The organism is Archangium gephyra, from assembly GCF_049060025.1.
Lineage (GTDB): Bacteria > Myxococcota > Myxococcia > Myxococcales > Myxococcaceae > Archangium > Archangium gephyra_A.
In genome coordinates this window covers 4,630,749-4,688,419 of sequence record NZ_JBMEQQ010000002.1, presented here as the reverse complement: position 1 = coordinate 4,688,419, position 57,671 = coordinate 4,630,749, and the positions used below count along the sequence as shown (strand labels likewise).

The 57,671-nt window shown below is 70.2% G+C and carries 44 protein-coding genes and 1 pseudogene (2 of these 45 cut by a window edge); 25 read left to right on the top strand and 20 right to left on the bottom strand.

Annotation, left to right across the window (positions count from 1 at the left end):
• Positions 1-680, top strand: the 3' portion of a protein-coding gene (locus tag ACN28I_RS20355) for a glutamine amidotransferase-related protein (RefSeq protein ID WP_420943632.1). It extends 328 nt beyond the left edge of the window; only the last 680 of its 1,008 coding nucleotides appear in the window; its start codon lies off the left edge, out of view; its stop codon occupies positions 678-680.
• Positions 681-692: 12 nt separating this feature from the next.
• Positions 693-1,145: a hypothetical protein gene (locus tag ACN28I_RS20350; protein ID WP_420943631.1), complete on the top strand. Its 453-nt coding sequence runs from the start codon at positions 693-695 to the stop codon at positions 1,143-1,145.
• Between the two features lie 32 nt (positions 1,146-1,177).
• Here the strand turns inward: ACN28I_RS20350 and ACN28I_RS20345 are convergent, their stop codons facing one another.
• Positions 1,178-2,194 carry an Rpn family recombination-promoting nuclease/putative transposase gene (locus ACN28I_RS20345; RefSeq protein ID WP_420943630.1) on the bottom strand — a complete coding sequence of 339 codons (1,017 nt, stop codon included), beginning with the start codon at positions 2,192-2,194 and terminating at the stop codon, positions 1,178-1,180.
• Positions 2,195-2,405: 211 nt separating this feature from the next.
• Between ACN28I_RS20345 and ACN28I_RS20340 the strand changes: the two genes are divergently transcribed.
• On the top strand, positions 2,406-3,161 hold the full coding sequence (locus tag ACN28I_RS20340) for a class I SAM-dependent methyltransferase (RefSeq protein WP_420943629.1): 756 nt from the start codon (positions 2,406-2,408) through the stop codon (positions 3,159-3,161).
• Positions 3,162-3,298: 137 nt separating this feature from the next.
• On the opposite strand, the gene ACN28I_RS20335 is transcribed toward ACN28I_RS20340, so the two are convergent.
• From ACN28I_RS20335 to ACN28I_RS20305, 7 genes are all read right to left on the bottom strand, one after another.
• Positions 3,299-5,206 carry a tetratricopeptide repeat protein gene (locus ACN28I_RS20335; protein ID WP_420943628.1) on the bottom strand — a complete coding sequence of 636 codons (1,908 nt, stop codon included), beginning with the start codon at positions 5,204-5,206 and terminating at the stop codon, positions 3,299-3,301.
• The gene (locus ACN28I_RS20330) at positions 5,206-6,330 is read right to left on the bottom strand and encodes a hypothetical protein (RefSeq protein ID WP_420943627.1); all 1,125 of its coding nucleotides are present in this window, start codon (positions 6,328-6,330) and stop codon (positions 5,206-5,208) included. Before ACN28I_RS20330 ends, ACN28I_RS20335 begins: the two co-directional genes overlap by 1 nt.
• Positions 6,331-6,404: 74 nt before the next feature.
• Complete coding sequence (locus tag ACN28I_RS20325; RefSeq protein WP_420943626.1) at positions 6,405-9,641, bottom strand: tetratricopeptide repeat protein; 3,237 nt, start codon at positions 9,639-9,641, stop codon at positions 6,405-6,407.
• Positions 9,638-11,122, bottom strand: a complete 1,485-nt coding sequence (locus ACN28I_RS20320) for a hypothetical protein (protein WP_420948679.1) — start codon at positions 11,120-11,122, stop codon at positions 9,638-9,640. The genes ACN28I_RS20325 and ACN28I_RS20320 overlap by 4 nt, the downstream gene beginning before the upstream one ends.
• A 12-nt stretch (positions 11,123-11,134) precedes the next feature.
• Complete coding sequence (locus tag ACN28I_RS20315) at positions 11,135-11,770, bottom strand: outer membrane beta-barrel domain-containing protein (RefSeq protein ID WP_420943625.1); 636 nt, start codon at positions 11,768-11,770, stop codon at positions 11,135-11,137.
• Between the two features lie 44 nt (positions 11,771-11,814).
• On the bottom strand, positions 11,815-14,001 hold the full coding sequence (locus ACN28I_RS20310) for an AgmX/PglI C-terminal domain-containing protein (protein WP_420943624.1): 2,187 nt from the start codon (positions 13,999-14,001) through the stop codon (positions 11,815-11,817).
• A gap of 179 nt (positions 14,002-14,180) precedes the next feature.
• Positions 14,181-14,468 carry a hypothetical protein gene (locus tag ACN28I_RS20305; RefSeq protein WP_420943623.1) on the bottom strand — a complete coding sequence of 96 codons (288 nt, stop codon included), beginning with the start codon at positions 14,466-14,468 and terminating at the stop codon, positions 14,181-14,183.
• Between the two features lie 105 nt (positions 14,469-14,573).
• Between ACN28I_RS20305 and ACN28I_RS20300 the strand changes: the two genes are divergently transcribed.
• The 3 genes from ACN28I_RS20300 (at position 14,574) to ACN28I_RS20290 (ending at position 18,519) form a co-directional block, all read left to right on the top strand.
• Positions 14,574-16,835, top strand: coding sequence for an MtsA protein (locus ACN28I_RS20300; protein ID WP_420943622.1), 2,262 nt, complete (start codon positions 14,574-14,576; stop codon positions 16,833-16,835).
• A 107-nt stretch (positions 16,836-16,942) separates the two neighbouring features.
• Positions 16,943-17,680 (top strand): hypothetical protein, encoded by a 738-nt coding sequence (locus tag ACN28I_RS20295; protein WP_420943621.1) that lies wholly within the window; start codon positions 16,943-16,945, stop codon positions 17,678-17,680.
• Positions 17,681-17,682: 2 nt separating this feature from the next.
• A complete protein-coding gene (locus tag ACN28I_RS20290) occupies positions 17,683-18,519 on the top strand; it encodes a hypothetical protein (RefSeq protein ID WP_420943620.1) in 837 nt (278 codons plus the stop codon).
• Positions 18,520-18,525: 6 nt separating this feature from the next.
• Here ACN28I_RS20290 and ACN28I_RS20285 read toward each other — a convergent pair whose 3' ends face one another.
• From ACN28I_RS20285 to ACN28I_RS20275, 3 genes are all read right to left on the bottom strand, one after another.
• Positions 18,526-19,443, bottom strand: a complete 918-nt coding sequence (locus ACN28I_RS20285) for an AAA family ATPase (RefSeq protein WP_420943619.1) — start codon at positions 19,441-19,443, stop codon at positions 18,526-18,528.
• Between the two features lie 572 nt (positions 19,444-20,015).
• Positions 20,016-20,195, bottom strand: a complete 180-nt coding sequence (locus ACN28I_RS20280) for a hypothetical protein (protein WP_420943618.1) — start codon at positions 20,193-20,195, stop codon at positions 20,016-20,018.
• Between the two features lie 231 nt (positions 20,196-20,426).
• A complete protein-coding gene (locus ACN28I_RS20275; protein WP_420943617.1) occupies positions 20,427-20,561 on the bottom strand; it encodes a hypothetical protein in 135 nt (44 codons plus the stop codon).
• 2 nt (positions 20,562-20,563) lie between these two features.
• Between ACN28I_RS20275 and ACN28I_RS20270 the strand changes: the two genes are divergently transcribed.
• The 5 genes from ACN28I_RS20270 (at position 20,564) to ACN28I_RS20250 (ending at position 29,076) form a co-directional block, all read left to right on the top strand.
• Positions 20,564-21,535 carry a hypothetical protein gene (locus ACN28I_RS20270; RefSeq protein WP_420943616.1) on the top strand — a complete coding sequence of 324 codons (972 nt, stop codon included), beginning with the start codon at positions 20,564-20,566 and terminating at the stop codon, positions 21,533-21,535.
• 165 nt (positions 21,536-21,700) lie between these two features.
• Positions 21,701-23,008: a cell-cell cohesion MYXO-CTERM protein MtsC gene (mtsC, locus tag ACN28I_RS20265; RefSeq protein ID WP_420943615.1), complete on the top strand. Its 1,308-nt coding sequence runs from the start codon at positions 21,701-21,703 to the stop codon at positions 23,006-23,008.
• A 30-nt stretch (positions 23,009-23,038) separates the two neighbouring features.
• The gene (gene mtsD / locus ACN28I_RS20260; RefSeq protein ID WP_420943614.1) at positions 23,039-24,997 is read left to right on the top strand and encodes a cell-cell cohesion protein MtsD; all 1,959 of its coding nucleotides are present in this window, start codon (positions 23,039-23,041) and stop codon (positions 24,995-24,997) included.
• A complete protein-coding gene (locus tag ACN28I_RS20255) occupies positions 24,994-26,739 on the top strand; it encodes a VWA domain-containing protein (RefSeq protein ID WP_420943613.1) in 1,746 nt (581 codons plus the stop codon). The genes mtsD and ACN28I_RS20255 overlap by 4 nt, the downstream gene beginning before the upstream one ends.
• A gap of 36 nt (positions 26,740-26,775) precedes the next feature.
• The gene (locus tag ACN28I_RS20250; RefSeq protein ID WP_420943612.1) at positions 26,776-29,076 is read left to right on the top strand and encodes a cell-cell cohesion protein MtsF; all 2,301 of its coding nucleotides are present in this window, start codon (positions 26,776-26,778) and stop codon (positions 29,074-29,076) included.
• 40 nt (positions 29,077-29,116) lie between these two features.
• Here ACN28I_RS20250 and ACN28I_RS20245 read toward each other — a convergent pair whose 3' ends face one another.
• Complete coding sequence (locus ACN28I_RS20245; RefSeq protein ID WP_420943611.1) at positions 29,117-29,545, bottom strand: hypothetical protein; 429 nt, start codon at positions 29,543-29,545, stop codon at positions 29,117-29,119.
• A 770-nt stretch (positions 29,546-30,315) separates the two neighbouring features.
• On the opposite strand from ACN28I_RS20245, the gene ACN28I_RS20240 reads away from it, so the two are divergent.
• The 6 genes from ACN28I_RS20240 (at position 30,316) to ACN28I_RS20215 (ending at position 38,078) form a co-directional block, all read left to right on the top strand.
• Entirely contained in the window at positions 30,316-31,539 is a 1,224-nt protein-coding gene (locus tag ACN28I_RS20240) for an RCC1 domain-containing protein (RefSeq protein ID WP_420943610.1), read from the top strand.
• 196 nt (positions 31,540-31,735) lie between these two features.
• Positions 31,736-32,344 carry an MXAN_6652 family MXYO-CTERM-anchored protein gene (locus ACN28I_RS20235; protein ID WP_420943609.1) on the top strand — a complete coding sequence of 203 codons (609 nt, stop codon included), beginning with the start codon at positions 31,736-31,738 and terminating at the stop codon, positions 32,342-32,344.
• Between the two features lie 104 nt (positions 32,345-32,448).
• Positions 32,449-33,450, top strand: coding sequence for a hypothetical protein (locus tag ACN28I_RS20230; protein ID WP_420943608.1), 1,002 nt, complete (start codon positions 32,449-32,451; stop codon positions 33,448-33,450).
• A gap of 29 nt (positions 33,451-33,479) precedes the next feature.
• Positions 33,480-35,276, top strand: a complete 1,797-nt coding sequence (locus ACN28I_RS20225) for a hypothetical protein (RefSeq protein WP_420943607.1) — start codon at positions 33,480-33,482, stop codon at positions 35,274-35,276.
• 19 nt (positions 35,277-35,295) lie between these two features.
• Positions 35,296-36,708, top strand: coding sequence for a DUF1501 domain-containing protein (locus tag ACN28I_RS20220; RefSeq protein ID WP_420943606.1), 1,413 nt, complete (start codon positions 35,296-35,298; stop codon positions 36,706-36,708).
• The gene (locus ACN28I_RS20215) at positions 36,705-38,078 is read left to right on the top strand and encodes a hypothetical protein (RefSeq protein ID WP_420943605.1); all 1,374 of its coding nucleotides are present in this window, start codon (positions 36,705-36,707) and stop codon (positions 38,076-38,078) included. Before ACN28I_RS20220 ends, ACN28I_RS20215 begins: the two co-directional genes overlap by 4 nt.
• Positions 38,079-38,102: 24 nt before the next feature.
• Here the strand turns inward: ACN28I_RS20215 and ACN28I_RS20210 are convergent, their stop codons facing one another.
• The 3 genes from ACN28I_RS20210 to ACN28I_RS20200 form a co-directional block, all read right to left on the bottom strand.
• On the bottom strand, positions 38,103-39,128 hold the full coding sequence (locus tag ACN28I_RS20210) for an Rpn family recombination-promoting nuclease/putative transposase (RefSeq protein WP_420943604.1): 1,026 nt from the start codon (positions 39,126-39,128) through the stop codon (positions 38,103-38,105).
• Positions 39,129-39,269: 141 nt separating this feature from the next.
• A complete protein-coding gene (locus ACN28I_RS20205) occupies positions 39,270-41,255 on the bottom strand; it encodes a M1 family metallopeptidase (protein ID WP_420943603.1) in 1,986 nt (661 codons plus the stop codon).
• Between the two features lie 63 nt (positions 41,256-41,318).
• Positions 41,319-42,128 (bottom strand): hypothetical protein, encoded by an 810-nt coding sequence (locus ACN28I_RS20200; protein ID WP_420943602.1) that lies wholly within the window; start codon positions 42,126-42,128, stop codon positions 41,319-41,321.
• Between the two features lie 345 nt (positions 42,129-42,473).
• On the opposite strand from ACN28I_RS20200, the gene ACN28I_RS20195 reads away from it, so the two are divergent.
• Positions 42,474-43,148, top strand: a complete 675-nt coding sequence (locus ACN28I_RS20195; protein ID WP_420943601.1) for a hypothetical protein — start codon at positions 42,474-42,476, stop codon at positions 43,146-43,148.
• A 97-nt stretch (positions 43,149-43,245) separates the two neighbouring features.
• On the opposite strand, the gene ACN28I_RS20190 is transcribed toward ACN28I_RS20195, so the two are convergent.
• Positions 43,246-44,580: an amidohydrolase gene (locus ACN28I_RS20190; RefSeq protein ID WP_420943600.1), complete on the bottom strand. Its 1,335-nt coding sequence runs from the start codon at positions 44,578-44,580 to the stop codon at positions 43,246-43,248.
• A gap of 305 nt (positions 44,581-44,885) precedes the next feature.
• Between ACN28I_RS20190 and ACN28I_RS20185 the strand changes: the two are divergent.
• Positions 44,886-45,551: pseudogene (locus ACN28I_RS20185) on the top strand (serine/threonine-protein kinase); the annotation flags it as partial.
• Positions 45,552-47,170: 1,619 nt separating this feature from the next.
• On the opposite strand, the gene ACN28I_RS20180 reads toward ACN28I_RS20185, so the two are convergent.
• Together ACN28I_RS20180 and ACN28I_RS20175 are read right to left on the bottom strand one after the other, a co-directional pair.
• Positions 47,171-48,781, bottom strand: a complete 1,611-nt coding sequence (locus tag ACN28I_RS20180) for a GMC family oxidoreductase (RefSeq protein ID WP_420948678.1) — start codon at positions 48,779-48,781, stop codon at positions 47,171-47,173.
• Between the two features lie 53 nt (positions 48,782-48,834).
• Positions 48,835-49,449 carry a gluconate 2-dehydrogenase subunit 3 family protein gene (locus ACN28I_RS20175; protein ID WP_420943599.1) on the bottom strand — a complete coding sequence of 205 codons (615 nt, stop codon included), beginning with the start codon at positions 49,447-49,449 and terminating at the stop codon, positions 48,835-48,837.
• Positions 49,450-49,519: 70 nt separating this feature from the next.
• Here ACN28I_RS20175 and ACN28I_RS20170 point away from each other — a divergent pair, with 70 nt between their 5' ends.
• The 6 genes from ACN28I_RS20170 (at position 49,520) to ACN28I_RS20145 (ending at position 56,657) form a co-directional block, all read left to right on the top strand.
• On the top strand, positions 49,520-50,806 hold the full coding sequence (locus tag ACN28I_RS20170) for a hypothetical protein (RefSeq protein WP_420943598.1): 1,287 nt from the start codon (positions 49,520-49,522) through the stop codon (positions 50,804-50,806).
• Between the two features lie 5 nt (positions 50,807-50,811).
• Complete coding sequence (locus tag ACN28I_RS20165) at positions 50,812-51,327, top strand: hypothetical protein (RefSeq protein ID WP_420943597.1); 516 nt, start codon at positions 50,812-50,814, stop codon at positions 51,325-51,327.
• A gap of 159 nt (positions 51,328-51,486) precedes the next feature.
• On the top strand, positions 51,487-52,098 hold the full coding sequence (locus ACN28I_RS20160) for a TIGR02265 family protein (protein ID WP_420943596.1): 612 nt from the start codon (positions 51,487-51,489) through the stop codon (positions 52,096-52,098).
• 52 nt (positions 52,099-52,150) lie between these two features.
• The gene (locus ACN28I_RS20155; RefSeq protein WP_420943595.1) at positions 52,151-52,804 is read left to right on the top strand and encodes a hypothetical protein; all 654 of its coding nucleotides are present in this window, start codon (positions 52,151-52,153) and stop codon (positions 52,802-52,804) included.
• Positions 52,801-53,658, top strand: coding sequence for an alpha/beta hydrolase (locus tag ACN28I_RS20150; RefSeq protein ID WP_420943594.1), 858 nt, complete (start codon positions 52,801-52,803; stop codon positions 53,656-53,658). Before ACN28I_RS20155 ends, ACN28I_RS20150 begins: the two co-directional genes overlap by 4 nt.
• Positions 53,659-53,822: 164 nt before the next feature.
• On the top strand, positions 53,823-56,657 hold the full coding sequence (locus ACN28I_RS20145; protein WP_420943593.1) for a kelch repeat-containing protein: 2,835 nt from the start codon (positions 53,823-53,825) through the stop codon (positions 56,655-56,657).
• Positions 56,658-56,750: 93 nt separating this feature from the next.
• On the opposite strand, the gene ACN28I_RS20140 is transcribed toward ACN28I_RS20145, so the two are convergent.
• Positions 56,751-57,374 (bottom strand): non-canonical purine NTP pyrophosphatase, encoded by a 624-nt coding sequence (locus ACN28I_RS20140; protein WP_420943592.1) that lies wholly within the window; start codon positions 57,372-57,374, stop codon positions 56,751-56,753.
• A 29-nt stretch (positions 57,375-57,403) separates the two neighbouring features.
• Positions 57,404-57,671, bottom strand: the end of a protein-coding gene (locus ACN28I_RS20135; RefSeq protein WP_420943591.1) for a TIGR00730 family Rossman fold protein. The gene runs 1,445 nt beyond the window's last position; the window shows 268 of its 1,713 coding nt (coding positions 1,446-1,713); the start codon falls outside the window, past its right edge — the gene reads right to left on this strand; the stop codon is at positions 57,404-57,406.

Here is a 57,671-nt window from a genome sequence, read left to right as displayed (position 1 = left end):
AGAAGGGCCCCGTCCTGGGAGTGCACCCGGTGTCGTTGACGATGGAGGGACTGGCGGACCCGTTGTTCGCCGGCTTCGAGGAGTTCTTCGACGTCCTGCACTGGCAGGGGAATACCTTCGATGCGGTCCCCGGCGCGCAGGAGCTGGCCTCGACGGCCCGCTACCCGCACCAGGTCTTCCGCGTGGGCAAGTCCTATGGCGTGCAGTTCCATCCCGAGGTGGATGGGGGCTTGTTCGAGCGCTGGGTCCGCGGCTCGCAGGAGGACGTGGGCCGTGTGGGACTCACCGCCGAGGAGTTGCAGAAGCGGGAGGGGCCCCGGGTGGCGCGAGCCCAGCAACACGCGATGTTGTTGATGGAGCGGCTGGCCACCTTCTTCGCGCGGCAGGTGGGGGCGGGCGGCGGAGAGCGCTACCTCTTCACCGTGGATGCCATCCAACGGTTGCAGGGCAGGGGGGTGTTGCTCTCGCCCGGCATTCCCCGGCGCACGCCCATCGTGCGGGTGGGGCAGACGCTCTCCCTCAAGCGGCCCGATGGCTCACGCGTGGAGGGCACCGTGCGGGGCATGGCCAGCTTCGGGGATACGGGGGCGGCGATTCCCTTGCTGGTCCTGCTGGACTCGCCCGACGCGGAGGTGCCGCCCGGCTCCGAGGCGCTCACCACCGAGCCGCTCACGGTGTAGAAGGGGCGGGCAATGACTCAGCCTCCATCGGGGCGCCGCCCCGGTTCGCCGGGGATCTTCCCTTCCGTTCCCAAACAGGTCTTCCAGAACGAGTACTTCACCGTCCTGGTCGACGAGCGGATGGGCATCGTCCGCACCATTCGCAACGACAAGCCATTCTCGTCGATGCAGGAGGTCGAGACCTGTTTCGAGGGGCTCATCAAGGCCCTGGATGACCTGGGCCGGGCACGCTACGCGCTCCTCGCCGACATCCGGGCCGCTCCCGGCCGGAACGATCCCCAATTCGAAGCCGCCCTTCAGCGCGTCCGTCTGAAGTGGATTGGTGGCTTCCGCAAGGTGGGCGTGCTCGTCCAGAGCGCCGTTGGCCTGCTGCAGGTCAAGCGTTACGCCAAGCAGGATGGTTTGAAGCGGCTGGTGACGAACGACGAGGACGAACTGGTGAAGTACCTCACCGAGCAGGACTGAGCACAGCGGGGGACCCGAGGCCGTGGGCGCCTCTACTGGGCCAGGTCATCCAGTACGTCGGAGAGGGTGGTGGCGGTCGAGGCTCGATCGAGCCAGCGATCGAGCATCGCCACGTCCGTGCACGTCAGGATGCGCTGCCGGGTCTGTTCGTCGATGTGCAGTCTTCGCGCGGTGAGAATCCGAAGCACCGCCTGCGCCCGGCCTAGCACCAACCCTTGTTCCCGGCCCTGCTCCAGTCCCTTCAGACGCCCTTGCTCGATGAGTTCCTCGCCATAGGTCCGCATCAGCTCCTCCGCTCGGTGAGTCTCCATGACGGAATGTAGCACCCTGCCCATCTGCGCGCGGACGGTCTTGTCCCCGATCTGGAGAAGGTAACGGATGACCAGCCCCAGCTCCTCGTCCCCATGGGGAGTGGCATGCACTTGCGCGAACAGGGCCGTCCACTCCGGTAGACGGTGGGACAGTTCTTCCGTGCGTCCGTAGCGGAGAACGAGCAAGGCGAGCCGGACCAGGGCCGGGCCCGGGCGAGCCATCAACGCCTCGGCACGCTCGGCCGTCAGGTCATCCAGCAGGTACTCGAAGCGCGGCACGAGCTCGCGCCATCCCTCGTGCTCCTCTGCCTCGCCCGGCAGGTCGAAGAGCTCTTCCACCCGGCGGGGTGCCGACCAGGCGCCATCCGGCCCGTGGTACATGACGAGGGGCACCACCACTGGAAGTCCCTCACTGTCCGGGTTCTCCTTGCGCCAGTGTTCGAGCTGGCGCACCACGTAGCGCAGCATCCTCAGCGCCATCCACCTGTCCACCCGGGATTGGTGTTCCAGCAGCACGTAGAGCAGCAGCGGACGCCCACCGCTCAGGCGAGCCGAGAAGAGCAGGTCGCTCTCGGTCTCTCGCAGCTCCGGGTCCACCACGGAGCCGGACTCCCGCCGCAGGGTGGACCAGTCCACTTGCGAGACGACCCGAGGAGGCAGGACGGCGCGCAGCTCGGCCGCGGCCCGCTCGGGCTGACCAAAGGTGTAGCGGGCGAAGAGATCATGAGGACCGGGCATGACGCGGCCCCGGAGAAAGCACGCGGCGGGCCAGCGGCGCCGCACAGGGTACCGCCTGCACGGGTGCGTCTATTGGGGCGACTCCCCTCTCGTGGATGAGACGAGCTCCCGCCCGCTGCTGAAATCGCCATGGGGTGTGCGAAGGTTCGCTCGACGCCCCTTCGTCCTGTGCAGTCGGACATCTGCCGGAGCATCCTCGAGGAGAGCCAGCATGAGCATCACGATGTCACCGCATGACTACGCCACGGCCTTCCGCCTCCTCTCGCTGACCTCCAGGCACCACGAGAACATCGGGCGGGTGGTCGAGGAGCGCATCCTCTCCCGGCTGCCCGAGCGCCCTTCGCTGCTCGACGTCGGCGCGGGCCCGGGCAAGGTCGCCGAGCGGCTCTCGCCTCATTTCGCTTCGCTCACCCTGCTCGAACCCAATCGGGAGCAGATCGGCACGCTCGCGCTCGAGGGCGCGAAGATCTTCCACGGCACCCTGGAGTCCTGGTCGTCGCCCGAGCGGTATGACCTCGTCCTCTGCTCACACGTCCTGTACCACGTGCCCATCCCCGATTGGGGTGGGTTCATCGACAGGCTGCTCTCGTTCGTGCGCCCCGGCGGGTATTGCGTGATCGTCTTCAGCGCCGCCCGTGGCCAGAACTACCGGCTGCATCGCGACTTCACGGAGACGGGCCTCTTCAGCGATCGGATCATCGACACGCTGCGAGAGAAACGGATTCCGCACGAGGTCGTCGCGGCCATGAATGGTTTCACCGCGGCCAGCTTCGAGGAGATGTACACGCTCTGCCGCTTCTTCGTGCTCGAGGACTGTTTCACCGCGGAGCAGCTCGCGGCCCTCTCCCAGGAGGAGGTGCGTAAGCTCGATGACGAGATTCGCCTGCACGCCGAGCGCTGCCGGGGAGCCGATGGGGTGTACCGCCTGGAGCAGGACGAGGACCTGATCATCATCCCCAAGCCGTAGCCGCTCCGGCACATGGGCAACACAGAGGGGCTCACGGGAGTCGAACCCGGGGCCTTCGATACCCTCACCCCGTCCCTCTCCCGGCGGGAGAGGGGTTGTTGGGGGCACCAGGGTTGTTGGGGTTGAGGCTGTTTTTGCTACTTCGCGCTGCTCAGGCGTCTGGCGGCCGCCGCGGCGTCCGGGTGGTCCTTCTGCAGCTCCGCCGCCTTCTCGTACTCCGCCTTCGCCTCCGTCAGCTTGCCCGCCGCTTCCAGCAACTGGCCCAGCGCGTAGTGCGGCTCGCCGAATGCCGGGTCCACCTGCACCGCGCCTCGGAAGGACTGCTCCGCTTCCTGGGCGTTCCCCTGCTGGTACTGCGCGTGCCCCAGGTAGAGCAGCCCGAGCGCGTGCCTCGGCTCCACCGCCACCACCTCCTCCAGCACCTTCTCCGCCTTCTTCCTGTCCCCGCCTCGCAGGTACAGGAAGCCCAGCTCCGCCCTCGCCTCGAGCTGTGAGGGATCCCTCTTCGTCACTTCCTCCAGCTCCGCCACCGCCAGGTCCGGCCGTCCCCGCCTCGAGTGCAGGATGCCCAGCCGCGCCAGCGCCGCCGTCTCCGCCTCCTCGCCCTCCTTCGGCTTCAGCAGCTTCTCCGCCCCGTCGTGGTTCCCCATCGCCAGGTACAGGTCCGCCAGCCCCAGCTTCGCCGCCGCGTTCTCCGGCTCCTCCGCCAGCACCGCCTCGTACAGCGGCGCCGCCTTCGTCCCCATCCGCTTGCGTGCGTACGCCTTCGCCAGCGCCAGCCGAGCCTCCGTCGTCTGCTCCAGCGCCAACCGCTCCTCGTACTGGGCCAGCGCCCCGTCCAGGTCTCCCTTCGCCAGCAGCGCGTCGCCGTACGCCGCCCGCGCGCTCACGTCCCTCGGGAAGCCGTCCACCGCCTTCTTCAACGTCTCCACCGCCTCGTCCACCCGCCCCAGCCCCAGGTACGCCCTCGCCAGCCCCTGCCACGCCTCCGTGTTCGGCTTGCCGTCCTCCGCGCTCGCCGCCAGCGCCTTCTTGTAGGCCTCCACCGCCCGGTCCCGCTTGCCCTGCGCCAGGTAGCTCGCCCCCAGTTGCGTGTACGGGCCACTCGCCCGTTGAGGCTCCAGCGCCAGCGCCTTCTCGAAGTGCCGCGTCGACCGGATGTGATCGTCCTTCCGGTAGTACGCCATCCCCAGGTTGAAGTGCGCCTCCGCGTACTTCGGATCCGCCGCTACCGCCTTGCGGAATGCCTCCAGCGCCTTCTGGTGCTCGCCCCTCGCGTCCAGCGCCACGCCCAGGTTGTTGCGCGCCATCGCGTGCTTCGGCACCGCCGCCAGCGCCTTCTCGTACTCGGAGATGGCTCCGTCCAACTGGCCCGCCCGCATCAGCAGCACGCCCAGGTTGTAGTGCGCCTCCGCGTCCTTCGGCGCCTGCCGCGTGGCCTCCCGCAGCGTCTCCTGCGCCTCGCCCGTCAGCCCCTTGTCCGCCAGCGCCTTGCCCAGGTTCACCCGCGCCGCCGTCAGCTTTTCGTCCAGCTTCAGCGCCGCGCGGTATGCGGCGATCGACTCGTCCGTCTTCCCCGCCCGCTGCAGCGCCTCGCCCAGGTTGAAGCGCAGCTCCGCGTCCTTCGGCGACAGTTCCACCGCCAGCGAGAACTGCGCGATGGCCGTGTCCCGCTCATCCAGCATCCGCGCCAGCAGCCCCCGCTCCGCCCTCAGCCCCTCCTCCTTCGGGAAGGCCTCGATGGCCTGCTCCAGCAGCGCCTTCGCCTTGTCCGTTTCACCCGTCAGCCGCAGCGCCCTCGCCAGTGCCAGCTTCGGCGCCATCAGCTCCGGCGCCTGCTCCACCAGCTTCGTCAGCGGCTTCACCGCCTTGCGCGGCTCGCCCCGCGCCAGGAAGGCCGTTCCCAGCCGGTACAGTTTCTCCGTGTCCGCCGGTGCTCCGGCCCGCCGGGTGGACTCCACGGCCGGTGGTTCCGGGGGCGGTGTACCCGGTTCAGGGCTCTGAGCGGTGAGCAGCTGGAAGACGAGAAGGCCGGCTCGCGTCATCAGAGGTTCTCCACGTAGGGACTCGCACGTGCGTCGAAAGTCTTCTTCGACAGGGCGGCCTTCTTCACCTCCCATGCTTCCCGGGCTGTCTTCTCCTGGGCAGTGTCCGCCGCCAACGCTCCCCGCTCCGCCTTCACCTCTCCCTCACATCCGGACACCTGCGTCTCGTACTTCTTCGGGTCCAGCTTCTCGCTGCCCTCCACCTTCGCCTTGCGCGCCGCCTGCAGCCGCGCCAGCTCGAAGCGCGCGAAGGCACAGCGCATCGCTAGCTCCTCCACGTCCCGCAGCGCCACGTTCAGCCGCTGCTTCGCTCGCAGGTACTCCACCCGCGCCCGCGCCTCCTCGATGGCCAGCTTCGCCACCTCGCGCGAGGACGCGTCCGGGGCGCGCTTCTCCTCGTCCTCGGCCGCCTGCTCGCGCGACTTCGCCCGGCGGATGGCCTCCCTCGCCCGGAGGATCTCGTTGCTGGCCTCGTCCACCTTGTCGATGGCCAGCGCCAGGTCGTTCTCCGACTCCAACAGCTCGATGCGGCTCTCGTACGGCAGCTTCGCCACCAGCTTGTCCGGGACTCGCATCCCGTAGCGGGGGCCACACGCGGCCGTGAGCAGCAGCAGGAATGGCAGGACTGTGCGCTTCATGGAACGGTCGCCTCGAAACGGCCGAAAATGGTCCGGCCGGAGTAGACGTCGGTGCCGTTGACGAAGGTGAGGTGCAACTCGCCCGTGACGGTCTTCCCCGAGTCCAGGTACCCGTCGAAGATGAGCTTCTCCCCGGGCGATCTCCGGGAATTGGCGGACGGGTTCCTCCAGCACGCCCCGGCTCACGGCGCCTCGCTGTGGGCCCGTGGTGCCTCCCATCCGCTGCGCCAGGTCGATCGCCGCCCTCGGCTCCAGGGAGATTCCTTCCAGCCTCGCCGCCACCTTGAGCTGGATGTCTTCTCCTTCGCCTCGGGGGCGCAGGAAGCTCACCGTCACCTCGTTGTTGGCGGCCTGGGCTTCGGCCCGGTCGTAGGTGAGGTCCAGGTACTCCGTGACGCTGCCCTCGAGTGTCCTGGGGGCACAGGCCGACAGGAGGAGGGTGAGGAGCAGGGTGGGGGCACGGGGGCGCGGGCACGGTGGGGGCACGGGTCCGGGCACCCTCACCCCGTCCCTCTCCCGGAGGGAGAGGGGAGGGGGGCGCGGGGGCTGGCGAGAGATGGTCATTTGCATGCGGACCACCCGCTGTCCACGTCCGGGCCCCTCAGGCTTCCCACGTCCTTGAGCACCGAGAGCTCCCGCTTCGCCCCCTCGGTGTCCCCGAAACGGCAGCGCAGCGCCGCCAGGTTCAGCCGCGCCTTGTCATACGTGGGGTCCGCCTCCAGCGCCTTCGCGTACGCCTCGCGCGCCCCCATCGCGTCTCCCTGGTTCAGCATCGCCCAGCCCAGCGCGTTGTGCGCCGAGGCCCTCGTGTCCGCCAGCTCCGTCACCCGTCCCAGTGTCAGCTGCGCCAGTCCGAACTGGTTCGCCCCCAGGTAGCCCAGGCCCAGCGCCTCCAGCGCCTCCGCCGTCAGGGTGGCTTCCGCCTTCTTGCGCAGCTCCTCCAGCGAGGCGGGTTGTGTCGCCGTTCCCACCGCGGGCACTGGCAGCGCCGCCGTGTCGCTCTTCGTCCGGCAGCCCAGCACCGCCACGCTGAAGACCTCCAGCGACTCCGCGCGCGACACACACGCCTCGAAGGCGTCCTGGGACCGCTGCCGCAACGGCGCCACCTGCTCGGCCACCGCCTTGCGGAACGCCTGCGCGTCCGACGCGGACACGCCCGACGGTGCCGGCGTGGCCTCCACCACGTCCGCCAGGTGCGCGTACACCAGGCCCACCTTCCACAGCGAGGCCACCGCCCACTCCGGGTACCCCAGCGACGCCGCCTGCGTGTAGATGCCTTCCAGCCCCTGCAGCGCCGACACCTTCTCCTCCACCTTGTCCGACGGCAGATCCTTGTACGCGCGGTAGAGGATCTCCCCCAGGTACCACAGGCCCTTGGCCGCCTCCTCCGTCTGTCCGTCCGGGCCCTGCACCGCCGCCGTCAGCGTCTTGATGAGCGCGTCCGGTGGATCCTTCACCGCCGTGGTGGCCTGCACCTCGGCCAGCACCGCCACCGCCGCAGCGCTCGTCCTGTCCAGCTTCAGCGCCACGTCCGCCGCCGTCTTCGCCTTCACGTAGTCCCGGGCCCGCAGGTGCGTCTCCGCCAGCAGCACCATCACCTCCGCCTTGCGCGCCCCCGCCACGTCCGCCGCCGCCTCCAGGTCCCTCGCCGCCTCCTTGAACTGGCCCATCGCCTGGCGCAGCCGCGCGCCCGTCAGCCAGCCATCCACCGCCGCCACGTCCGCTCCCAGCTTTCCGCCCACCATCTCGAAGTGGCCCGCCGCCTCGGTGAAGGCCGCCGCCTCCGCCGCGTGACGGCCCAACGTCAGCAGCACGTCCGGCACGAACTGGCTCTTCGGGTACTCGTCCGTGAGTCGCTTCCCAATCTCACGCTCGCGCCCCAAATCCCTCTTGTCGCGCGCCGCCGTGAAGGCGCCATACAGGGCCTTCTCGCCAAGCTCCGCGCCCTTGTTCTCGTTGGCCACCTTGAGCAGGCCCTCGATGACGTCGCCCGTCTCCTGCGAGCTCTTCAGCGCCAGCTCGTCCAGGGCCTCGGCGCGCGTCTGGGCCAGAATCCGCTTCACGTCGTTCTGGAAGGCCGCCGGCAGCGCCGCGCCGAGCAGCTTCTGGCCCGTCTCCTCCAGGCCCTTGAAGTCATTCACCTGCCGCAGGCTGTCCAGCGCGAGGTTGCCCGCCGCCGTGGCGTCCTTGTGCGAGGGGTGCGCGAGCGCGAAGGCGGTGAAGAGCTCGGCCGCCTTGGGGAATTCGCCGTCCTCGTACCAGGCCCGGGCGATGTTGAACTTCACCTCCAGCACGTGGGGGCTCCGCGGGTAGCGCGACACGAAGTCCGCTCCCATCAGCTTGAGCGCCTGGCGCGCGTCCGCCACCTCGAAGGCGTTGCGGCGCTGCGCCTCCTCCGGCTTCACCGTGGAGAAGTGCGCCAGCAGCGCCCCGTACATCGCCTCCTCCACGCCCTTGGCGTCCGTCGCCTTCTCCTCGTAGCGGACCAGCTCCTCGAACTGGCGCGCCGCTCCGGGGAACTCCTTCGCCGCGAAGAGCGCCTCCGCCCGGTTCTTCATCATCGTCCGCACGTACTGCTCCGGCCGGAAGAGCCCCAGGTACTCGCGGTAGGCCGCCGCCGCCTTCAGGTACAGCCCCTTGTCCTCCTTCTTCTGCGCCGCCACGTGGAGCTGCGTGGCCAGATCGCGCCCCATCTCCTCCAGCTCCGCGAGGTGCTTCTTGCGCTCGGCCTCGTCGAGCTGCGGGTCCGTCTTGCTCGTCACCGCCGCGCGCACCAGGAAGCGCAGATCCTCCGGCTCGGGCAGCACCTTGCCCTTGGCCGCCTTGAGCGCGTCGTACAGCTTCTGGCTCCGCTCCAGGTCCATCTCCGGGTCGTGCTGGAGCTCCATCAGCTTGCGCAGCGCGGGGATGGCCCACTCGTACTGCGCCTTGATGAAGTAGCGGTTGCCCAGCTTGTCCAGCGCGAGCGCGTAGGTGGCCCGGCTGTCGCTCAGCTTCTCGAAGTAGTTGAGCGCGCCCTTGGCGGGCCGGGCCTCGGTGTAGCTGTAGACGAGGTCCACCAGCGCCTCGCGCTTCACGTTGAGCGTCTTCCGCACGTCCACGCCGGGCAGCGCGGCACTGGCCGCGGCGGCCTCGAAGAAGGGCACCGCCTCCGCGTGCTTGCCCTGGTTCACGCGAATCCAGCCCAGCTTGTAGCGGGCCAGGTCGTGCACCGGTGACGGCGGCGCCTCCAGGATGGCCGTGTAGTGCTTCTCCGCCAGCCCCAGGTCCGCCTTGTCGAAGTGGTGGTCCCCCAGAATCTGGAGCGCCTCCAGCCGCAGCGGGCTGCCGGTGTGCTTGCGCACCAGCTCCTCCAGCGTCTTGAGCATCTCGTCGAAGGCGCCCAGCTCGCGCTGCTCGTGCGCGAGGTAGAAGAGCACCTTGTCGCCGTCGTGGAAGTCCGGCCACTCGCGCTGCAGCCGGTAGTACATCTGCACGGCCTTCTGCTTGAGCAGGCGCGTCTCGGGCGACACCAGGGCACCGCTGGCCCCGGGCGGGCGCTGCTCCGCCTGCAGGTAGTACACGTACCGGCTCTTCTCCACGTACAGCTCCGCCAGCCGGAACTGCAGGTCCGGCAGGTAGGGCGCGTTGCGGCTCTTCGCGATGAGCCGCTCCGTCTCGCCGATGGCGCGGTCCACCTTGAAGATGTCGCGCTGGAGCTTCTCGATGAGTTCCTCCCGTTCCTTCGCCTTGGACGCCAGCGGGTTGACGGGGCCCGCGGCGAGCAGCGCCGCGATGAGCAGCAGGGGGCCGGTCATGGGTTCTCCTCGATGCAGCGGCTCTCGAGGCGGACGCGGTACGAGCGCAGCTCGTCGTTCCAGTACTCGCCATCGAAGGTGAAGCCCACCTGCGAGGGCGACAGCAACTCCTCCTCGGGCGGTGCCACCACCTTGGAGCCCTTCTTCACGCGCTCGTACAGCTTCAGGCCCACCTCGTACTCCATCAGCCGCACCTGCTCGGCCGAGCGCAGCAGCGTGTCCGCCTGTTGCCGCACCGACTCCTCCAGGCGCGCCTGGTAGACGCGCCGGGCCTCGGCGTGCGCCAGGTCATACGTCTTGGTGAGGTGCGTGTAGAGCCGCTCGCCGAAGCTGCCCGCGTAGCGGCCCAGGCGCTCGCCCTCCAGCTCCAGCACCTCCAGGAAGCGCGCGGCCCGCCTCGTGGCGCCCTGGGCGCTCGCGGCCCGGCGCAGGCGCACGTCCTGCGTCAGGTCCTCCCGGGCGCGGATGGCCTCCAGCGAGTCCGCGAAGCGCCGCGTCAGCTCCTTCGCCGCGCGCTTGGCCGGCAGGTAGTGGCACAGGTCCCGGTAGATGAGGGCGCGCAGCAGGTACTTGTCCGGGAGGAACTCGTCCCGGAAGGAGGGCGCGTCCAGCGTGGTGAGGATGCCCAGCGCGGCGCGCACCTCGCCCAGCTTGTAGCGCGTCCACGCCTCCTCCAGGTACAGCGTGGCCCGGCCCGGATCCAACTCCGGCAGCTTCACCAGTCCGTAGGCCTCCAGCGCGCGCGGGTATTCCTGGCGCTCGTAGCGCAGGCGCGCCACCGCCAGCGCCGCCTCGTTGCGCGACTCGCGGGTGAGCTTCTCGTCCTTGCTCAGCCCGAGGAAGTCCTCGATGAGCTCGTCGTTGGGCTCCTTCACCTCGCGCAGCCGGGTGACGAGCAGCGCGTAGCGGGCGCGGCTGGCCTCGGCGCTGCCCTCGGGCAGCTTGGAGAAGTGCGTGGTGGCCCAGCGCTCGTTGCCCACCCGCAGGTCCACCAGTCCCTGCTGGTAGTGCGCGTAGGCGCCCGCCTCCTCCGGGAGGAAGCCCAGGTCCAGCGCTCCGAAGACCTGCTCGTCGATCATCACCTCGTCGTGCGGCCGGTCCGTCAGCTCGCGCAGGGTTTCCAGGGCGCGGGGCAGCACGTTGGGGTTGGAGCGCTCACGGGCGATGCGCGACAGGTACACGCTGCCCGCGTGCGTGAAGCCCAGGTCGATGAGGCTGCGGGCCAGGAAGTACTGGCCCCAGGCGTAGTTCTCGTGCGTCCGGGGCGCCGAGGACAGCCACGCGTGGAGCGGCCCGGCGGCGGCGCGCGGGTTGCCGGCGAAGTAGTCCGCCAGCGCCTTGTCGAACACCGTGTCCGGGACCTTCTCGGCCGGAGGTGGAGCCGGGGCGGGAGCGGGAGCGGCCGCCGGCGCACCATTGGCCTGGGCCCACACAGGCGCGGGCGCGGCGAGCAGCGCGGAGGAGACGAGCGCGGCGAGAATCGTGGCGGGGAGTCATTCCGTGGCGCCGAAGTTGAACGCGGTGGAGAGCTGGAGCGTGGGCACCTGGATGAGGCGGGTAGCGCCCACGAACACCGTGTTGTTCGTCACATCGAAGCGGAAGGAGAGGTTGCGGCCGGTGAAGACGCGCACGCCGAGGCCCAGGTTGACGGCGGGGCGGAAGCCGTCGGCGCGCTGGAGCTTCATCACCGTGGCGCCGCCCAGCAGGAAGGCGCTGAAGTGCACCACCGAGCGGTTGTTGACGGCCATCTTCCCGTAGATGGGGCTCCACACGAGGTCCGAGCCCACCATCCACTGCACCTGCTCCTCGAAGGCGGAGCTGGTGGGCGAGGCGTCGAAGTCGCGCTCGAGCTGCTCGCGCAGGCTCGTCTTCAGGTTGTAGCTGTAGCTGCCCCGGCCCACCTGCCAGGCGAAGCTGTCGGTGAAGTGGTAGGTGTAGCCGACGGTGCCGAGCACGCCCTTGTAGAAGGCATCGGCGGGCAGCACGCCCACGCCGAGCGTCAGCTCATGGTTCATCCGGTAGAGCCGCTCCTGGACGGCGGAGACGGTACCGGGGTTCTCGAGGGCCTCGGCCTGGGCGCGGGCCAGCCCGGGCAGGACGAGCGAGAGGAGGAGCAGGGCGTATCGCACGGTTCGGTCCTGGTGGAGGCCGGCCGGACGCGACGGGGAGCGCATCAGTAGCCGACCGAGTTGAAGATGAACGGGTAGGTGATGATGACGGCGCCACCCCGGGCGGGCGGGAAGGTCCACGCCTTCAGGCCGCCGATGATGCAGGCCTCGACGGAGGGGCTGCGCAGGGTGGAGGACTTCGTCTTGGTGGCCACCACGCGGCCGTTGGTGCCGATGGTCCACTCCAGCACCACCTTGCCGGCCAGGCCCGGATCCTTGAGCAGCGCGCGCTCGTAGCAGGCGTACACCTCCTGCAGGTGGCTGTTGACCACCTTGGCCACGGCCTCGCGATCGATGGAGCCCTGCGCGGCGATGGTGCGCGCGGTGGCCCGCGTCACGGTGCCGCCCACCTTGCCCTTGCCCACGCCGCCCGCGCCCAGCGCGCCGATGCCGCCACCGCCCTTGCCTCGCAGAATCTCCGCGCCCAGCGTGGCGCCGCCGCCCTTGCCCCCTCCACCCAGGCCGAACGTCCCCAGGCCCGCGTTGGCGATGGGCGCCTTGCCGATGAGGCCCGAGAGCTTGAAGTTGGAGTTCTTCGCGTTCTTGCTGCCCGGGCCACTGCCCAGCTTGTCCACCGCCGCCAGCAGGTCCTTGGTGGCGGGGCCCGCGGCCGTCAGCTTCGCCAGGGCCTTGAGGGCATTGGACTCGGGTGCGTCGGCCACCGCCTTGGGCAGCGACTTGCGCGGCCGGGGCGCGGGAGGCTCCGGCGTCACGGGCGCCTTCGTCTCCTTGTTGGCCACCTGCTTCTTGGGAGCCTTTTGCTTGATGGCCTCGAGCTTCTTCCTCGCCTCTTCCTTCTTCTTCGGCTCGGGCGCGAGCAGGCGCAGGGCGATGGGCGGCAGGTTCTTCTGGATGAAGTCCGCCCCCTCCGGCTGCTCGGGCATGGCGGCGATGAAGCCACCGAAGGCCGAGGTGAAGAACAAGAAGCTGCCCACGGCCAGCCAGGGCAGTCCCTTGAGCGGGTTGACGCGCACCTTCTCGGGCAGCGGGGCCGCGTAGGCCACCAGCGACATCCTGCCCTCGGAGAGGCGCGCGGCGGTGCCCTGGCGCAGGGTGACGAAGGGGCGCTCCCCGTTCACCTCCAGGGCCCCGGGCGCCACCGGAGTGAAGCGGCCGTTCGCGCCGCTGCGCTCCACCTTCGCCCCCTTGGGCACGTAGAGGCGGAAGGCGTCGTTGACGGTCTCGGCCAGCGTGAAGGGCTCGTCCGGGAGCTGGAAGCCCCACAGCGGCATGGGCGCACGCTCGTCCGCGGAGGCCTGGACCGGCTTCTTCCCCGGGGCGAAGCGGCGCGCATCGCGGCGCACGGCCCCCCAGTACAGCTCCAGGTACAGGTGCGCGGAGCCCTTGCGGCCCGCGTCCAGGCGGGGCGCGTGCGTGGGACGATCCAGCGGCGCGTCCGGGCGCTCCCACTCCATGTCCGTGCCGGTGGCGGGTGCCTGGGTGGGGCCCGGCTCCGGTGGCAGATCCTCGAGCAGCCCATCCGCGAGCACGAGCGAAGGGCCCGTGGCCTGCACCGGCTGCGGAGCGCGGCGCCGGGCCGAGGGCATGGTGCCCACCGGCACCTCGGGCACGGCGACGGGGTGGGACGGGACGGACGAGGCACCGACGCCATAGACGGCGGTCGCACCCGGCGGCGTGGGGGGTGAGGCGGGGACTCCGGGAAGCGTGGGGGCCGAGCCGGGACGCATGCGCGGCACCGTGGCCGCGGGCGGCGGCGGAGGCGCCACGGGGGCGACGGGCCTCACCGGGCCCGAGGGCCTCGCGATGGGCTGGGTGGCGGAGAGCTGCGACGGGGACGGCACCGGCGCGGAGGCGGGCGCGGGGGCACCGCCGAGCAGCGCGGCCACCTCGGGAGGCGGCTGGGCCCGCTCGTCGCGGGGCTTCTGCGAGAGCACGCGCGTCTTCAGCACGAAGGGGCCGCAGAGCACCTCGTCCGTCGAGCGCACCTCACATGCGGAGATGCGGTGGCCGTTGACGTAGACCGGCTGGCCCGAGCCCGCGTCCTGGATGGCGGCGCGGCCGTTCTGGAAATAGAGGACGGCGTGGCGGGGCGCGACGGAGACATCGTCCAGCCGCAGGTCCGAGGACGCGTCCGAGCCGAGCGCGTACGTGCCCGGAGTGAACACCTCCGTGCCCACGAGGAGCCCGTCGCGAAGGATGACGACCTGGAGAACCGTCTGCTGGCCGCTCAACGCTCATCCTCCTGACGCAGGCCTCGCGGCCGGGTGTCTACGGCTGCTGATCGTAGACGGTGGACACGATCTCCGAGCGGAAGTTGTCGCGCTCGCGGATCATCGACCGCGTCTTCAGCTCCTTGCGGTCGTACAGGTAGACGGCTCCGGACTTGTTGGTCTGGCCCTGGATGAGCCGGTCATCGAAGTCGATGCCGGGCGGGGCCTCGCGTGGGAGGCGCCGCCGAGGCGGCCGCAGCGGGCTCGCCGGAGACAGGGTCGTTCACCCGCGCCGAGGCGGGTTCCACCTGTCGGGAGGGCTCGGCCTTCCGGGAGGGCTCGGCCTTGGAGGGCGCCTTGCGGTTCTTCCCCTTGGAAGACGCCGCCTTCGCGCGTGCGCGGCCCTGGGCCGAGGCCTCGCTGCCCAGGGGCGTGGGAGCAAGGCCGAGGAGGCCAGCGATCACCAGGGAGGAGAGGAAGCGCCGCATCAGCCCGGCAGGTTACGCGATGCGCGTACCAACCTGTCAACGCGGGAACAGCAACTTGCGGTCAGGCTGGAAAAGGTGGAGTGCTGTCGGTGTGGTGGAGGCTTCGTGACTCGTTCGATTCGTCCCCTCGCGGCGCTCGCCGTGCTGCTCCTCTTCCTGGCCGCGGCGGGGGTGGTGCTGTGGCGCCACGGCGCGCGTCCTGGGCCGAGTGCGCCTCCACGGCTCGACTCGGTGGGCCCGCGGCTGACGAGCAATCAGACTTCGCAGCCGCTCGCCATTCATGGGGAGGGACTGGTGCCCGGGCTTCGGCTGGTGCTCGGGCCGCCCTTGTCGCGCGAGCTGCCTCTCGTGGTGGTGGACGCACGGCACGCGTACGCGCGCCTGCCCGCGGACCTGGGAATGGCGGCGGAGCAGGTACAGGCCGTGGTGACGGTGCGGCTGGCCGGGCCTCCGGACGTGACGCCCGAGGGCGAGGCACGCCTCACGGTGGTGAATGATGCCGCCTTCGCGGACCTGACGGCGATGGTGCTCTCTCCGGATGGGCGCACGTTGTTCATCGCCTCGCCGCCCACGGACACGGTGTTCGCCCTGGACGTGGCCAGTGGGCGCGTGGAGCCGCTGGCGGTGGGGGATGGGCCGAGCGCGCTCGATACATATAAGGACGCGGAAGGGCGTCCGTGGCTGGCGGTGGCCCACCTGTGGACCGGGGCGCTGCACCTGTACGCACTGGACGCGCCCGGGAGCGCGCCTCGGGTGCTGCCCGCGCCGGCCGGGGTCCTGGGGCTCGCGGTGGACGGGGCTCGCGGCGTGGCCTTCGTGGCCGAGCACGTGCGGGACGAGGTGCAGGCGCTCTCGTTGGAGGACGGGCACGCGGTGTGGCGTGCGAAGGTGGACCCGAATCCCCGGGCGCTGGTGCGTTGGAAGGGGCTGCTCGCCGTGGGGAGCCTGCAGACGGGGCAGGTGGAGCTGCTGCGGCGGGAGGACGGCGTGCCGGTGGCAACGGTGGTGCCGAAGCCGGGCGTGCCCATCGTCGGAGGCGGGACGGAGCGCTTCTCCGCACAGGTGATGGGCGGCAAGGCGGTACGGGGGCTGGTGGCCTCGGAGAAGCTGGGGCGGCTCTTCCTGGCGAGCCTGGGGCCCAACGTGGGGCCCAATGCCGAGCGCATGGAGGTGAGCCCCAACGGCGGCGTGACGGAATTGGACCCGGAGCGCGGCGAGGTGGTGCGGCACCGGGGCTTCGGGGCGGGCATCACCGAGGGGCTGGCGCTCGATGAGGAGGCGGGGCTGCTGTACGCGGCGGACGTGGGGCTCGGCCGGGTGCGGGTGCTGGACGCTCGCCGGCTGGAGGTGCTGCAGGAGGTGCCCATGCCGCTGCCCGAGGGCACGCCGCTGGTGCGGCCGGAGGCGGACTTCGGGACGGCGGGCCGGGCCGGAGTGGAACTGCACGCCGGGCCGAGAGCGCTCGCGCTGGCGCCGGACGGGCGTACCCTCCACGTGCTCAACCGGCACACCGGGACGGTGGCGGTGGTGGACGTGTCCGAGGCCCGGGCGGGCCGTGCGCGTGTGGTGCGGCAGTGGCCGGTGACGCGGATGGGGACGCAGGCGAAGCGGCGGCTGGGGCAGGTGCTCTATTACGCGGACCTCGGCCGCACGGCGATGAGCTGCGATGCGTGCCACCTCGAGGGCCACACAGGGGGCGTCTTCTTCGAGAAGACGCGGCCGATGCGCATCTACCGCTCCACCACGGTGCTCGGCAGCCGCGACACGCCGCCGTACTTCACGCCGGCCAGTACGCACAGCCTCGCGGAGACGATGCGCACGGTGGGCAGCCGCAACCGCTTTCACAAACCGGCGCTTACGGAGGCGGAGGTGGAGGCGCTCACGCTCTACGTCTCACTGCTGCCCACGCCGCCAAACCCCTTCCGGGACGCGCACGGTGTACCCCTGGAGATGGTGGAATTGCCGGATGGACGGCGCGGGAGTCCCGCTCGGGGCCAGGAGATTTTCGAGGGGAAGGGGAACTGCACGGGGTGCCACCCCGCGCCGCTCTTCACGCTGGACCAGGACGCGAGGACGCGCGGGCGCTACCTGGAGGTAGGGACACCGAATGCACTGCCCTTGAGGCTGGAGCAGCAGGACCTGGTGCCGGGAGCCGCACCGCCCTCGCTGGTGGGCGCGTGGGACATCTGGCCCATGTTGAGTAGCGGCGCCGCGGGCTTCGAGGTGCGTGATGACAACCGGCTGGCCGTGGGCACGCGCTTCCCGCTGCGCGCGGTGATGGACATGTCCGGCCCCGCGCACGGCAACATGAAGGCGCTCTCGCCCGGAGAGCAGGACGACCTGCTGGCGTGGCTCCTCACGCTCTGAGCTGAGCTTCGCGCAGCGGACACAGCCGGTGGGCGCTGCTCGCCCGTGCTCGCCGGGAGTGTCAACCTGACGGTCTCCTCCTCCCGGTGCGGAAAGTGAGCCGTCGCATGCGCCTGCCATGGTTGTCGGTGCTCCTCCTGGTGCTGGTGGGCTGTGCCTCGGATTCCTCCCGTTCGTACGTGGGGGGCCGGGAGCCGGGGGGCACTGAACCAGTAGAGGCGAGCCTGCTGGTACGTGGTGGCTCGGAGGCCGTACCGGACGAAGGGGCCGTGTTCCTCCCGGTGGAGTTGGAGGAGCCGGGTCTGGAGGGCTGGAGCGCGGAGGCGTTACGTGCGGCCGGTTACCGCCTCGAGGTCGTCGAGTTCGAGGACATCCTCGAGCCCGCGCGGAGCCACGACCCGGGAAGCGGACCGGGTGAGCTTCTGAGCCGGCGTCCTCCCCGGAGAGGGGGCAGGGGTGGACCCACCGGAAGTCGGCTGTCCCCCTCGCTCAATTCGCGGCCTACGCCTCAACAAAGGATGGAGAACCAGCGGCGCGCGGCGGACCTGGCGGCGATACAAGCCGCGCGCAAGCTCTATCAACAGCGGCTGGCGGATGCGCAGGCGGCCTTTCCCAACAGCGCGGGATACCAGGACCACCACCTCATTCCTGTGTACCTCGGTGGGCCACAGAGCGGAGCGACGTACCGGATTCCCACCGCCTACCACAAGATGCTCACCCGGGCGTTCCGTAAGGAATGGGGCTACGACAAGAGAAGACTCCCCGATGCCCAAGAGCGTCTTGGAATCATGCTCACGGTCTACTCCCAGTTTCCCATTCCCCAGCTCATCGGAATCAATCCATAGCCATGCGAGAGTTCATCGAGTTCAGGATCTCGGAGTCAGATGCGAGCGAGCACCTGGGAGAGGTGGGGTGGAGAATGGGAGATGATGGACTCGTTCGCTGCGTCCGGCTTCCCATGGAGGACGAGCGGGTCCGGCTGATCGGCGAGCTGAATAGCGAGTTCCACCGCGCAGGCGGCTCATTCTTTAGAGGCTGGGACATCACCCGCCACTACACGCCCGAGGAGATTCAATCGGCGGAGATCTTCGAGCTGAGCCTCCGCTCCGTCTTCGAGCCATGCGGAGAGATGTGCGGCACGAAGTATGACGAGTCGTCGGCGTGTCCCCACTGCGGCGCTGGCGCACGGCAGAGCACAGATCTACGTCTCGAGCCTGAAACCATTCCCAGGCGGAACATGCACCGTACCATCGCCGGGGAAATCATCATGTCGAGCCGGCTCGTGCAGGCGTTCCAAGCCCATGGCATCACAGGCGCCTCTTTCCTCGCCGTGCGAGATACCTCGGGACGAGTACTTGAGAACTGGCATCAACTCGTCGTCACCTCCGCACCCGTGGACATCGTTCCTCCAACTCAGGCCGGTAATGGTCCTTTTGATTTGGATACGAATGGGGAGTACAGATGCCCCCAGGGCCATGTGCTCGGCCTGAACCGTATTTCCGAGTTGTGGTTGAAGAAGGACAGCCATGACGGCAGTGACCTGGCTCGCACGCGCCAACTCTTTGGTGCTCGCATGGGGGTTCTGCACCCCCACCCCGAGTACCTCATCTCCCCCAGACTCTTCCGGCTGCTGCGCGAGCTGAAGGTGGGCCGCCTCATCGCGGAGGTGGCCCACTGGGGCTGAGGCCGCCTACTTCCGCTTCGTCCGTGCCGCCTTCTTGGCGGCGGGCTGCTTCTTCTCCGGCGCGGGCTGCTTCTTCCGGGGCGCGGGGCTCCGGCTGCTGCGCAGCGGCTTGCCCTTCTTGTCGAAGAACACGTCGAACAGCTCGCTGCCCGTGAGCCACGAGGGCGAGGCGGGCGCCGGAGCGACGTCGACGTTGCCGTCCTCCTCCTGGCGCAGCACCAGCACCTCATCCTGCTCCAGCCCCGGCAGGAGCATCGCCGAGTGCGTGGTGGCGATGAACTGGAGCCGGGGGAAGATCCGCTTCAGCGCCGGAACGAGCGCCGTCTGCCAGCGCGGGTGCAGGTGCAGGTCCAGCTCGTCGACGAGCACCAGCCCCTCCATCTTCTCGGGCGCCACGGGCTTGCCCGCCTCGAGCAGGAAGTGGCCGATCAGATCCGCCAGCCAGGCAATCGAGCTCTGGTACCCGTGAGACAGCCACGTGGCCGGCACCTTCACGCGCTGGCCTCCCATGTCCATCTCGAAGCAGTGGGCCTCCAGCATGTCCTGCCGCGTGCGGACGATCCCCTGGCTCTTCAGCTCCAGGTCCACGAGCCCCGGCAGCAGGTTGCCCTCCAGCAGCACCTGCTTCAGCACCCGGGTGTACGCCTTCGCCTGGGCCGGCTCGAAGACGTCAGCGAAGCCCGTGGCGATCAGGCTGCCCTGATCGAAGAGGTTCGCCATCCGCTGCTTGATGGGATCCGACAGGCCCTCGCCCTGGATGGCGTTGGGGCGGGGCAGGGCCCTCGCCACGCCGTAGCCCGCGACGAACCATCCCGGAAGCTGCGTGCGGCGCGCCTCGCGGATGGGATCGAACACGCGCGTGTGCTCCACGCCGACGTACCTCGAGTTGCCCACCAGCTCGCGCCAGGTGTTCTTCGCCGCCACCGAGGCCTCCGCACATAGGGCGGCAGCGAGTGCTTCCTCTCCAGGCCCGGGTATTCGCGCGCCTTGTGCCCCTCCTGGCCGAAGGTGAACTCGGCGCCGATGAGCATCAGCTCGCTGGAGGGCAGCCGCCGGTCCGGCAGCGAGGTGACGTCCGCGAGCTCGCTGCCCAGCGAGGAGCCGCTCGCGGCGAGGGCGATGGCCTGGAGGACGGCCGTCTTGCACAGCCCGTTCTCTCCGACGAAGACCGTCCAGGGCCGGATCTCCCCGTCCGGGCGGGTGAAGGAGATGGCGACATCCCGCAGAAGCTTGAGGTTCTGGAGCGTGAGGCTGCGCAGGTACATGCGGAGGGCCAAGGTGATTCGGGTAGGGCCGCACCATATCCTCACCCGCCGGGCTTGTGGGTATTCGTAAGACTTGACCCACCCAGGGGCGCGGATGACCCGGCCCCTCGACATGAGTCCTTGCACCCGTGGCGCGGGCTGGGCTCTACAATCCCGCCGGATGAGCACCCTCCCGCGGATGGCCTGCCTCCTGGTGCCCGTGCTGCTGCTGTCGTGCTCCGACGCGGGCCTCTACGCGCTCGATGGCCGGGGCCCGAGCGGCAGGGACCGCGCGGACTTCGCCGGCAACGTGTGCGTGCCGCTCGCGGGGGGCAACGCCTTCCCCGTGAAGGTGCTCTTCGCCGTGCAGGGGGGGGCGGGACTCCCCGCGGACATGCCGGGCGCCGTCACCGAGGCGCTCGGCACGCTCACCAGCCGCTTCTCGGTGCCCTACATCCAGTTCAGCCTGGTGGCCTTCCACACCGTGGCCACGGGCCTGCTGGGACGCTTCGACGACGCCACCGCCCTCCAGGCCGTCCTCCCTCGCTACGCCACCTACCAGGAGTCGGGGCCCACCAGCGTCCGCTCGGGCCTGAGGCTGGCCAGGAGCATCCTCTCCGGCGACATGCAGACGGGCTGCCCGGGCGAGGTGGCCCGCACGCGCTACCTCGTCGTCGTGGTGATGACGAGCGCGGACCTGAGCTGCCAGAACCCGGCCTTCAACGCGGGCCTCGACTCGCGCTGCACGCGGCTGACGGACCCCGCGGCCTGCAGCCGGTGCGAGCTGGCCGCCGCCACCGGTGAAGCTCAAGGCGCTCGTGGAGCGGTACGGCGCCGGCGAGGTGTCCGTGCAGCCCGTCTACGTGCGCGCCGAGGCCGATACCCACACCGCCGCCCAGGTGGCCGCCATCGCCAACGCCGGAGGCACCGAGGCGGTGACGGCGAGCTTCACCACCCTGGGCACCGCGCTCGGCGGCCTGGACTACGCGTCGCTGCAGAGCAACCTCAAGCTGAAGCGCTTCCTCGCCTTCAACCGCAACGTGGTGGTGCGCGCCGGCCAGGTGCTCGCCGACAGCGACGGAGACGGCCTGGCGGACAGCGACGAAGTGGCGCGCGGCCTGGATCCCACGCTCCCGGACACCGACCTGGACGGGCTCATGGACGGCATCGAGGTGCGCATGGGGCTGAACCCGGCGGTGGTGGATCTCATCCCCGGCTGCAACCCGGCCCTGGACGATGACGGCGACCGGCTCAACACCTGCGAGGAGCGCGTGCTGGGCACCGACCCGTGTGTGGGGGACTCGGACGGCGATGGCCTGCCGGACCTCGTCGAGGCCCTCACCAGCACCAACCCGCTCGTCCCCGAGGACCTGCAGGACAGCGACCGCGACGGCATCCCCAACATCCAGGAGGCGGAGGCCCACACCGACCCCCTCAGCGCGGACCTCGCCTTCCAGACGGAGCGCGGCTACGGCTACTCCATCACCGAGGCGGCGCCCTCCGAGGACGGCCGGGCCTGCTACGCGGTGCGCGCGGAGAACGTCACCCTGGTGCCCACCCTCGAGCGTCCCGAGCCCTCCATCCCCGGCCGCCGCATCCGCGCGGGCACCAACGACATCTACCTCTATATGCAGGTGGGCCGGGACAACGACCCACGCGGCGCGGGCATCGGCTCGCTGCGCATCGAACGCCTGCGCTATACCGAGGACGAGGGCCGCGACCCCGCGGGTACCCGCTCCTTCACCCCCGATGATTTCATCCTGGGGACTTGAGCCCCCAGGTGTGGAGTCCTCCCCCCAGGCCCGCTGAGGGGAACACCCCCCACTCGCGGTCCCCCGCCGCCCGAGCCGTCCGCAACCCCATGAATTTCCAGCCCTTCCCGGGCCCTGGTCCCCGGATCGGCTCTTGCTAATGGCCCGGCGCTGAAAGGAGTCACCATGAAACTCTCGCGCATCGCTCCCACCCTGGCCCTCGGGGTGCTCTTCCTGCTGCCGGCTCCGGCACCGGCCCAGACCAACGGGGCGGACAACCCGGAGTGCCTGGGCGAGACGTGTGGCCGTCCGAAGGAGGAGGGCGGTGGCTGCGGGTGCGGCTGTGGCTGCTCCGTCTGGGTGGCCTACACGGACGACGGCACGACGCTCTCGTACACGGATGACGGTGACGGCGACGGCAAGTCGGACGGCCATGACAACTGCCCCTTCGTCTCCAACCGCTTCCAGGAGGATGACGACGGCGACGCGGTGGGCAACGTCTGCGACAACTGCTCCGCGCTGGCCAACCTCCAGCAGAAGGACGCGGACGGAGACGGCCTCGGCGACGATTGCGATCCGGACCAGGACAACGACGGCAAGGCCAACGCGGAGGACAACTGCCCGCTGGTGCCCAACAAGAACCAGGAGAACCTGGACGGGGACGCGAAGGGCGACGTCTGCGACACGGACGATGACAACGACGGCGTGCTGGACGGCGACGACAACTGCCCGCGCGTGTCCAACGCGGACCAGGTGCTGCCGGAGGACCGGAGCCAGTGCAACGTGGACCGGGACGGGGACAACGTGCTGGACAGCTTCGACAACTGCCCCAGCCTGGCCAGTCCCGACCAGACCGATACGGACGGGGACGGGATGGGAGACCCGTGTGACGCGGACAAGGACGGGGACGGCAAGCTCGACGGCGCGGACAACTGCCCCCTGAAGGCCAACCCGGACCAGGTGGATGACGATGGTGACGGCAAGGGCGACGTGTGCGACGCCTACTACTGCGTCGTCGTCAACGCGGAGAACCCCGACAACTGCCTGGACCCGAAGGGCCCCTTCGCCGTGCACGGCGGTGGCTCGCTGGCGCTGAAGAAGGGCGAGAAGGCCCTGCTGCCGCTGTTCGCCAACCGCAACGGCATGGCCATCGAGTACACGTGGACCGTCACGCGCCGCCCCGAGGGCTCCAAGGCCGTGGTGGAGAACCCCCAGGGCGCGGTGACGAAGAGCAACCACTGGGCGTACGCCTATACCGAGGGCGAGAAGCCCACCTTCACCGCGGACGTGGATGGCGACTATGTCCTCCAGCTCCACGCGAAGCTGGCCTTCGATGACCGGGTGTACCCCGGCCGCCGCGAGTCCACCTCGGAGCTGGCCCTCCAGGTGGCCAACGAGGGCGGTTGGAACTGCTCCGCCTTCCCCGCGACGGGGGGCGGGCTCGCGCTCGGCGCCGCCCTGGCCGTGATGCTGCGCCGCCGCCGCCGCTCCTGAAACCCGCTGTCCCCGGGAGGTCCACACCCCATGCGACGCCTGACACTCCAGACGCTGCTCGTGGCGGGCCTCCTGGCCCTGTCGCCGGGCTGCACCGACACGCTCGTCGAGCCGCTCGCGCAGGAGCAGACGAACCTGGATGACCGGCTCACCCTCCAGGGGCGGGTGTGTACCAGCACGCCCGACGCGGATGGCTTCCCGGTGAAGGTGGTGCTCGTCATCGACCAGTCCGGCAGCATGTGCGTGTCGGATCCGCCGGGCTCTCAGGAGGGCACGGGCTTCTGCGAGCGCACCGAGGTGAGGGCCATCGTCCCGCCGGGCGTCACCGAGCCCGCGCGCGTCCGGGCCCTGCGCCGGCTGGTGAACCAGTTCCGCGCGCAGCGCAACGTGGAGGTCTCCGTCGTCCCCTTCGAGACGAACATCCGCAACCCGTGGCCCGGGAGCACGGGGGATCGCTTCGCCCGGCCCACCACCGCCTCCGGCATCGACACGTACATCGGCGGGCTGCAGAGCCAGCTCGGCAAGGGCACGGACTACCAGGGCGCCCTGGCCGAGGCGTACAAGATCATCGCGGGCGACATCACCGACGTGGCGCGGGATGACCCGGCGCAGCTTCCGCGCACCCGCTACGTCGTCGTCTTCCTCACCGACGGCACGCCGTACCCGCGCTGCTCGGCCAACGACGACCTCACCCAGTACGCTTCTCCGGACCAGCCGGACCTGACGTGGGAGGACTCCGCGAGCGCGCGCGAGTTCTGCAACCTGATGGACCCGGAGGACCCGGACGCCATCACCGGCTACATCGCCGGCACGGACCGCAACCAGAACTACCAGCTCTTCAGCCACGTGCGGCGGCTCATGGAGCTCAAGCAGCAGTACAACGTGGGCGACATCCGCATGCACACGGTGCTCCTCTTCAACGAGGAGGCGGTGCGCGCCTGCGGCCCCATCTGCCAGGACCTGTACGGCGTCTATCCGGGCGTGGACGCGGCGCAGTACCCGCGCGAGGCGAAGAAGATCTCCTCGTGGCTGCTCCAGCGCTTCGCGGAGCTGGGTGGCGGCGTGTACCAGGAGTTCAACAACTTCTCGGAGATCTCCCAGATTGGCCTGGGCGCGCTGGACTACTCGTCCTTCGCCTCGCGCAACGTGATGAAGACGCTGATGGTGGAGTCGCTCACCTCGCTGCCGGGCGACGAGGCGCGCGTCGTGGACAGCGATGGAGATGGACTCGCGGACTCGCGGGACAACAGCCTCTCGCTGGGCAGCAACACCTTCAACCAGGACAGCGACGGGGACTGCTTCAGCGATGGCTTCGAGACGCTGCGCGCGGACCAGGGCTTCCAGGCCGTCAACGCCAAGGACACGCGCGGGTGTGATCCGGCGTCCCCGCTGACGCCCGGCTGCGCGTGCCGGGACACGGACGGAGACGGACTGTCGCAGTACGCCGAGGACTACCTGCGCACCCACTCGGGCATCGTGGACAGCGACGGTGACGGCGTGCCGGACGCGCTGGAGGCCCGCTACGGGTTGGATGCACGCACGCCGAACGCCTCCGGCATCGACACGGACGGGGATGGGACGCCCGACGAGCTGGAGCTGCGCTCGGAGAGCAACCCCACCCGGAGGGACCGGGCCTTCCACGAGCGTTTCGGCTACCAGTACGAGGTGGAGGCCGAGGTGCAGGCGAACGGCAGCGTCTGCTACGACTTCACCATCTCCAACCTGCAGCTCGTCACTCCGCCGCCGCGCGCGGGCGTGCAGCAGGGCTTCAACCTCTTCAAGGTGTGGTTCGCCCAGGCGCCCGAGAGCGGCGTGGCCACCGACTACGGCGAGTGGCGCACCGCCTGTGCCTGGGCGCAGTACGCGCCGCCGAGCGTGCGGGTGCCGCTGGGCCCCGGACTGACGCTGGAGGATGGCCACTTCGTGAGACCCGACCGCCTCAACGAGGACAGTGAGTACCGCGCCCGCTGCGTGGGGGAGCGCCCATGAGCCGCGCGGCGGTGGCTGTGCTGCTGGGGCTGGCGGGCCTGTTGACGGTGGTGGCCTGCACGGACGCCTACCTCTACGACGGGCGGAGGGACCAGGAGGTGCCGGTGGACCGGGCCGTCGCGCTCGAGGGGCAGGTGTGCACCCTGGGCAGCAACCAGGTGGTGCGGCCCATCAAGCTCGTCGTCGCCCTGGACGCCAGCCAGTCCATGAACGTGAGCGACCCGGACGGCACGCGCGCCACCGCGCTGGTGGAGCTCATCGACAGCCTGCCCCAGGATGACGAGGTGGAACTGGCGGTGATGGTGTTCGCCGGCAGCACCACGGCCTATCTCACCCAGTCCGGCACGCCGCCCGCCGTGGAGGATGGCTTCGTCCGGGTGTCCGAGCTGGACAGCAACGAGCGGCTCAACCTCGTCCAGCGGCTGCTCACCTTCCGCAACCCGGACACCGCGCCCAACCGCGACGCCACCGACTTCGTGAAGCCGCTGGCGGACATCTACGCGCTCATCAACCGGGACATCTCCCTGAGCCGCCTGGAGCCCGGCGGCGCGGAGGCGCTGGCCCAGGCGCGCTACTCCGTCATCTTCCTCTCCGACGGCAAACCCACCACGGACCAGGACGAGGAGCTGCTCAACGGGGACGCCGTGGTGCGCATCCGCCAGCTCGCGGACCTGGTGGAGGACGTGCGCGTCAACACGGTGCACGTCTTCCAGCCCCTCCAGCCGGTGAGCACGGTGTGCGACCTGACGGGAGACGGAGGCTGCCCCATGCTCCTCATCAACCAGAACGCGGAGCGGCTCTCGCGCATGGCGGAGCTGGGCGGCGGCAACTTCCGCGACTTCCGCAACGACGAGCCCATCAACTTCCTGGACTTCCGTTTCGGCCAGGTGCGGCGCTCCTTTGTCCTCAAGGAACTGGTGGCCTCCAACTTCTCCGCGCCCCCGGGCAGCCCCCTGGGCGAGGCGGACACGGACGGCGACGGCCTCACCGACGAGCGCGAGGCCACGCTGCGCACCGACCCCGCCAAGGCGGACACGGACGGGGACGGCTTCAGCGATGGGGTGGAGGTGCACTACCGGGAGCTGGGCGTGGACTTCAACCCCATCGGCTACGCGCGGCCGGACGGTGGCGGGTTGGATCCGGGCTGCCCGCCCGCGCTGCGCGGCGTGGACTCGGACTGCGATGGGCTCCTGGACTGCGACGAGCAGTTCATCGGCACCAACTCCGAGCGGGTGGACAGCGACCGGGACGGCGTGCCGGATGGGGTAGAGTGGCTGGGGGGCACGCAGGGCGCGAGCATCGACCTGGAGCAGGACCCGGACAACGACGGGGTGAGCAGCCGCAACGAGCTGCGCATGCACATGCGCCCGGTGGAGGTGGACACCGCGAACCTGTCCACGGACGGCTATCGCTACACGATGCGGGCGGCCGGGCCGCCGGATGAGCTGGGCCGCCAGTGCTACGACTTCCGCGTGGACAACGTGCTGCTGGCCCCCACCCAGGGCGACACCGACGATGCCGGGACGGTGGTGAGCGGCGCGGGCTACAACGACCTCTACCTCTCCGCCGCCATGGTGCCCGCGGATGACCCCACCGCGCGCACGCTGGTGCGCCACTTCCGCTTCCGGGGCGCGCGCTACCCGCTGGGCGGCATCAAGTCCCCCGTGGACGGCGTCATCCGCGTCACCCCCGAGGACTTCGTCGACGGCTGCCCCGGCCGTCCCGTTCCCCCGACGCCCTGAGCCGGGCGTCCGCAGCTTCCGCACCCCCCGCTCCCCATGCACACCTCCGTCCGACTGCTGCCGCTCGTGCTGCTCGTCCTCACCGCTTGTCCCCCGCCGGGACCGGATGGAAACCCGGATGGAGGCGAGCAGGAGGTCGCCGACCTCTGCAACTCCCGCGAGGAGGCGCTGAGCTCCCCCGAATGCCAGCTCACGCCCGGCGTGCCCCTGGAGGATCGCTACCTCTCCTTCGAGCGCGACACCGACTGGTACAGCGTGCAGATGCCCGCGACGGTGGGGCCGCGCTCGCTGCTGCGCGTCACCGCCGTCTATCCCGTGCCCATCACCGCGGTGAACCTGTCCGTCAGTCTCCTGCGCGAGGACGGCAGCGCGTTGGCGCCGCGCCGGGTGGACGTGCACGGCCAGGGTCAGCCCAAGCCCGTCGAGTTCCTCCTTCCCTTCACCGAGCCGGGCGCGAGGCTGTTCCTCCTGCTCGGCGACGAGCCCTCCAACCCCAACCGTCCCGGCTATGACGCGCGCAACCCGTACTCGCTCACGGTGGAGGTGCTGGACAACCCGGACGCCAACGAGCCCAACGACACGGCGGCCCAGGCCACGCCCCTGCCGCTGTCGAGCGCGGGCGGTGTCCTGTCGGGGAGTGCCTCCGGTTACCTGGCCACCCCGGGGGACGTGGACCTCTTCTCCTTCGACGTGCCGGCCGGGAAGATCGCCTACGTGCGGGTGGCGACGGCGACCCTGTCACCCCAGCCGGTTCCGGCCTACACCCTCTCGTACAGGCTGCTGCGGCCGGACGGCACCGCCGAGGCCGAGGGCCGCGTGCTCACCAACGTCATTCGCGCGGACCTGGCCACCGCGCGCCGGGTGACGGCGGCGGGGACGTGGCAGGTGATGGTGCGAGGCTGGGACAGCGACACCTCCGACGACAAGCCGGCGCCGGGAGACACCCGCGTGCCGTACACGGTGGACGTGAAGGTGCTGGACGAGGGCGACCCGAATGAGGGTGCCGGCGGCAACGACGAGCTGACGCGGGCGAGGGTGGTGCTGCTCAGCGGTGGTCCGTCGACGGCGAAGACGTCCTTCACCGGGCGCCTGGGCTCGGTGCCGGACAAGGACTGGTACGCGGTGGATGTGCCCTCCAACACCACGCACACGGTGCTGCACTACCGGCTGGTGCCGCTGTCCACGGGCGGCCGCTTCCCTCCGCTGCCCGGGCTCGCGGACCGGCTGGTGCGCGTCCTCACCCCGGTGCCGGGCTTCTCGGCCAACGACTGCGCCACGAAGGCGGACGTCTGCCCCAAGGGCAACGGTTACGGCTCGGACTCCACGGTGACGGCCCTGGTGAATGGCTGGTGCGGCAACAGCACGCCGCTGTGCCTGCACTCCTCGCGCGACGAGTCCGAGTACTTCCCCCACCTGCGCAACCTCGAGGGCACGTTGCCGGTGCCGCCGCACGGCACCACCGTGCGCTACTACTTCCTCGTCCAGGACGAGGGCACGAGCTGGGCGGACGACAAGGACTACCGCCTGGAGGTGGAGTGGCGGAGCGACCCGGACGAGACCACCCGCAGTGGGGGAGGGCCGACGGAGACGGTCGTCACGAAGGAGATGGCCAGCGATGATGCCGGCACGGCCTTCCCCGAGCCGCCCCGGGGGGCCGCCTACGAGGTGAGCGGCTCCATCTCCTATGGCATGGGCCGGCTCGCCGGCAATGACCCGGTGAAGGGGCAGGGGGTGCGCGGCCCCATGGACTACGACGCCGTGCCCACCGACGTGGACACCTACGTCTTCTTCCTGCCCTCGTCTCTTCCCGAGCCGATGGACCGCACCTGGGAGCTGCAGTGGGAGGTGGCGGACCTGCCCGATGGGGGCATGCCCTCCGGCCTCGCGCTGGACCTGACCTTCTGTGATGCGAACCGCCCGGACGCGGGCACCTCCTGCACCCCGGTGTCCACGGGCAGTGCCGGGGCGCCGCTGACGCTCGCGTATCGCGGGGAGCCGCTGCGTGCCTGGCACTCGCCGGCCGGTAGCCTCAGCAACCTCCAGCCCCTGTACTCACTCGAGCGCAAGGACGGCGTCACGAGGGTGACGGTGCAGCCCTACGCCTGCTCCTGCCTCGAGCCGCGCTTCCTCAAGGGCGGCACCCTCAAGGTGTCCGTGGGCGCCGTGGACCGCATGGACTACGGGCAGGCGGACTACACGCTGCGCACCGCGCACACCAGCTACCCGCGGACGTACTCCACGCTGGATGGGGGCACCGCCTCCTGTCCGCGTCAGGATGGTGGGGTGACGGCGGATGGCGGCATGACGCCGGCGTGCGTCTTCACCCGGCAGCCGTGAATCCGGGGCGGGGCGCTCATGGCCATCCCCGCCCCTCTGCTCAGCGGCTGACGCCGATGCCGGAGAAGGCGACTTCCTTCTCCGGTGCGTTGGCGGCGTTGGACTTGATGAGGAGCTTGCCCTCGTACTTCTTCGCCTCGGTGGGCTTGAAGCCGAGCTGGACGAAGGCGCGCTTGCCGTACTCCAGCCGCATCGGCTCCCCATTCTTGAGCGGCTCGGGCAGGGTGAGGGTGAACTGGCTCGGGCCGGACTTCGTCACCGCGGTGAGCTCCAGGGGCTCCAGGCCCTTGTTCTCGATGTAGAACGACTCGGTGACCTCCTGGTTCACGTAGACGTTGGTTTTCACCTCCTGTCCGAAGTCGAGCGACTCCCGGTTCACGTAGAGCTCGGGCTGCTCGGAGGGCGCTTCGCTTCCACAGCCCGCCAGCGCGACGAAGATGACGGACAGCCACAAGGGACGCAGACGCATGAATGGCTCCTGCTCGGGTGAGGTTCGGACGATGCGCCGTTTTCTACCACTGGGGGGCCTGTTGCTGGCCATGACACTGGGCTGCGGAGGCTCGCGCGCCGACTTCATCGGCAGCCGTGTGCAGGACGCGTGCGCCGAGGCCTGGCCGGTGTGCGGCACCATGGCCGGCTGCATCCTCGGGCCGGAGAGCTACGCCGAGGGCCGCTTCCCCGGACAGGGCCGCTTCATCGTGCAGGTACCGGAGGCCTCCACCGTGCGGGTGCGCTTCTTCCTCGAGGAGGCCGTCGCGGCCGGTGAGGAAACCGTCGTCACCTTCCACGAGGAGGGCTGCCGCGCCCGCGTCCGGCAGGCCCTCAGCGGGCGCAACGCGCTGGAGTTGATGGAGAAGCAGGGGGAGCTTCTCCCGCGAGGCGGACCTCACCGGCGTGGGAGACCACCTCATCGAGTTCTCCTCCGACATGCAGGCGCGCTACGTGGTGAAGGTGGACGTGGTGCCGCTGCGCAACCGCTGAGGCCCCGCGCCGCCGGTTCCAAAAAACGTCACCCGCATGCGCGCGAAATGTCACCCGGCCAGCGGGTGCCTGGCGTGCGCTCACTCATTCCAGGGACTTACGCGGAAGGCGGAGATGGCACGCCCGCTGCTACGCGACGGGCGCCACGGTCACCTCCAGGTTCGAGCTTCAGACGGGCACCGCCGCGGTGTCCGCCGGGGCCGGAGTGTGCCCGGGGCATGAGAACCCGTCGGACACGTGGAGGGCCGAATGCTTCGAATGAAGAGCCGTGTGGGGAGTGTGCTGCTGGGAGCGCTGGTCTCGGTGCTGCTGGGGAGTGGCGTTGCCCGGAGCCAGCCCGGGAAGGCCTGGGAGCCTCTCGCGAGGACCGTGCTGGATGGCAGTGCCTACGATTCCGTGCTGCTGCGCGCGGACGGCACCGTCTGGGTCTGGGGCAGTCCGTACTCCTACCTCCAGGGGCCGGCCCCGGCACCCATGGCGGGGCTGACGGACGTGGTGGCCATCTCGTCTGGTGGCGAGCACGGTCTGGCGCTGCGCGCGGATGGGACCGTGTCGGCCTGGGGCAGCAACTGGAACGGCGAGCTCGGGGATGGCACCTACGAGTGGCGTGTCACCGCGGCACCGGTGTTGGACCTCACGGACGTGGTGTCCATCGCGGCGGGCTTCGGGTACTCCCTGGCACTGCGCGCGGATGGGACCGTGTGGGCCTGGGGCAGTAACTGGAGCGGTCAGCTCGGGGTGGGGGTGCCCCTCGACTGGAACGATTATCAGAAGAACAGGCCCGTCCGGGTGCCGGGCCTCGTGGACGTGGTGGCCATCTCGGCGGGTGAAGAGCACTCCCTGGCGCTGCGCGCGGATGGGACCGTGTGGGCCTGGGGCAACAACTGGTTCGGACAGCTCGGCGGTGCGACGGCGCACGAGAACAGCTTCTTGCCCGTGCAGGTCCCTGGCCTCTCGGACGTGAAGCGCATCGATGCCGGCCGCGCCTACAACCTGGTGGTGCGCGCGGATGGGACCCTCTGGGCCTGGGGCCGGAACTGGAGCGGCCAGCTCGGGGACGGAACGATGACCGACCGGCCCATGCCCATGCAGGTGCCGGGTCTCCCGGAGGTCGCGGCCGCCGCGGGTGGAGATGGCCATGCCCTGGCCCTGGCGAAGGACGGGACCGTGTGGGCCTGGGGTGGCAATCACTTCGGGGCGCTCGGGGACGGGACGCGCATCCACCGGCTCACGCCCGCGCCGGTTCCTCAGCTCGACAAGGTGGTGGCCCTCGCGGCCGGGCATTCCCACTCCCTGGCCGTGCGCAAGGACGGCTCCGTGTGGGGCTGGGGTCACAACCTGTTTGGCTCGGTGGGTGATGGGACCGCGTCGTCGGAGCCACGGCTCACCCCGGCTCGCGCCGTGTTGCCGTGCCGCTCCGTGGGCCTTCCCGCGCTGGACAACCGCCACCTCGAGCCACGGGAGTGTCACGCGGCCCCGTGAGTCCACCGGCGGCCCCGCTCCCCGTGCCGGATTTCAGGGGTGCATAGGCGTCTGATGTAGGGAACTCTTACGGCCACACCGCTCTTCTCCGGCCGTACGGTCCGGGGAAGGGCGGACTTGCCGCGAGCTGTCAGGGGGCCATGGGAGGAAGGGGGCGAAGCGAGTTAAAAAGAGAACCCCCACTCATGGAGGTTGTATGAAGTTCCCGTCGTATGCCGCCGCTGGAGTCCTCTCGGCGTGCCTGCTGTCCACTCCCGCCTTCGCGAATTCCACGGGCATGACCAACGGCTCTGGCAAGCCGGGCTCGATCAATGTGTGCTCCTCCTGCCACACGGGCGGTGCCGCGCCCACCGTCGAGCTCACCGGCCCCACGACGCTCGCCGCGGGCGCTACTGGCCAGTACAAGCTCACCATCACCGGGGGCCCGGGCCTGAGGGGCGGCTTCAACGTGGCTGTGGACAGCACCGCGGCGTCGCTCGAGCCCAGCGCGGGCATGAAGAAGCAGAGCAACGAGCTTACCCACTCCGCGCCCAAGCCCGCCGCCGCGGGCGCCATCACCTTCGACTTCTCGATGGTGGCGCCCCCCTCGGCCGGCACCGTGAAGATCTTCGCCGCCGGCAACTCGGCCAACGGTGACAACAACTCCACCGGAGACAATGCCGCGCTCACGTCGCTGAGCGTGAACGTCACCGGCAACAACGAGCCGATGGAGGAGGAGGGTGGTTGCTCCTCCACGGGTGGCGCTCCGGTGCTGGCGTTCGCGCTGACCGCCGGTCTGGCGATGCTGCGCCGCCGCCGCAACTGAGCCCCTCGCTGTCCCTACCTCCTCCCGTGTCCGGCTGGGGCCCGGGAGGAGCGCAGTCCCAAGTAGACGTTCGCGGTCCCTGCCTCCTGCTCCCGAGTCCCCCCGTGCTGCTCCCCTTCCGCTCGCGCAACATGTTCCAGCCGCTGCCTCGCGTCTGCTGCGGCCTCCTCTCGGCGTTGCTGGTGCTCGCCGCACCGGCCGCCGAGGCCGCTCCGTCCAAGAAGTCCTCGAAGTCGTCCCGGAAGGGTGCCTCCAAGACGCCTCCGGCCGCGCAGCCGGCTCCCGCCCAGCCCGCGCCCGAGCCCGCGGCAGCCCCCGCGCCCGCCGCCGAGGCGAAGCCGGCTCCCGCGCCCGCCGTGGAGACGAAGGCCGCCGAGGCGCCTGCCCGGCCCGTCCGCGAGTCCAAGCCGGCGGCTGAAGCCCGGCCCGCTCCGGCGCCCAGGGCGTCCCGCTCCGCCGCGGCCGAGGCGAAGGCCCCGCCCGCTGCTCCGGGCCGCATGCGCGTGGGCGTGAGTCCCGATCTCTTCCTGGAAGGGGCGCAACTGACGGGCGTGCAGCACATCGACACCGCGCGCCTGGATGAGTCCTTCGGCTACTCGGCGGGCTTCCTGTCCGTCACGGCGTGGCTGACCACGCCCGTGCCCACGGTGAGCGAGCGGCTGCGGGTGGGCGCGGGCGTGCGCATCTTCGGCAACTACGCCGCGTCCGGAGGCCAGCAGTACGGCTTCGGCATCCTCAACGAGGCGTTCGTCTCCGGAGAGTACGGCCTGCCCGTCGCGGACAAGACGGAGGTCATCTTCGCCGGACGCGCGGGCTTCTCCTTCCTCATCCCCGGCCTCGAGTTCGCCGAGACCATCCGCAACCTCCAGGCCCAGGGCGTGAACGTGTGGAGCGTGCCGCGCGTGGGCTGGCTGGTGGGCCCGTCCCTGGGCGCGCGGCGGCGGATGTCGGATCGCATCTGGCTGCGCGCGGATCTGCTCGGCCAGGTCGGGGCGCAGTACCTCTTCGCCACGAGCCAGGAGATCTCCGGGTTCCGCTACTCCAAGAACTGGAGCACCCTGGGGCTGCGCCTGGGGCTCTCGTTCGGGGCCGAGTTCTCCCTCTGAGGCACCCCTTTTCTCGTAGGGAGTCGCGCATGACTGTCTCTCGGACGCTCTTCCTCTCCGTCCTCACGCTGCTGGCCGCGTGCCAGCCCACCTACTCCTTCGAGCCCGAGAATGTGGCCGAGGGCCCCGGCGGCATGGTGGGCAACGGAGACCCCATCACGCCGGGCACCTTCCCGGGAGGGGATGACACCCTGCCCGCGGCGCGCCCGGTGGGCTCGCTGCCCAACGAAACGCGCCCGCCCGACTGCGACGCGGACTGCGTGGCGTACTGCAACGGGGCGGGCCTGCAGAACCCCGTCAACCGCGGGCTGTGCCGCAGCCTCTGGGGCGTGGGCCTGTCCCACCGTCCCATCGTGCACGCCGAGGCCTGCCGCCGGCTCTTCGTGGACATGCTGGGGCGCGTGCCCGGCGCGGACGAGGCCGAGGCCACGTGCTCGGGCGGGTGGGGCGCCACGGTGAAGCAGTTGATGGAGAAGGACGAGTTCATCGTCACCCAGCAGCGCCGGGCCGCGGACCGCTTCCTCTACAGCAACGAGGTGACGAGCCTCCAGGCCATCTACGACATGGACCGGCTGGTGGAGAAGCTGCACCGCGGGAAGGTGCCGTATGACCTGTTCGCCGCGGTGGTGAGCGCCCACCCGGTGTTGACGCGCCGCTACGCGGACCCGGGCGACAAGGCCGAGGCGCTCTTCAGCCAGTTCCTGGGCCGCCCGCCCTTCGAGCACGAGCGCGCGGACATGTCGCGGCTCTACAAGCTGTGGCACTCGGGCTACTACGACCATCCGCAGCTCGGCATGCGCCTGCCGGACGCCTTCATCCGCTTCCGCTGCCTGGACGACAACGGGCAGGTGGACGAGGTGTCCCGCGGCGAGTGCGCCAGCGTGCTGTGGGGCTACAACGAGCTCATCTTCACCCCGGACCTGCGCGCCTCGCGCGACCCGACGCTGCGCGCGCCGACGATGTGGAGCGGCCTGCTCAAGCCCGAGGAGTGGGCGAAGCTGCAGACGCCGGGCCGCATCCTCTCGCGTGACATGACCTTCTGGGAGCGCGCGGTGGACGACGTGCTCCTGCAGTACCTGGGCTATGAGCTGTCCGCGCGCGTGCCCGAGGTGCGCGAGGAGCTGGTGCGCTGGCTGCTGGCGAACGAGGGCGACATCCGCTCGGTGCACTACGCGGTGGCCACCTCCGCCGCCTACCTCCAGTCCGCCGAGGGCGCCTCGGCCTCCGCCTTCCGGTGGACCTACGGCCCGCTCAAGCAGGTGGAGGCGGAAGTCTGGATTGATTCCATGGCCCGCAACACCGGCTACGAGCTGCCCGGGTGCGACCACCGCATCAGCCAGCCGGAGGCCCTGCTGCGCTCGGGGAGTGTCGCCAGCTTCAGCGTGCTGCAGACGTCTCGCTGGAAGCTGGACGACGAGGGCGAGCTGGACGAGCGCTACTCGGAGCTGGCGCGCACCCTGGGCGGCTGCCCGGAGAACGTGGTGGGCGGACGCTTCCGCGTGGTGAGCATCCTCACCACCGCCACCCAGCTCTCCTTCGTGCAGGAGCTGTGCAACCCCACGATGGACCCCAGGGTGAAGGGGGCCGCGGTGGAGAAGCTGCTGCCCGAGGGCGTGGATCCGCGCCGCGCGGTGGACGCGGCCCTGGCCGAGCAGATCGCCACCCACCAGTACCGGCTGCTGCTCGGCCGCTCGCCGGATGACACGGAGAAGGCCGAGGCCCGCCAGGCGGGCACCGAGTGCGCCCTCACCCTGTGCCCGGCCGAAGATTTCGCCCGTCCCTTCTGCTTCGCGCTGCTCTCCAGCGCCGAGCGCGTCTTCTACTAACCCCCGGAGCCCCCTTCCCATGTCCGACTCGGATGACACGAAGTCCGTCACCTTCGGCCGCCGCCGGCTGTTGCAGGGGCTGGGCGCCGGCACCGCCGCGCTGGCCTTTCCCCACTTGTGGCTGCCGCGCGAGGCCCGTGCCCAGACGCCCGGGCACGGCCAGGTGCGCCACCTCATCTACATCCGCCTGTCCGGCGGCTTCCGCTTCACCACCGCCTTCAACAGCGACGTGGCCGCGGAGTTCAACCCCTTCGGCGCCTCGGACAGGCGTGCGCCCGGCACCGAGTGGGGCGCGGGCAAGCTGCTCGAGCGCGCCACCTGGCTGGAGGGTGAGGACGGCGAGCCCCAGCGCGAGCTGGGGATGAAGCCCGTCAACGAATTCACCAACGAGATGTGCGTGCTGCCGTGCGTGGACCACGAGCCCTTCTCGGCGCGCGCGGACGGTGGCCACGGCACGGGCCTGGAGCGCTTCCTCACGGGCTACGTGGGGGGAGCCACCGGCTTCCTCACGCTCGTCAACTACGGGGTGCGCGAGCGCGTGAAGGAGGCGGCTGCCCGCGGCATCACCCTGCTGCCGGCCTTCAGCCTGGGCGAGGCGGGCATGGCCACGGGCGCGGGCGAGTACGCCACCTACCGGCCGCCCGTGCTGGAGGGCAGCGGCTTCGAGCGCTTCAGCGTGGACCCGGACTCGACGCTGCCGCCCTGGGCGGCCAAGGTGGCCGGACAGATGGACGCCCGCTTCCACGCGCGGCTGCACACGGCGCTGCGCGGGGGCGTGGAGACGTACCAGCAGACGCGCAAGGCCACGAGCGACTACGGGAAGATCTTCCGCGACCCCCTGCTGCGGGTGAGCAGCGACTCGCAGGAGCAGGTGGACGGCATCAGCAACCGGGAGCTGCGCACGCTGCTGGGCACGGACACGCAGGGTCAGCGGGCGGCGCTCGCGCTGCGCCTCTTCCACTTCGGCTGCCCGGCGGTGTTCCTCAACCAGGGCGGCTACGACTTCCACTCGCGCGAGGACGTGGAGCTGCCGGGCGAGATGGACTCGGCCAACCGGCTGGTGAGTGGCCTGCGCACGGCCCTCCAGCGGATGCAGCACCCCGAGGGCGGGTCGTACTGGGACAAGACGCTGGTGGTGCTCGGCAGCGAGTTCGGCCGCACCACGGGCGGCAGCCGCTACAACTCCGCCAACGGCAGCGACCACGGCCCCGACCTGGCCACCCGGTGGATGTCCATGCCCTTCATGGGCGGGGTCATCACCGCGGCCGGCAAGGGCGGCAAGAGCCTCGGCTCGGTGAACGGCTCGAACCTCAAGGCCACCGGACAGGTGTACTCGTACCGCTCCGTGCTCAAGACGATGTTGGACCTGCTCGGTGCCGACCACCAGGGCATCTTCCCCGCCGACGCCCCCATCCAGGACTTCTTCGCATGAAGCGCTCTCTTCTCGCCGCCACCCTCGGTGCCCTGACGCTGGCCTGTGGCACGCCGGACCCCAGCAAGGATGACCCGGGCACCATCCCCTTCGACCCGAAGCGTCCCACCCCGGGCACCACCTCGGAGGTGACCGCGTACACGGGCTCGGACGTGGACGTGCTGGGCGCCCAGCTCACGTACCCCACGGGAATCGATCTGCACCGCAAGTTGGTGATGCGCACCTGCAGCGGTACCAACGGCGTGTGCCACAACCAGAAGGAGTACCCGGACCTGCATACGCCGGGCGCCTTCGTGGCCTCCATCGGCGCCCCGTGCAACGTGCAGTCGGGAACCGCCAGCGGCGTGTTCGACCGGTGCGAGCGCCTGGGAGACCGCTTCCGCTTCACCGAGCCGGCCTTCAAGGGAATCGAGATCGGCTGGTTCGAGCTCGTCCCCGGGGAGAGCCCGGAGTTGGACCCGAGGGGAACGCGGCCGGACGCCTCCACGGTGGGCCTGCACCTGTACCTGCATGACCCGGTGCCGGTGGAGGGGGTGCGGCTCAACGCCACGGGCACCTTCCTGCGCAACTTCATCAACGACCAGGGCAACGTGCAGGAGCTGGCCTTCGCCAGCTACGAGACGCGTTGGTGGGTGCTCGATGACCGGCGGCACCTCTTCGCCGAGGTGAACGAGAACCAGCGCGACACGGTGGAGAGCCTGGTGGCCAGCGGCATTGTCCAGGGGGACCAGAACCGCAACGGCTCCTACGGCGCGCGCATCCTCGGCAACACGGTGCCGCTCATCAAGCCGGGCAAGCCCGAGGACAGCTACCTGGTGGCGCGCCTGCGCGGGTACATGGGGGAGCAGACGGTGCCCGGCACGCGCATGCCGCTGGCCAACCAGCCGCCCAACGTGCAGGACATGCTGGCGCTGATGTGCTTCATCGAGGGGCTCGACCCGGCCGCCACGCAGTGGAGCCTGGGCTCGGCGATTGATTACAACAAGTGCTCGTACTCGGCGAACCCGTCGGCCCTGAGCCTCGCGGGCTCCGGGGATACGTGGGCCGCGCGCGTGCTGCCCATCCTCCAGTCCAACTGCGGCGGCTGCCACGGTGGTGAGAACCCGCAGGGAGGGCTGAACCTGCTCGGCTCCTCCCACGACGTCTATACGCGCCTGGTGCTCAAGCCCTCCCTCCAGAAGCCCGAGCTCAACCTCATCCAGCCCGGCAGCCTGGACAAGAGCTACCTGGTCCTCAAGCTCACGGGTGACGGCAGCATCGTCGGCAGCCGCATGCCCATCAACCCGCTCAACGGCAACTCGCCGCTGCCCGAGGCGGAGCGCCAGTCCATCGAGAACTGGGTGCTCCTCTCCGGCGCCGTGGAGAACTGAGGCGCGCCTGAGAGGCGGAGGCGTCTAGTGTTCCGGGGTGCCCAGCACCTCGGAGAGGGTGTTGGCGCGCAAGGCCCGCTCGAACCAGCGGTCGAGCGTGGCCAGGTCCGTGCAATCCAGGATGTGCTGGCGGGACTCGTCATCCAGGCTGATGCCCCGGGTGGCGAGGATCCGAAGCACCCCCGCTGCCAGCCCCTCGGCTCGCCCCTCCGCTCGTCCTTCTGCCCGCCCTTCTGCCCGCCCTTCCCGGCGTCCCTCCGCCCGGAGTCGTTGTCCCACCGTCCACATCAGTTCCTCCACGCGCTGCTCCCGCATCAAACAACCTAACACCTGGCGGGTGACTTCACCAGTCACCTCCGTCCCGCGCTCCCGGAGGTAACAGACGACTGCCTCCAGCTCACGCGCGCCCTGGGGTGAAGTGTAGACTTCCCTGAACAGGTCTACCTGCTGAGTCAGCCGCTCGTTCAACTCCTGGGTGCTTGCCAGGCGCAGCAACACCAGGGCCAGCCTCACCAGGGGCGGGCAGGCGAGCGTTTTCAGCTCCTGCTCGCTCCGGGTCATCAGGTCGTACAGCACGTACTCCAGGCGTAACAGGTGCTTCAGCCACCCCTCCCGCCGTGCCTCCTCCAGGGGAACCTCCAGCAACTCCTCCACGCGCCGGGGGGCCGTCCAGGGTCCCCGTGGCCCATGGTAGAGCACCACTGGGAGGATGAGCGGCTGGTGCCTGGTGCGCCGGTGTTGCTGCTCCCACCGGTCGAGCAGGCGCGACACGTACTGGCGCATGCGTGCCGCCATGCGGCCCTCCACGCGGGACTGGTGCTCCAGGAGGATGAAGGCTCGGCGCGAGCTGCCACTCAGTCGGACCGAGAAGCTCAGGTCGCCGCGGGTCTCGCGGATGGCCGTGTCCACGAGGGCGGTGGGCTGGCTGCGCAGGGTGGACCAGTCCACCCGGGAGGCGAAGCCGGGGGGCAGCACGGTGTGCAGCAGGGCCGCGGCCCGCTCGGAGTGCTCCAGCACGTAGCGGATGAAGCGGTCATGAGGTCCGGACATGGTCGGCGGCTCTGAGCACGAGCCGGGCCAATGCTGTCGGAGAGGGAATCGGAGTGGAGGCTCCATCCAGGCCACGGTCCTCCAATCCCGTCGAGGAGACGCGGCGGTGGGGCGGGAGCCAGCTCGTGATGGCGTCCTCGGCTACGGCACGAGTTCAACGAGCAGGTCCCGGGTGAACGGCTGGCTCATCGTGGTGGGCGCCTGGGCGCACGGGATGTCCACCGTGGACTCGAGCGCACCTCCGGTGAAGGTCACCTCGCCGGTGCAGGTGGCGGTGGCCGGGTCCTGGTCGTCGAAGGCGTACGTGAGCGCCAGCGGCCCGCTGAAGCTGTAGGTGCCGTAACGGGCCACGTCCTGGGTCTGCCGGACCGTGAGGCGGATGACCCGGCGGGCCCCGTCATAGCTCCAGGTGCTCGCGAGCTTCGGCCAGCCCCTGCCGTACACCCACTCCTTGAAGAAGGGCGTGAAGTCCACCGCGCCCTCGGCGTTGAGCAGGGAGAGCAGTTGGGCGGTGCTGTATGGCTTGAAGCGCGTGGCCGCGTAGAACTTCTTCATGAACGCGGCGAAGGCGGGCTCGCCGAGTTGCAGGCGGATCATCTGCCAGACCCAGGGCCCCTTGACGTAGGGCGCGGCGAAGGATGCCTTTGTGGTTTCTCCGGGAACCTCCTCGGGGTGGCGGGACCAGCGGAGCGCGTCGTCGTCGTAGCGGGCGGGCGCCTTGAAGATCGCCGCCTTCATCCGGTCCAGCTCCGCCTGGAACGCGCTCCTGCCGCCGAGCACGCCGATCGCCTCGGCGGTGTAGAAGGACGCGAGGCTCTCGTTGAGCCAGAACTCCTCCCAGCTCGCCTGGTGGGCGCTGTCCCCCCACCAGTGGTGGAGCATCTCGTGGATGACGAGCCGGTTCCCATGGCCCTCCTCATCGGGCCCCTCGGTGCGGGTGTCGGCGATGGACACCACCGTGGCGTGCTCCATGCCGCCCAGGGCCGAGGGCACCTGCATCATGGAATAGCGCTCGAAGGGGAAGGGCCCGAGCGCCTCGTTGAGGTACTTCATGGCCCCGAGCGTCCCGGTCCACCGGAGCGGGGGGACAGCGAGTTCCGAGGCCACCGGGTACATGTACGCGTCCACCTGGACACCCTCCACGGTTCCGAGCGGGATGCGGGTGGAGTCCGAGGCGATGAAGTGCAGGGCGTAGGTGGGCACCGGCTGGCGCAGGAGGAAGGTGCGGCGACGGGGGGCATCCCCCGACTCCTGGACGAGCACGCCGTTGGCCTGGGCGGGGAGGCCGTTGTCGATGCTGACGCGGGCGATGGCGCGAGCGATGTCGCGGGGATGGTCATGGCTGGGGAGCCAACGGCGCGTGTGGTTTGGCCACCCGAAGGTCTGCACGAGCGGGTTCCCCAGCTTGCCCTCCCGCTTCATGAGGCCCGTGAAGTAGAGGTCGTGCTTCCTGTCGGAGATGGGATTGAGGGGCCCGTGGTAGGCGACCGTGAGGACCTCGGAGGCGTTGGCCTCGAGCGGCGTCCCGAGTGTCACGGTGAGGGTGCCCGCGGAGGAGTCCTGGGTGAAGGCCAGTTCGCCGCCGGAGCGGCTCTTCACCGAGGTGACCGTGTACGGCGTGTACGGCGCCGTGCCGCCCTCGACGGGGACCTCCACGGTCTTGCCCACGTCGAGGGTGAGGGTGGCCGTGCCGCCGCGCGTGGCCACGAGGAAGATGCTCACCTGCCCGGAGAAGGTGCTCGCGGCGGTGTCGACGTGCAGCGTGTAGTCGTAGAGCTGGACGTCATAGGCCAGCGCGGTGTCGATGGAGGCCTCGCGGCAATAGCCGGTGGGCGCGTCGCAGACCTGGTTCTCCCAGCACAGGCCGGGCACCTCGTTGCAGTCGAGCTTCTGGGCGGCCACGCATGCCCCGGTGCCCTGGTTGCAGAGCAACCCCGGGCCGCAGGCCTCGGCGAGGTCCTCCCGGCAGTCCATCAGGCACTGGCCGCTGGCGGCGCAGGCGGTGCCTCTGCCGCAGAGGGATTCGGAGTGCCGGCAGTCGGCGGTGGCCTCGTCGGACCTCGTGCTTCGATGACAACCGGGCGCGAGCAGCAGCAGGCCCAGCAGCAGGGAGAGGCGTCCTCTCATGCGTCGTTCCGCTCCAGGAAGGGGAGCGCACCATAGCGCATGCCTGCTGCGGGAATGCCGCTGTCACGGCTGCACGGAGTGCGGCTCGCGTCGCTTCTTCTCGTGGGATTTCGCCGAGACCGGCATGTAACACTTGTCCTGGTACTCGGCCTGGTTCTCGTAGCAGGGCGGGCGCTTCTCGAGTGCTACCCAGCATCCGCCGTTGATCTCCACCTCGCCCGACTTGGGGAAGCAGGGGACCTTGGCCTGGTCACTGAATGGCTTGGCGGGCAGCGGATAGGTGATGGCCGGCACGCCTGAGTCATCGAGGTCCACCAGAGTGGGCGCCTGGATTTCGGTCACCGCCAACGTGCCGACGCCAGCGCTGGCCCGCTCCTCGCTATCGCGTCCTTCAGAATCTCCCCAGAAGCGCGGCAAGAGGAGCGCACCGAGGGCGAGCGCGGTAAGGCCCGCGACCAGGAGTCCGCGGGGGGAGCGCAGCAGCCGTTTCATACGCCCCATCCACCGCTTCCAGGCGCTCACCGTACCGCTCGTCAGATGGACTCGGGCCTCCTCGTTCTTCTCCAATCGCTCCACGGCGGAAGTGAGGAGGTCGAGCATGTTGGACAAGTCTTGCAGCCGGCCCGAGTCGGGCGCCTGCTCTACCTCCAAGGCGAAGTAGGGAGGCTCGGCCTGTGAGGTGGCGCGGACGCTCCAGGGCTCCCCGGGCTCCGAGTCCGTGCGTGCCCCCGGCATCACGACCAGGGCCGCGTTTCCCGTGTCTGTATTGTGCGCCGCGTAGAGACGGCCCAGGTCCACCCCCACATTCTTGTACCGCTTGCCGAGGTGGAACGGTCCCAGGCGTCCGCCCTTCCAAGTCTTCTTTTCAGCCACGCGTGGACTCCTCCTTCATTCCGCCGTTGTACACCTCTGGCGGGATGCCCGCTCCGTTTCACTCGTCAGCGCTGACGAGTGGAATGCGCCTGCTTCATTTCACTCGTCAGCGCTGACGAGTGGAATGCACCTGCTTCGTTTCACTCGTCAGCGGTGACGAGTGGAACGCGAGGAGTCCCGTGTCGTGGACTGTGTTCTCCGGGAACCGGGACCCTCCTGTGAGGACTGCTCACGCAAGTAGGCGAATTTCCGGAGCCATTCCCCTGGCCCGGCACGTGCCACGTGTCCGGTCTGCCGTGGTGAACCGCGGCGTCTTCACCTCTTCTCCATTTCTTGGGGGGAACCATGGAAACGAACGCAAGCAGTGGTCTTCTCACGTTGACGCTCGAGCAGGTGCGGGAGGCCATCCTCGCTCACCTGAAGGAGGGCAACGCCGGGCACTACAACATCGGCCGCCTCTACAACTACGTCGTGGACAACAAGTTGGCGGAGCAGAAGAAGTACGAGAGCGCCCAGGTGTACTTCAATCAGCACATCCAGGAGCTCTCGCAGTCCACCCTGACCCGGTACGGCGCCGTGGCCCGGGATTTCACCGAGGAGGCGTGCAGGACGTACGGTGTGACGAAGCTCTACACGCTGCGCGCCTACGCGAAGGAGGCCGGCATCCAGCTCACGAGTGGAGACCCGGGCCTCACGCCCATCGACGTGCCCCGGGAGGGTGGGAAGGTGGAGCAGAAGTCCTTCGCCCAGTGCAGCCTGGAGGAGTTGAGCCAGGCGGCGAAGCACAAGCGCAAACCGTCTCGCGCCACGATGCCCGCCACGGACGCCGCCCGCATCCAGTTCATGCGTGACAGCTTCTCGCGGCATTTCGCCCAGGGTGGCCGTGTGCAGCTCAAGACGCGCATCCAGGGAGGTGAGACGCTCCTCACCATTCAGGGCGTGCCGTTGGCCCAGGTGGAGCGGCTCATGGAAGCGCTCCTGGATGGCTTCCAGCCCCAGCCCATGCGCGCGGTGGGGTGAGTCCAGGCCGTTCGCCCTCCCCCCATATATGGGGGAGGGCAGGACATCTCATCCGTATGTCATTGGAGTGTCGTCACCAGGTCTTGCAGCACGCACCTCACGGTTTGTAGCTCTGGATGCGTGACTCGGGGACGCGTCTGGCCATGCGCTCCATGGTGCTGGCCACCTCGGTGAGGATGCGCTCCTTGTCGAGCGTGAGGTGGCGGCGCTCCCGCATGATGACGCGGCCATCCACCATGACGGTGTGCACGTCGCTGGCGCGAGCGCTGTACACCAGTCCGGCGGTCAGGTTGTGGGGCGGCTGCCAGTGCGCACCCCTCGTGTCCACGAGGATGAGGTCCGCCTGGTAGCCGGGCGCGAGTGTTCCAATCCGGTCCCCCATCCCCAGTGCGGCCGCGCTGCCCCGCGTGGCGATGTCGAGCGCCTCGGGAATGGGCAGCACCTCGGGGTCCATCGCCTCGTGCTTCTGCATCAACGTCATGAGGCGCAGGCTCTCGAAGACATCGAGCGTGTTGTTGCTGACCGCTCCATCCGTCGCCAGGCCCACCGCGACTCCGGCCTTGCGCAGGGCGCGGATGGGGGTGATGCCCATCGCCAGCTTGAGATACGTCTTGGGCGCGTGGGCGATTCCCACGTGCTCGCGATGCTTCGCGAGCAGCTCGATATCCTGGGGCAGTAGACCGCAGCCGTGGGCGATGAGCGCGGGCACGCCGAGCACCCCGGTGTCCTTGAGCACCTGGATGGGCGTCAGCCCCCGCTTGTCCAGGCTGGCGTTCGTCTGGTTCATCTCCTCGGCGGCGTGGATGTGGATGCCAATCCCGAGCCGGTTGGCGTGCCCGGCCGAGGCGCGCAGGAAGCCGTCATCGCAGGTGTAGGGCGCATGCGGGGCCATGCAGGTGGTGATGCGGCCGCCCGCGCCTCCCCTCCAGCGCTCGGCGAAGGCGGCGGTGTCCGCGAGCACCTTGAGCCCATTGCTGCCGAACACGGCCCACCCCAGGTGCGCCCGCGTGCCGGCCTCCTCCACCGCCTGGGCCACCCGGTCCATGTGGAAGTAGTGGTCGGCCACGGTGGTGACGCCCCCTTCGATCATCTCCAGCAGGCCGAGCTGCGCGCCCCAGTAGACATCCGCCTCGGTGAGGTTGCTCTCCAGGGGCCAGATGAACTCGTTGAACCAGCGCTCCATGGGCACGTCCTCGGCCAGCCCGCGGAAGAGCACCATGGGGACGTGGGCATGGGTGTTGATGAGCCCGGGCATGGCGAGCATCCGCTGCCCCTCGAGCACGGTGACGCCCGGCTCCAAGGCCCCCCCGGTGGGACGGAGCTCCGCGATGCGGTTGCCTCGCACCAGGATGTCCTGGTTGCGCGCGATGGTGAGCGAGCCGCTCGCGTCCGGTACGAGCGCGTGACAATCGCGGATGAGGGTGTCCGTCATCGAGGGCCTCTCTTGTCCCGGTGCGTCAGGGCCCCGGCGGTCGCGGATATTCGCGGGTCCAAGTGTATGCACACCCGGCGAGGCCGCCGTGGGGAACCTTCCTCGGGCGGGCCGGGTTTCGTATCCCGTGTGAATGGCGGGACGGGGGGGCCCCGGGTTAGATTGCGCCCGCCGTGCCCGAGAAATCCCCACCCCCCGATTCCGCCCTCGATGGGGGCGACAACACCGTCATCCGCCCCGCGGCCTCCTCCCCCCAGGAGTCCTCGCCCGGGCCTCTCTTCGCCGGACGCTATGCGCTCGTGCGCATGCTCGGCCGTGGCGGCATGGGCACGGTGTACCAGGCGCGCGACAGCCTCGTGGGCGACGTGGTGGCCCTCAAGACGCTGGAGCTCGGCAAGGACGCCGGTCCGGACGCCATCGAGCGCTTCACCCGCGAGGTCCGCCTCGCCCGCCGCATCACCCACCCCCACGTGGCGCGGATGCACGACCTGGGCACCCACGAGGGCCAGGCCTTCCTCACCATGGAGTTCGTCGAGGGGGAGGACCTGCGCGCCCTGCTCGCCCGCGAGCGCCCGCTGGCCGCGCCCCGCGCCGCCCGCATCGCCCTGGCCATCTGCGAGGGGCTCGCCGCGGCCCATGCCGCCGGGGTGGTGCACCGGGATCTCAAGCCCGCCAACATCCTCGTCGAGTCCGGGGGGCGCGTCGTCCTCACCGACTTCGGCATCGCCCGGGCGGTGGCGGGGGAGGCCGCCTCGCGCACCATGGGCACCGTGGGCACGCCCATGTACATGGCCCCCGAGCAGGTGTCCGGCGAGCCGGTGGACGCGCGCGCGGACCTCTACGCGGTGGGACTCCTGCTCTACGAGCTGCTCACCGGCGAGGTGCCCTTCTCCGGGGACACGCCCTGGGCCGCCGCCATGGCCCGCCTGCGCCAGTCCCCGCCGGACCTGCGGCAGCGCGCCACCGTGCCTCCGCCCCTCGCCGAGCTGGTGCACCGGTGCCTCGGCCGCGCTCCCGATGAGCGGCCCGCGAGCGCGCTCGAGGTGGCCGGGACGCTGCGGGACTGGCTCATCAGCGTGGGGGAGCCCACCCTGTCGGGCCCGCCCACCCCGGGGCCGGTGACGGGGGGCTACACGCTCGTTTCCGGCACGTCGGCCTTCACCACGCGCAACACGCCCCGGACCACCACGCCGGTGCCGAAGCAGGGCGTGGCCATCCTGCCCCTGCGCTTCCAGGGCCCGAAGGAGTCCGAGTACCTCGGGGACTCGCTGACCGAGGCCCTCATCGACCAGTTGTCCCGGGTGCGCGGGCTGCGCGTGCCCGGCAGCGGGGTGACGGCGCGCTTCCGCAACGAGCGAGATCCGCGCACCGTGGGGCGCGAGCTCGGGGCGGAGCTGGTGGTGGAGGGGACGGTGCAGAGCGCGGGCCCGGGGGTGCGCGTCTCCGTCCGGTTGCTGGAGGCGCAGTCCGGCACCCAGGTCTGGAGCGGCCGGTTCGAGTACGCCTCCAACGATGCCTTCGAGCTGCAGGACCGGCTGGTGCCGCGCATCGCCGAGGAGCTGCGGGGCGAGGTGGTCCTCTCGATCTGGCGCGCGAGCACTCCGCCCGAGGCGGTGGCGCTGTACCGGCAGGCGGATGCCCAACTGCACGGGGCCTTCCGGGGGGGCCATGACGGAGGCCCCCTGGCGCTGCTCGAGTCGTGCCTGGAGCTGGCGCCGGACTTCCTGCCGGCCGTGGCGCTCCATGCCATCGCGAGCATGCGCGCGTTGTTCATGGGCATGAAGGACCCCCAGCGGGACTTCGCCGCGGCCGCGCGCGTCAGCCTCGAGCGGGCCCTGCGGATGGCTCCGGAACTGGCCCAGACGCATCTGGCCCGGGCGATGCTCTCCGCCCAGACGGATGACTGGCGCACGGCGGTGATGTCCCTGCGCACGGCCCTGGACATCGCGCCCTGCCATGCCCCGACGCTGCAGTACCTGGGCAGCCTGCAGTGCGAGGCGGGCCGCGCGGACGAGGGGCTCGTCCGGTTGCGCCTGGCCTACGACTTGTCGCCCACGCTGGTGTCGTCGCTGTTCGAGGTCGCCCGCTGCAGCGCACTGCGTGGACAGATGGAGGACTACCGCTGGGCGATGGAGCGGCTGACCGCGTCGCCGATGCACCGGACCGCGGCGCAGTCGCTGCGCGCCCGTGTCGCCGGGTGGACCCGGGATGTGGAGGAGCTGCGGCGGTGCCAGGCCGAGGCCGCCGCGGATACGGACTACATCGCCACCATGGTCGGCCACTACGCCGGCGCGGTGCTGGGCGAGGAGGATGCGCTCGAGCTGCGCTCCATGTTCGACGAGGAGCTTCTCCCGGACGAACAGCCCGCGGTTCGCCTCCCTGCTGTGCCAGCTCATCACCGAGATCCTGGGACTCTGTGGCCAGCCGGAGGCGGCGCTGGCGTACTTCCGGCGGGCCGCGGAGACGGCGCTCATCGACCTGGAGTGGATAGAGCGCTGCCCGGCGCTCGTGCCGCTCCGGACGTTGCCGGGCTTCTCCGAGGGGCGGCGCCAGGTGCGCGCCCGCATCGAGGCCATCTGGCACGCGTGATTCAGGGCCGGGCCTCGCCGCGCTTCATCCGCGCCACGAGGCCGTGCGCCACGCGGAAGCTGTTGGCCGCGATGGTGAGCGTCGAGGGCACGCTGCCCGCGGTGGGCATGAAGCTGCCGTCCACCACGTAGAGGTTGGGCACCTCGTGGGCCCGGCACTCCCGGTCCAGCACCGAGCTGGCCGGGTCGTTCCCGAAGCGGCACGTGCCGTGCTGCAGGATGGTCGTCTCTCCGGCGATGCCCACCCGCTGCATGTCGTCCGGATCCAGGCGCAGGAGGATCTCCTCGCCCCGCTCCACGAGGAAGCGCGTGGCGGCGAAGTCCATGGGGTGCCGGTCCATCGTGATGGCCGCCACCGGGAGGCCGTACTTGTCCTTCACCGAGGGCTCCACCGTCACGTACGTGCCGGGGGTGGGGAGGAACTCGCCATACACCTCGAACTGGAGGATGCGCGAGTCCCGGTACGCCCGCATCCGGTCCTTCAGCGCCTTGCCGAAGACGCCGTCCTTGCCGCTGCCCGCCAGTCCCACCGCCGCGAAGATGGGATTCGGGTGTGTCCACATGAAGCCCAGCGTCCCGCCCTTGCGGAAGCCGAAGCGCTCGTCCGGCATCAGGTAGAAGTCCTGCACGCTCCGGTTCACGAAGGGCGCCGGCTCCGTCAGCCACGGCCTCGCCGCCCGCTGCTTCGACACCCGGAAGGTGGCGCGGGACTCGCCGAACGAGCTGAAGAGGAGGTTGCGGCCCACCAGCCCGCTGCCGTTGGCGAGCCCCCGGGGAAAGCGGTTGGACACCGAGTTGAGCAGCAGCCGCGCGCTCTCCACCGCCGTGCAGGACACCACCACCACCTTCGCCGGCTGCTCCTGCTCCACGCCCTCGGCGTCCAGGTACACCACGCTCCGCGCCCGGCCCTGTTTGTCCACCTCCACCGAGCGCGCCATGCACCGCGGGCGCAGCTCCACGTTGCCGGTGGCGAGCGCCGCGGGAACGAGGCTCGCATGGGTGCTGCTCTTGGCCCCCATCTCGCAGCCGTAGCTGCCGCACAGCGCGCAGTAGGCACAGGCCGCGCGGCCCCGGTACGGCCGGCTGATGATGCCGCGCGCCGTGGGAAGGGCGTGCCAGCCCATCTCCCCGCACACCCGGTCCAGCTCCCGGGCCATGGGGTGCACGTCCAGCGGCGGCAGCGGGTACGGCCCACCGCGCGGCTCGGCGAAGGGGTGGGGCACGGCCTCGCCGGACACGCCCAGCTCCGCCTCGGCCTTGTCGTAGAAGGGCGCCAGCTCCTCGTAGGAGATGGGCCAGTCCGCGAGCGTGCTGCCCTTCACCGCCCCCAGCGTCGAGCGCAGCCGGAAGTCCACCGGTTTGAGCCGGTAGAAGTAGCCGCTCATGTGCACCGTGCCGCCGCCCACGCAGTTGGCCGTCCACGCGGAGTTGGTGCGCTCGTAGCGGCCCGCCGGGCCCTGGCGCACCAGGTGCGGCTCCTCCCACGGCAGCGGCATGAAGAAGTTGCGGCGGCTGTTGAGGATCTCATCGTGGATGAAGTCCTTGGGCTGGTAGTGCGGCCCCTTCTCCAGCACCACCACCTTGAATCCCGCGCGCCCCAGCTCCAGGGCCATGGGCGCGCCGCCCGCGCCGCTGCCGATGATGCAGACGTCCACCGGCTCCTTCGTCACGGCTGTCTCCCACAGGTGTGCAGGCACCTCGCGCCGTCATGGCCCTCGGGTGGCGCCGAGGCCACCGTGCCCACCGTGTCGAAGCCCACCAGCTTCCAGCCCACCTGCTCCTGGTTGCCGCCGTAGGACGGGTCCCCGAGGAAGCCCTCCAGCGTCAGCACCATCAGCAGCTCGAAGAAGTGCGCCTCGCCGCTGCCGGCCGGGCTGTCCTTGAAGAGGGCGAGCAGCTCGTCCTGCTGCGCGGGCGTGGCCTGGGCGAAGCCCACCTGGAACATCCGCAGCGAGCGCCGCTCCAGGGCGGCCACCCCCTGGATGAAGTCCTGGCGCATCCGCGTGAGCTCCGGCGTCTGGAGCATGCGGTCGATGTAGACGGGCACGCCCGCGTCCTGGGCGCCGGGGTCCTCGTCGCGCGGGAGGACGCGCTCGCAGGCCGCGGCCACCACGGCGTACTCGGCCCGGGTGAAGGTGAGGTGGGGCGGTTCGGAGGGCGCGAGGGCCTGGGGAGCGGAAGGCCCGGCGGGTGCGCCGCACCTGCTACAGGCACCGCTGCCGAGCAGCACCACGCCGCCGCCGAAGAAGGTCAGCCGTTGGAGGAAGGAGCGCCGGTCCATGAGCGCCCCAGCCTAGCCTGACTGGCATAGGATGGGTGTCTTGCTCGGTTCGCAACCAAGGAGACGCTGCATGAGACGGCACGGATGGGCGCTGGGCCTCGCGCTCGCGCTGGCGTGTACCCCCGAGACGCGCCGCCCCGACGCGGGCACGCAAGAGGACAACACCGACAAGCTCAATGAGCTGTCCCCCTTCAGCCGCTCCGTCCTCGACGCGACGGCGAGGGAGCTGCAGCCGCTCGCGCTCGCGGTGGGGCCCGGGGACGTGGTGGGCGTGGCCTACTACAGCCGCGTGGGGGACACGGCGGACTACGAGCTGCGCTTCCTCGAGTGGAACAAGGGCGAGGCCTCGCAGCCCGAGGTCATCGACACGGTGCAGCGGGTGAGCGGGGTGTCCGTGGCGTATGACTCGGCGGGGAAGGCGGCGGTGAGCTACCTCGGCGGCGGCAGCGACGCGTCCGCGTATTGGTTCCAGAGCGATCTGGCGGTGGCCTACCGCGGCGCGCCCGGGAGCTGGACGCGGCGCATCGCGGCCACCCGGAGCAACGACGCCCTGACGGGCAACAACGTGGCGGACTCGGGCTTCCTGGTGGGCCTCAACCCCGCCATCGTCTTCGATGGCACGAAGGCCTATGTCGCGTACCGGGACGGCCACAACGGCCAGTTCGGCAAGCAGGACTGGGAGGGGAGCGACCTCGAGGTGGCCGAGGGCGGCCCGACGAGCTGGACGCGCCGGATGGTGGCCATGTCGGCCGACACCAAGTCGGGTTATGGCGGCCACATCTCCATGGTTCTCGGCGCGGGCAGGCTGCCGGCGCTGGTGCACGACCAGGTGGCGGACGGCGCGGACGCGCGGGGCCACAACGTCCTCTTCCAGCGGCGCAAGGCGGATGGCACCTGGACGGCGCCGCTGCAGGTGCAGACGGTCTCCGACACGCAGCTCGGCGCGAGCCTCGGGTGGGACAGCGAGGTGGGCTACGCCGTGGCGGTGGTGGACCGCGCGAGCAACAAGCTCACCTATACCGTCTCGAAGGATGGCGTGAGCTGGTCGGAGCCGGATCCGGTGTTCCAGTCGGGGGCGGGAGGCTGGTACCCGTCGCTGGCGTTCGACCCGGCGCAGCACGAGCCGCACATCGCCTTCTACATCTGCTCCAACAGCACGAGCGCCAACGAGCAGGGCTGTGACGCGCGCGTGGACGAGCTGCGGGTGGCCGCGCTCATCGGGAGCAACTGGCAGGACGTGCTGGTGGACGCGGCGGGCGGGTGGGGGGCGAAGCTGGCCTTCCTGTCCACGGGCAAGCGGGTGGTGGTGTACCGCGCGCCGGACACGGGAGGGGTGAAGCTGGCGGTGGAGCCGTGAGGGGCGTGACGCGGGTGGCGGCGGCGGTGGGGCTGTCCGGCGCGCTGGTGGGGGCGGGGCTGGTGGGGTGCGGCGGGGACAACGCGCTGTCGGGCAGCGTGGGGGACCTGTTCCCGCTGGAGGTGTCCCGGGTGGAGGTGCAGCGCAACGCCGAGGCGCTGCAGGTGAGCTACTACCGCAGCACGTCCACGGACGTGGACCTGGTGGTGCGGCTGAGCGTGGACACCGAGGGGCTGGTGCTGAAGCCGGGGGAGAAGGTGGACCTGGCGGGGGAGACTCCGGCGGGGCACGCGCGGGCCACGGTGGTGCACCTGGCGGCGGGCGAGCCGGTGCGTGTCCTCGCGCCGGTGGAGAAGGGGGACCTGGTGCTGGACGAGGGCGGCACTCCGGGCGAGCCGACGCGCGGAGACTTCTCCATGTCCTTCCGGAAGGGCGAGGGCTACGGCGCGGGCCGCACCCTGAGCGGGCGCTTCTCGGCCCTGGCGCTGGATGGAGGCTTCGGGCCCGAGCCGCGGCAGTAGACCGGCCGGGTTCGCTCGCTGAGGGTGTGGGGCCCTTTTCTCGGGGTGCGCGAGCCCCGGCGAATGCAGCCGCGACACCCTGCTCCCCCTACCTTCGCCCTGCGTACCGGGTTACCCTTATTCCCGCGACCTCGCGCCCCAGGTGTCGGAAGGGAGTTCATGAACACGCCTGTCACCGCTCAGCCGTTGCAGCTCGGTACGGAAGAGGAGCTGAAGTGGCGTCTTTCCCTCATCTCGCCGGATGACCTCATGCGAGGGCTCTTCCACAACAGCCTGCTGGAGCTGGTGCGGAAGCTGGAGGGAGAGGAAGCCGTCAAGGAGTGCCTGGAGGTGTGTGGAGAGGCCCGCTTCCTGGACTTCTTCAACTACGCCCACCACTCGTACATCAAACTGCTCTACGCGGCGGCGCGGCGGCTGAGCACCAGGTTCGGCGGCTTCGAGCGGGCGATGTGGGAGATTGGTTACGACGGCGGCACGTCCTTCTACGCGTCCGCGGCGGGCAAGGTGCTCATCCTCATGGCGCAAGGGGACCCGAGGCGGCTGCTGAGCAACATCCCCACGGGCATGCAGACGGCGTCCAAGCACGTGGAGCTCAAGGTGACGCTGACGGGGCCGCGCAGCGGCATCCTCGTCAAGCACGAGGTGATGCCCCGGCAGCACACCGCGGGTGGGCTCCAGGCGATGTGCGATGTGGCGAAGGTGAAGGGCGCCAAGGTGACCGCGCGCGCGCTGAGCCCCACCGAGAACGAGTACGAGGTGACGTGGGATTGAGGGAGGGGCGGGGGCTGGGCAATGCGGCCCGGTTTCCGCTATGGGTCGGGACGTGATGAGAACCGTCCTGTTGCTGCTGCCCGTGCTGCTCGCCACGGGATGCGGGTTGACCACCCAGGTGCGCCCGGTGCCGCGAGGCGCCGTGCAGGTGGAGGGGGCCATCGGCGGACCCCTCGTGCGCGTGGGGCCGGTGATTCCCGTGCCGCTGAGCACCGTGGGGGCCCGCTATGGCGTGGCCGAGCGCGCCGACGTGGCGGCCCATGTGCACCTCACCTCGCTCTCCTTCGGGGTGGCGGGCCTGGACGTGGGCGGCACCTGGCTGGCGCTGGCGCAGGACGGCGCGGTGCCGGCGCTCTCCCTGGGCGGGCGGCTCTACGGCTTCACCCACGTGCTCGCCTCGCGGCAGGCCCCCCCGCGCGCCTACCTGGAGGTGTCGCCCACCGTCAGCTACCTCCTGGGCGGGCGCTTCCTCTCCTATGCCTCGGCCACCGGCCTGGTGCAGCTCGCGGGCGGGCCGCCCCTGCTGTCGCTGGCGGTGGGCGAGGAGGTGCGCCTGGCCTCGTGGGGCGTGCAGTTGGAGCTGCGCTGGTACCAGCCGGATTACGCCACCCGCTTCAACGCGGCGGACTGGCAGGGGCCCGGCGGCATGGGCGCGCTGGGCGCCTTGCTGGGTGTGCGCTACCGCTTCGGAGGTGACGAGGAATGAGCCGCCGTCTGCTGGCAACCGGGCTGTTGAGCGCCATGGTGGGTGTGGGGGCCTGCTACGACCTGGACCCCTTCCTCTATAGCCGCACGCGTGTGGAGCACTACACGCTGCCCGCCGAGGGCTCCACCCCCGAGGAGACGGTGGCTCCCGAGCAGATAGAGCCGGTGGAGCTCGTGGTGGACGGCCAGGTGCGGTTGGGGGCCGCGTATGTGAAAGCCACACAGCAGCCACCCCGTGCCTACGTCCTCTATTTCCACGGCATCTGCTGCAATTTGAACCAACACATCGCCCGGCCCAAGGGATTGGCCAACCTGGGCTATGACGTGCTCGTCTTCGACTACCGCGGCTGGGGCACCTCCAGCGACCTGGAGCCCACCGAGCCGGGCCTGCTCGAGGACAGCCGGGCGGCGCTCGCGTGGCTCTCCGCGCGGGCGGGCGTGCCGGCGGAGCGCATCGTCTATTACGGGCGCTCCTTCGGCTCGGCGGTGGCCAGCCAGCTCGCGGCCCACGTGCCGCCCGCGGCCCTCGTCCTCGAGTCTCCCTTCAGCTCCGTGCAGGGGCTGGTGCGCGACTCCAGCAACATGGACCTGCCCGGAAGCTTCTTCGCCGAGGGCTCCTGGGACACCGAGGGCCGGGTGCGCTCGCTCCAGGGTGTGCCCCTGCTGCTGCTGCACGGCACCGCCGACGACTTCATCCGCCCCGAGTTCTCCGAGCGCCTCTACGCGGTGGCCCGCGAGCCCAGGCAGCTCGTCCTCGTGGAGGGTGCGGACCACGACGACGTCCCCCAGCGGATGGGGGTGGACTACGCACGCACCTTGGGCGCGTTTCTGGAAGTGGCACGCACCCGGCCCTGAACGGCACCCCACACTCGGCAATCAAAGCGCGTCATCAAGGCGATATTCGGGCATTGGTCCGATGGGCACCTTGAAAGCCTGTTTTTATTATCCAGGCACTCCCGATTGAAAAACCGACTTGTCCGTCTTTGCCCTGGCCCTCTGGGTTCAGGAGCGGGATCGCCATGCGTCTGAACAGAGGGGATGGGGTGCTGATGCAACCGTCTATCCATACGAGAAGCTGGAGTGGCATCCGCAACCGGATGCTGATGGCCGTGTGTGTGCTGCTGGCCGCGGCGTGCGGCGGCGAGCCGCTGGCGGAGGCGGATGGCGAGAGCCAGGCCTCCGGGCCGGTGGCGCCCACGGCGGTGGGCACGCGTCCGCAAGGGCTGGGCAGCACCAACAAGGTGCTCATCCTGGGCAATACCGTGACGGGGGGCACCAACAGCGTCGAGGCGGTGGCCGCCCGGAGCCTGGGCTACACGGTGGAGGTCGCCTCCGACGCCGCCTGGGCCGCGAAGAGCTCGGCGGACTTCGCGGGCTATCGCGCCATCATCCTCGGTGACGCCACGTGCAGCAGCAGCCTGAGCCTCATCTCCGCGGCGGTGAACAACCGCGGCACCTGGGGCCCGGTGGTGGACGGCAACGTCCTCATCATGGGCACGGATCCGGTGTTCCACCTCAAGGACCAGGTCACGAAGAACGCCGTCCAGTTCGCCGCCGCGCAAGAGGGCAAGACGGGCGCCTACATCAACCTGAGCTGCTACTACCACGCCACTGCCCCCAGGACGCCGGTGCAGGTGTTGGAGCCGTTCGGCGCTTTCTCCGTGACGGGCGTGGGCTGCTACGACGATGTCCACATGGTGGCCTCGCACCCGGCGCTGTCGGGCCTGTCGGACGCCCTCCTGTCCAACTGGGTCTGCTCCGTGCACGAGGCCTTCGACAGCTACCCCGAGGCCAACTTCACCCCGCTCGTCATCGCGAGGGATCCGGTGTACGGCTCGCGCCTGCCGGGCTCCAAGGACTTCGCGGACGGCTCGCACGGCGTGCCCTACGTCCTGGCCCGCGGCGCGGTGCCCGTGAACTGCGGCGACGGCGTGCAGCAGTACCCCGAGCAGTGCGACACCGGCGCCAACAACGGCACGCCCGGCACCCCTTGCTCCTCCACGTGCCGGCTGAACTGGTGCGGTGACGGCATCCTGGATCCGGGCGAGCAGTGCGACACCGGCGCGGCCAACGGCTCCGGCTCGTGCAGCGCTTCCTGCCGGTCCGTCGCCGTCACCCGTGCTCCGGTGGCGAAGTGCAAGGACGTGACCCTGACGGCTGGCAGCTCCGTCTGCGCCGCCTCCGGCTCCATCGACGACGGCTCGTATGATCCGGACGGCAACCTGACGGGCTGCACCCAGACGCCGAGCTCCTTCGGCCTGGGCGCCACCACCGCGACGCTCCGCTGCAAGGACACGACGGGCCTGGAGTCCTCGTGCACGGCGACGGTGACCGTCGTGGACACCACGGCTCCGACCCTCTTCTGTCCGGAGAACGTGCTGGCCGAGTGTGTCGCGGGTGGTGCGGAAGTGGATCCGGGCGCGTCGTCCGGAACCGACAACTGCAGCGGCGTGACGTATTCGAGCAGCCCGGGCGCCGGCAGCTTCCCGGTGGGGAGCACCTCCGTGACGCACACCGGCCGGGACTCCTCCGGCAACGCCGCGACCTGCACCAGCCGGGTGACGGTGGTGGACACCCAGGCTCCCGAGGTGTCGGTGGTGGGCTACGCCTCGGTGTCGCTCGAGTGCGGCAAGCCCTACGTCGAGGCGGGCGCCGCGGCCTTCGACGGCTGCTACGGGGACTTGAGCCACACGGTGACCGTGTCCGGCTCCGTCAACACCCACGTGGCGGGGACCTACACGCTCACCTATACGGCGAAGGACGCGGCCGGCAACACGGGCAGCGCCTTCCGCACGGTCATCGTCGTTCCGGGCGCCTCGGGCCTGTGCGAGGACCGGAGCGGTGGCTGGATTCTGACGGGCAGCATGGCCCTGCCGCGCATGCTCCACACCGCCACGCTGCTGGATGATGGCCGGGTGCTGGTGGCCGGTGGCTTCAACACCACCTCGGAGCTCTATGACCCGGAGACCAAGGTGTGGTCCGCCACGGGCAACACCCTGGGCGCGCACCGCGGTCACACGGCCACGAAGCTGCTGGATGGGCGGGTGCTCATCGCGGGCGGCGGCGTGTGCCCCCTCACCAGCGCCACCGCCGAGGTGTACGTGCCGGCCCTGGGCAAGTGGAAGCCCGCGGGCATCCTCAACACCCAGCGCTACCACCACAGCGCGGTCCTGCTGCCCAACGGCAAGGTGCTCGTGGCCGGTGGCCGTGCCGGTGAGTTCCACGGTGACACGCTGGCCTCGGCCGAGCTGTACGACCCGGCCACCAACACCTGGTCCTATACCGGCAGCCTGAACACGGCCCGCGCCTTCCACACCATGACCCTGCTGCCGGGCGGCAAGGTGCTGGTGACGGGCGGCAGCGATGCCTCCGACGGCTTCATCACCTCCGCGGAGCTGTATGACCCGGCCACCGGGACGTGGACGGCCGTGGCGGCCATGGCCACGGGCCGCTCCTCGCACACCGCGACGCTGCTGCCGGGCGGCAAGGTGCTGGTGACGGGCGGCGCGGGCCTGGACGTGGCGCTGAGCGCGTCGGCCGAGCTGTATGACCCGGCCACGGACACCTGGTCGGCCACGGGCAGCATGGGCGCGCCGCGCCGGTGGCATACCGCCAACCTGCTCCCGGATGGCCGGGTGCTGGTGGCCGGTGGCTACCATCCGTTCACGGGCATCATGACGGCCTCCGAGCTCTATGACCCGGCCACGGGCACCTGGAGCGAGACGGCGGCCATGAACGTGGACCGCTACAAGCACACCGCCACCCTGCTCAATAACGGCACGGTGCTCGCGGTGGGCGGCGTGAGCAACACGGACCAGGCGTCGGCCGAGTACTACGACCTGTCCGAGCTGTAATCCGTAGGCCCCTCACCGGGGCGGGCTTTCACTCAGGGGGCGCGAGGCTTCCGGGACATTCCCGGGCCTCGTGCCCCCTGTGTCTTGCGGGGCTCACCCGGGGGCCCGTCGCGCCACGGGGGCGCCCTGCTGCTGCTCCTGCTCCGCCAGCCACCGGGCGAACTGCGCGTACACCGATTGGGACTGCCACCGGGCCCACAGCGCGTCGCGCTCGGCCGGAGGCAGCGCGGTGATGGGGACCGAGGCGCCCTCCGGAATGAAGACGCTCCACAGGGACGACCACGCGTCGGTGCTGCGGGTGCTGTCCGCTTCCAGGGCCAGGGTCCCCAGGGCCTGCTTGTCGGTGAAGGTATGGGGCACGCCGTCCCTGTCCATGTAGACCAGCGCGCCGACGAAGCGGCAGGTCCGCGGTTGCTGCCCATGGACGAGCCTCAACAAGCCGGCCACGCCGATGGTTTCGAGCATGTACTTCGTCACCGGGCCCGGGAAGCCGGCCAGGACGTCCACGCTCAAGCCGCTGTCCTCCACCACCAGTGGCTCCTCGAAATACGCGGCGGCCTGCCGCGCCTTGTCCAGGGCCACGGCCTCCAGGTTGCTGCCCTGGGGCTCGATGATGGGAAGCTCGAGACGCTCGAGCCCGTAGCCCACCGCCGCCAGGCACTGCTCCAGCACCTTGGCCTTGCCGCGGTTGGTGCTCACGAAGGTGATCTTCTTCACGGACTGCTCTCCTCGAAGCGTGTCGGGGCTCAGAACCATTTGGCGGGGAAGGGGGGCGGCACGTAGGAGTCCAGGTAGGCGAAGACGCCCTCGGGATCCGGAGCCAGGTGGTAGAGGTGGCGGTGGTGCTGCGCGCTGGCGAAGCGCTCCTTGAAGAGGTGCTCCATGAGGGCGGCCAGCGGCTCCCAGAATCCCTTGGTGTTCACGAAGACGACGGGCTTGCGGTGCATGTGCATCTGCTTGGACGCGAGGATCTCGAACGTCTCGTCCAGCGTGCCGATCCCGCCGGGGAGTACC

Coding starts and splice junctions, on each gene's coding strand:
- ACN28I_RS20350 (WP_420943631.1), top strand. CDS start 693: ATGACTCAGCCTCCATCGGGGCGCCGCCCCGGTTCGCCGGGGATCTTC.
- ACN28I_RS20345 (WP_420943630.1), bottom strand. CDS start 2,194: ATGCCCGGTCCTCATGATCTCTTCGCCCGCTACACCTTTGGTCAGCCC.
- ACN28I_RS20340 (WP_420943629.1), top strand. CDS start 2,406: ATGAGCATCACGATGTCACCGCATGACTACGCCACGGCCTTCCGCCTC.
- ACN28I_RS20335 (WP_420943628.1), bottom strand. CDS start 5,206: ATGACGCGAGCCGGCCTTCTCGTCTTCCAGCTGCTCACCGCTCAGAGC.
- ACN28I_RS20325 (WP_420943626.1), bottom strand. CDS start 9,641: ATGACCGGCCCCCTGCTGCTCATCGCGGCGCTGCTCGCCGCGGGCCCC.
- ACN28I_RS20305 (WP_420943623.1), bottom strand. CDS start 14,468: ATGCGGCGCTTCCTCTCCTCCCTGGTGATCGCTGGCCTCCTCGGCCTT.
- ACN28I_RS20295 (WP_420943621.1), top strand. CDS start 16,943: ATGCGCCTGCCATGGTTGTCGGTGCTCCTCCTGGTGCTGGTGGGCTGT.
- ACN28I_RS20290 (WP_420943620.1), top strand. CDS start 17,683: ATGCGAGAGTTCATCGAGTTCAGGATCTCGGAGTCAGATGCGAGCGAG.
- mtsC (WP_420943615.1), top strand. CDS start 21,701: ATGAAACTCTCGCGCATCGCTCCCACCCTGGCCCTCGGGGTGCTCTTC.
- mtsD (WP_420943614.1), top strand. CDS start 23,039: ATGCGACGCCTGACACTCCAGACGCTGCTCGTGGCGGGCCTCCTGGCC.
- ACN28I_RS20255 (WP_420943613.1), top strand. CDS start 24,994: ATGAGCCGCGCGGCGGTGGCTGTGCTGCTGGGGCTGGCGGGCCTGTTG.
- ACN28I_RS20250 (WP_420943612.1), top strand. CDS start 26,776: ATGCACACCTCCGTCCGACTGCTGCCGCTCGTGCTGCTCGTCCTCACC.
- ACN28I_RS20245 (WP_420943611.1), bottom strand. CDS start 29,545: ATGCGTCTGCGTCCCTTGTGGCTGTCCGTCATCTTCGTCGCGCTGGCG.
- ACN28I_RS20240 (WP_420943610.1), top strand. CDS start 30,316: ATGAAGAGCCGTGTGGGGAGTGTGCTGCTGGGAGCGCTGGTCTCGGTG.
- ACN28I_RS20235 (WP_420943609.1), top strand. CDS start 31,736: ATGAAGTTCCCGTCGTATGCCGCCGCTGGAGTCCTCTCGGCGTGCCTG.
- ACN28I_RS20225 (WP_420943607.1), top strand. CDS start 33,480: ATGACTGTCTCTCGGACGCTCTTCCTCTCCGTCCTCACGCTGCTGGCC.
- ACN28I_RS20220 (WP_420943606.1), top strand. CDS start 35,296: ATGTCCGACTCGGATGACACGAAGTCCGTCACCTTCGGCCGCCGCCGG.
- ACN28I_RS20215 (WP_420943605.1), top strand. CDS start 36,705: ATGAAGCGCTCTCTTCTCGCCGCCACCCTCGGTGCCCTGACGCTGGCC.
- ACN28I_RS20210 (WP_420943604.1), bottom strand. CDS start 39,128: ATGTCCGGACCTCATGACCGCTTCATCCGCTACGTGCTGGAGCACTCC.
- ACN28I_RS20205 (WP_420943603.1), bottom strand. CDS start 41,255: ATGAGAGGACGCCTCTCCCTGCTGCTGGGCCTGCTGCTGCTCGCGCCC.
- ACN28I_RS20195 (WP_420943601.1), top strand. CDS start 42,474: ATGGAAACGAACGCAAGCAGTGGTCTTCTCACGTTGACGCTCGAGCAG.
- ACN28I_RS20190 (WP_420943600.1), bottom strand. CDS start 44,580: ATGACGGACACCCTCATCCGCGATTGTCACGCGCTCGTACCGGACGCG.
- ACN28I_RS20180 (WP_420948678.1), bottom strand. CDS start 48,781: ATGGCCCTGGAGCTGGGGCGCGCGGGATTCAAGGTGGTGGTGCTGGAG.
- ACN28I_RS20175 (WP_420943599.1), bottom strand. CDS start 49,449: ATGGACCGGCGCTCCTTCCTCCAACGGCTGACCTTCTTCGGCGGCGGC.
- ACN28I_RS20170 (WP_420943598.1), top strand. CDS start 49,520: ATGAGACGGCACGGATGGGCGCTGGGCCTCGCGCTCGCGCTGGCGTGT.
- ACN28I_RS20160 (WP_420943596.1), top strand. CDS start 51,487: ATGAACACGCCTGTCACCGCTCAGCCGTTGCAGCTCGGTACGGAAGAG.
- ACN28I_RS20150 (WP_420943594.1), top strand. CDS start 52,801: ATGAGCCGCCGTCTGCTGGCAACCGGGCTGTTGAGCGCCATGGTGGGT.
- ACN28I_RS20145 (WP_420943593.1), top strand. CDS start 53,823: ATGCGTCTGAACAGAGGGGATGGGGTGCTGATGCAACCGTCTATCCAT.